Raw genomic sequence first — 57,671 nt, 5'->3', positions numbered from 1 at the left:
CATCAATGCCATTTCGCCAGCCCAGTCCGCTTTCGTAAGCCAGTCGACCAGAAGCGGTGTGCCGACATTGTAAGGCAAATTTGCAATGATCATAACTGGCGGCTTGAGATCGTGACGCTCGATCAGTGCATTCCAGTCCATCTTCGTAGCGTCACCGCGCTCAACAGCGAACCTTCCGGTTTGTGTCTCCGGCCATTGCTCCAAGGCATCCGCAAAGCGGTCATCCATTTCGACAGAGACCAGTTTCGTAACACCTTCACGTAACAAGGCACGGGTTAGGCCTCCGGGGCCGGGCCCTACTTCTATCACGTGACGATCTTTTACCGGTCCGGCGGCAAGTGCTGTGCGTCGGAGGATATCTGGATCGAACAGGAAGTGCTGGCCAAGGCGCTTGTCAGCATCTGCGCGCAGGAGTTCCGGTTCCGATGGATTGGTCATATGTCAGGTCTGCTTTGATCTGTTCTGAGCCATGCTTTTGGCGAGTTTGATGGCAGAAATCAAACTTTCACAACGAACTTTTCCCTGAGCAGCAGCGTCATAGCCCGTGCCGTGATCAGGTGACGTTCGAACAAAAGGGAGGCCGAGGGTTACATTCACGCCGCCCCAGATGTCGAGTGTTTTTACCGGGATCAGCCCCTGATCGTGATACATGGCCACAACACCATCATATGCGCCGTTCAGTGATTCATGAAAAATCGTATCACCGGGGCGAGGTCCGACAACGGATAGGCCGCGCGCTTTAAACTGCTCGATAACCGGAACGATAACATCTTCATCTTCAGAGCCGATTGTGCCAGCTTCACCTGCATGCGGGTTTAGTCCGCATACGCCGAGCACGGGCGTTTCGACTCCAAAATCATGCTTCAGCGCATCAACCGTAATTTCGCAGACCTCATGAAGCAAATCTTGCGTCAAATGAGCAGCGACCGTCATGAGAGGGATATGAATTGTTGCAAGCGCGACCTTCAGCCCCCCACCGACCAGCATCATGATCGGGAGAGGTGCGGGCCCATTCGTAAGTTCTCCAGCAAGGTGTGCAAGAAATTCTGTGTGACCGGGGAATTTGAAGCCGGCGGCGTAGAGCAAATTTTTCGAAATGGGATTTGTAACCACAGCGCTCGCATGGCCATCCCAGACATCGCCCACGGCCTGTTTGATAGACGTGATAATTCCCGCGGCGGACCGCGGGTCTGCCTTTCCCGGTGTAATGTCGAGTGTCTCGCCGGATGGTATGATGGGAAGGCCATCTCGAAAGGCGACACATGCCTCATCAGGGTGTCCGATTTCGACGATCGGTGTTTTGCATGAAAAACGCCGAGCAGTGTCCTGGAAGACTTTGGTGTCTCCGCGTAAATACAAAGCCAGATGACGGCTTTCCCGGAGCACGGGCCAGGCGTTCAGAGTGGTCAAAATACCGACACCTGCCGGGTCGCCTTGTGTCAGGACAAGCGGCTTATCGCCGGATGATGGTCGCTTCACGCTTCAGGTCTCTCAGGTCACGCTGACTGAGCATTGAAATTTGCTGGTTGTACAGACGGTCCTCAATCTGGCTGCGCGATGGAAGTTGCAGGCCAGCAGCCTGACGGTCGCAAACAAACAGAACAGCCTCACCATTTGGCGTATTCAGAACGCTGCTGGCACGGCCAACGGGAACGCCGTCGATTGCGGCACGTACTTCAGCCGTCAGGGCATTCTCTGGAACGACACCCAGATCTGCATATACAAGGCCGTCATCGGCGTTAGCAATGGATTCGAGCTGATCACAACCCGGTTGTTCTAGGGCCAGAGCATTCAGCGCAGCGCCGCTACCCGTGCTCAGAATCTGCCGGAGGGAAACCTCAAACGCTTCATCGGCGCCATCCTGCTTGCCGCGTACGGCGTAGATATAGACGCCATCCTCGACCAGGATTGGCGGCGTGAGCGCAGGTGGTGTGGTGTTCTCAATGACTTCTCGTGCTTCTGGCTCAAGTTCCGCAGGGGAAACCCAACCGAGGTCGCCGCCAACGGCTGCCGATGGCGCGTTTGAGTACTGCTGGGCGGCCAGTTGAAAGCGGGCACCTTGGCCAAGTTGCTCGATGATAACGCCAGCGCCCTCGAGGATCTGTTGTTTGTCAGCTTCTGTCGGTGCGTAGAGGAAGATTTCCGCCAGCTGATAGCGTTCCTCTGTCGCGCTCTGGCTCAACCGATTGAGCATATTGTCGATCTGACCGCGGGAGATACGAATGCGCTGGCCATAAAGGCCGCCCATGATCCGTTGCCACGCAATCTCTGCACGCATCTGATCCTGAAGCGTGGTCGGGTTCACACCTGACTGGCGCAGCGTGTCATACAGCTGTTGAACCGTCGACTGGTTCGAAGAGGCAATATCAGCAACGGCAGACTCAATAGCTTCATCACTGATTTCGAGTTCGTATTCGGCGGCCTTCTGCAATTGCAGCCGCTCTTCAATCAGCTCCTCCAGTGCGCGTGGAAGAGCTTGCTGCAAATTTTCCTGGTTGGCTGGGACGCCAAGCGTGATGAGCAACAGTCGCGCCCGTTGCGCGACATCCGAGATCGAAATCACTTCGTCATTTACGACAGCCGCCACACCGCCGAGAAGACGGGCTTGAGGGTCTTCAGCAACTGCAGCTTCTGCCTGTGGTCCAAGGGCAAGGTCCTGCGCGATCGCGCTACCAGAACACGTCGCAGCTGCGATTGCGATGAGGGATGCCCGAATACCAATCATAAAATACTCACTCCAGATCTGCCGACTGACAGTTTGCGCCACCATAGGGCAGTTATCACGGGGATCAATAAGATGTCACATGAACTTGCAGAAGGGTTGCGTCAATCAAACTGGTCGCCAGCGAGATTGCCGAGTGTTCGAAGCCCGAACGCAATCTTAAGAGCCCCGGAGTCGCCAACGCCCCGATCGCTGATATCGGACTCGCTCCAAGTTAGCCGTATGAAGCCGCAATCGTCGTAGAATTCGACGCCAATAGCTTCACGCCGGCGTTCTTGCGTTTCGATATTGCGAATCTGCGAATACATGAGCTTGATGTTTTTGGTTACATCGAAAGCGCCCTGGATCTGAATGCCTTCACTACCGATGTTTCTGATCTGGCTATCAGAGAGATCGTCAGACAACTCGAAATAAGTGACCCCGGCCTGTAGACGCCAGTATTCCAAGCTGCTGCGCAGCTCCGTTCTCTGCAGCGTGAAGTCTTCGTCCAACCGGAAATTTGATTCGATCGAGAACACATTCCCAAAGCTGAGACCGCTTCCGACGAGGTAGTCGGACTCAGTCTGAGATAGATTGCTGGCACGTGAGAAGCTATCGTCATCCTCAGATTTCCAGCGCCTCGCGACCACACCGTTCAGGCTTAGATTATTGTTGAAGTCAGCACGAGAGCGCACTCCGGCTGCGAGCCTTGTGCCGGTCTCAATCAGGTCGCTGGTCGCAAATGGGTCGGGCTCGAAGGCCATATCGAGCGTGTATTCGTAGAAGGTCGAGTCTTCGTTCGGGAGTGTGCCGTTCTCGATGCTTGATTCGCTATACGCAACCATGGCGATCGGCTCGACATAGATGTTTGCGAATGACGTCCGGTTGATCAGCGGCCAGCGCGCAGTTGCGGCCACCATCCCGACATTGCGGGTTGTACGGTCTTCGACGGTGTCCGTCGTCCCGGTTCCTTCCAGGTAGTAGTCGTAATAGTCAGTCCGCAATTTTGCTTGCGGTTCAAATATCAAGCCAGCCGGGGCGACGTAACTGTTTTCCCATTGAGCACTTGCAGTGACGCGGCGTGTGTCATCGCCTTCCGCGCGATTCAGAATAGAAGTCAGCCCCTGAAATGTAACGAGACCATACTTTCCGAAATCGAGATTCTGTTCAGCAAACGCGAGCGGGGTGACGACGCCAAACTCATCGTCATCATCTCCCGGACGGAGTCCCTGTACGGAGAACGTCGCGACGTCGAAATATGAGGATTTCGTCTGACGGACGGCATAGATCTGGCTGAGCAGGCGTTTTTGTTCTGTGTCGTAAAGGCCGCGTTTTTCATTTTCGCCGGAGATGTCGTATCGGCGTAGATAGAGGTCGTCAGTCACGCGCTCGGCAGAAAAGCCCCAGCGCCAGTCTTCGTTGATGATGAAGCCACCTTCCGCGAAAATATGGCTTCGAAGAGATTCCTCACTTGGAATCAGAGGTCCCGTGAAATTCTCAGGTTCTTCGATGACATTATAATTTTGATCATACTGTATACGATCACCATTGCTATCGAACTCATAGTCATAGGCGAGAGACAGGTCGGCTGTCAGAGAGCCTGACCAGAACCGCTTACGGTATTCGAGTCCCAGTGTCGGATTCACCTTGGTGTGAATGCGCGGCTCAACGATGACATCCTGATAAGGTGAGATTGCCCAGTAGTAAGGTTGCTCGTAAACGAAGCCAAGCTTGGATGAAGAGCCTGGTTTCGGAAATAGAAAACCGGATTTGCGTTCAAGCGTTGGGTCCGGGTGAGCAAAGTAGGGCATATAGAAAATCGGGACGCCTTTGAGTTCAAAGACCGTGTCCTGATAGGAGATCATGCCTGTTTCGGCGTTTTGTACAGCCTTGCGAGCCCGGAGCGACCAAGTGGGTGTATAGTCGTTTTCTTCGCACACATCGCAGGCAGTATAGATCGCGCGTTCAAGCATGTTTGAGCCGTTTTCGGTACGGGTCGCCGTGCGAGCCGCGACGAGCGCATTATCCGGCAATTGTGCAGAGAATTCAGCCGCAACGCCCGAACCAAGTGTGTCGTCCACCTCGATTTCATCGGAAAAGCGAACAGTGCCATCCGGATCCTGAATACGGACATTGCCAATGGCACGGACTTTCTTGGTATCGAGTGAATATATGACGCGATCGGCGCTGAGCTGACGATCCCCATAGCGGGCGACGACATTGCCTTCTGCGATCATTTCCTGATTTTGCTGATTGTCGATCAGGACGTCAGCCTCAAGATACACCTTATCTGCTTCGGCTTGTTGCGCTGCGACCACGGGGGCAACAGACAGGGCCAGTGCCGAAACAGCTAACATGTGAAATTTGGGCACGAGCGTCGCCTCCATACTCTCTTACACGTGGTTATACATATCGTTCGCGGGAAAAAAGGCTTAGTCGTGAGTTAGAGCACAAAATTTGGCGGAATGTTGATGGTAAACCACGGTATTTCTGGATTTTAATTAAACTGCTCTCTGAACGAGTCCGCCGGGCAGAGAAATCGCATGTCCAGCAAGTTCTAGCTCAACAAGGTGGATTGCGCAGATCCGGACCGGGAGCTGACTGGCGACGGCGAGATCGGAAAGACTGGTTGGGGTTGGTGAAAGCAGTTCCAATAGTCGTTGCTGATCCTCCACGTGGACTGGCGCATCCTCAGCGTCATCTGTCTCCAGAGAGGCTTCGGCAAACAAATCACTCTGACGCGGCAGAATCATTGGGGCTATCGCTTCAATGACATGTTCGGCATTTTCGACGAGCGTTGCGCCGGATCTGATGAGGCCATTCGAGCCCTGTGTGCGGGGGTCAAGCGGTGAGCCGGGAATCGCCATCACTTCACGGCCTTGTTCCAGCGCGGTCCTAGCGGAAATCAGAGAACCGGACCGTTTGGCAGCTTCAACGACCACGACGCCGTGAGAAAGTCCTGTTATCAGCCGGTTGCGCCTCGGAAAATCACGGGCCTTTGGTTCAAGTCCAAATGGTGCTTCGCTTATTATGAGACCGTCTCGCGCTACAGCTTCATAGAGTGATTTGTTCTCAGCCGGGTACACATTATCAATTCCACCGGCGATGACAGCAATCGTTCCGGTTGCCAGAGAACCTTTGTGGCAGGCCGTATCAACGCCCCGGGCGAGGCCTGACACAACGGTCCATCCAGACTGGCCTAAATCCCGCGCCAGATCATGTGCTTGTCGGATTGCTGCGGCAGAGGCGTTTCGCGAACCAACCATGGCGACACATTCCGACGCCAAAAGATCAATCCGTCCGAAACATGTGATCACGGGCGGTGGGTGAGATAGCGCGCGAAACAGTGCCGGGTATGCTTCATCTGTTTCGAAAAGGATGGTCGCACCATAGCGTTCTGTTCGATCGATTTCCTGTTCGATCTTGCGATCTGGGGCGAGCAAATGGCCGGATTGGCCAGCGCGCTTCACACGCTCTGGGTATCGCGTCACAGCTTCCGTTGCGCTGCCGTATTGTGAAATCAATTGTCTAAAGGTCAGCGGGCCAATGCCGTTTGTTCTTGCCAGTCTCAGACGGGCAAATCGATCCGCATCCCAGGCTGTCATTTGGCTTCTGATTTCTTTCCGCCAATTTTGGGTTCCGTGCCATCAAGCAGGCGTTTGATGTTCTCTTTGTGGCGCCAGAAAACAACAAGCGTCAAAATCAGGAGAATGCAGATTTCGGTGCCTGTATACCCGAGTGCCCAGCCAACAATCGGGACCAATACGGCAGTTGCAAGCGCCGCCAGAGAGGAACGCCGAAACAGAAATGCAATGCTGAGCCATGAAATCGCGGCGAAAATCCCTAGCGGCCATGCCCCGGCAAACAGAAGTCCGGCGTAGGTCGCGACGCCTTTACCACCTTTGAACCCTAGCCAGATCGGAAAGCAGTGGCCGATCAGGGCCGACGCACCAGCCAGCAGCGCAATTGGCGGATTGAGCGATGAGACGGCGAACATGAAGATCAGGGCAGCCAGGCCCGCTTTACCGGAATCCAGTAAGAAAGTCGCGGCAGCAAGGTCCTTACGTCCTGTGCGCAGCACGTTTGTCGCGCCGATATTGCCGGAACCAATGGTCCGGATGTCTCCGAGACCAGCCATGCGAATAATGACAAGGCCAAACGGGATGGACCCTAACAGGTAGCCGACTATTACAGCGCTGAGGTACAGCAGTGATGAAGTAGATCCATCCATGATTTACGCCTTCAATCGGTCAAAGACACACTGACCTGATACAAATGTCTGCTGGACTTGCCCTGTCATCAGGCGTCCGTCAAATGGAGAATTTCGGGATCGCGACCTTAAGTGGTCTCGCGTGCATTTCCACGGCGTATCCGGATTAAATCGCACAATATCGGCTGGACGACCGGTTTCCAGGCGTCCTTGTGGCAGGCCAAGCAGCTCCGCCGGGGCGATAGTTACTGTTCTTAGCGCATCCATCAGGGACAATTCATATTCAGGTTCAGCCACGACCGATGTCAGCGCCGAAAGGAGTGTTTCTAGGCCGGCAGCTCCAAAGCTCGCTTCCTCGAACGGCAAGCGTTTTTCTTCTGGCGGCTGCGGATCGTGAGCTGATGTCACGCAGTCAATCTGACCGGATCTGATGCCTTCAATCATTGCCAGGCGGTCGTCTTCGGCCCGGAATGGTGGATTAACCTTACAATAGGTCAGATAGGCCTTTCGTGGATCCTGGCTGCCATCACCAATATCGAGCTCATTGAAAATCAGGTGGTGCGCAGCGACGCTAACGGCGCAATTCACGCGCCGCTTTCGCGCATTCTCGATGATTTGAAGGCTGCGCGCTGTGGAGATCTGGTCGACGATGACATTTGCGCCCGTCATCTCGGCGAGGATGAGATCGCGTTGCAGCCCCATCCATTCGGCGTGCGGTGCCATACCGCTGAGGCCCAGGCGTGAAGCAAATGCACCGGCATTCATGACTCCGGATGCCAGGCTTGGTTCATCCGGACGTAACATCAGAACGACGCCCATGCCCTTTGCATACTGCATGACCTTACGAAGCATGCCGGTCGATGGGAGCGGTTGATCGACGTTCGAAAAGAGAATCGCACCAGCTTTTTTCATGAGCCCAATTTCGCTCATGCTTTCGCCTTTCAGTCCGACGCTGATGGCTCCGGCTGGGTATATGTGGTTCAGGATCTCCGACGACTGGCCTGCGCGCCGCAGATAGTCCACGAGTGCTGGAGTATCGATTACAGGATCCGTCTCCGGCATAACCACCATGGAGGTGATGCCCCCTGCGACAGCGGACTGACTGGCCGACTGCAGTGTCTCGCGATGTTCGCTTCCTGGTTCGCCTGTTTTGACGCGTAAATCGATCAGCCCCGGAGCGACCACATGACCGTTGCAGTCGATATCGCTGGACATTGCGCCCGGGAGGGTTGCCAGATGCGGTCCCACGTCCTGAATGATGTCGTCTTCGACAGTGATGCCGCCGAGAATGTCCGTTTCGCTGGCCGGATCGATGAGGCGTGCATTGTAGAGCGTGAACTTCATGACTTCACTCCGGAACGCTGACGCTCAATGACGTTTGAGAGCGTTTCCAGCACCGCCATTCGAACAAAAACCCCCATGGAAACCTGTTCCGTAATCACGCTATTGGTGCTTTCTGTGAGGGCGCTGTCTATCTCGACCCCCCGGTTCATCGGTCCCGGATGCATGATGAGGGCATCGGGTGCTGCATGGGCGAGCTTTCTTTCATCCAGACCATAGAGTTGGAAGAACTCACGTTTGCTTGGAAGATAGGTGCCGTGCATGCGTTCAAGCTGCAGTCGAAGCATCATAACCACGTCGCAGCCGGAAATGCCTTCAATCATGTCCGTATGTGTCGAATGTGCGCCCCAGGTGTCACATCCCGAAGGCATGAGCGTTGGGGGAGCAACGAGACGCACCTCGGCGCCCATGAGATGCAGAAGCATAGCATTTGATCGAGCCACGCGGGAATGCAGAATATCTCCGCAGATGGCGATCTTAAGTCCTTCGAGCCTTCCTTTGTGACGACGTATGGTCAGCGCATCGAGCAATGCCTGCGTCGGGTGTTCATGCGTGCCATCGCCTGCGTTCACGACGCCGCAGTCGACCTTTCGTGACAAGAGGCGGACGGCACCGGAGGACCCGTGGCGAATAACCAGCAAGTCCGGATACATGGCGTTCAGCGTCATGGCTGTGTCGACCAGTGTTTCGCCCTTTTTGATGGATGACGATTGGACTGACATGTTCACGACATGCGCTCCTAGGCGTTTGGCCGAAATTTCGAAAGATGCCTGCGTACGTGTCGAATTCTCAAAGAAGAGATTGATCAGAGTTTTGCCAGCGAGGCTCTGCTCAAGGTCCTTCGTGGTCGTCAGGGCCTGGGCGCGATCCAGAAGACATTCGATATCAAGTCGATTCAGGCCTTCAATTCCTAGAAGATGTCGATGAGGGAACTCATAGCTGAAAGACATCGTGTTCGACTCGTTCGTTCTGGGTTGTTTTGCTCAACTAGTCCTGCGGCGTGCGTCACGTCAACTGAAGTCACTTCAGGATGGCAGCAAACCGAAAACGAACAAAATGGCTGGCATGGTGAATATGGCCAGTACCGTTTCGAGCGCGATCAGGTTAGCCATCAGATGATAGTCTCCGCCGAGCTGTCTGGCCAGAATATATCCATTTGTCGCGGTTGGTGTGGCCGCGGCGATTGCAACGACGACGAGCGGTACACCAGTGAGGTCAAAGCCATAATGCGCAATCAGAACAGCCACGACCGGCATCCCGAGCAATCGGACGAGCGACCACACAACGGTCAGAATGCCAGCGCGTTTCAGAGCATCGAGATTTAGTCCTGCCCCAGCAGCCAGAAGCCCCAGTGTGATGGCTGGCTGCGAGAGCAATTCCAGCGTTGTTTCGATCAGCCCTGTCGGCGGGAGGTGCAACGCATTCAACGTTCCGCCAATGATGCAGGCAATCACTAAGGGGTTCCTGAGCAGCTCCAGGACTGGGTTTCTTTTCTGGTGCGGTTCACTGTCTGCAAAATGCGTGAGCGCGGTGACGGACAGAATGTTCGCCATCGGAATCATGACCGCTGCCGCAAGTGACGTGAGCGCGATGCCTTCTTCCTGAAACAGGACACCTGTCAGTGAGAGCGCGACGAAAGTATTCCAGCGCGAATTTGATTGAATGATGCTGCCGACGGCGGGGCGGGAGATGCCCGGCCATAGTAGTGCAAGCAGGCCGGTGCTCGCCAGGATGACCTGGGCTGCCATCAGCGGAACCGCAATTTTCCAGGGTGCCTGCTCAAAGGGGGCGCGTGACAGCACGAGAATGATCATGGCCGGAAAGAGGACCGTGAAACAGAGCCGCTCCATCGCGCGCCAGCCATCGGGCCCCGGTAAGCCGCGCCGAGCAAGCAAATGGCCCAGGCCGACCAGAAAGACCACCGGCAGCAGGGCACTCAAAAATGTCATGATGCGTTTGCGATTGTATCGAGTGCCGTTTGGAGAATAATGGAAGCCGCCGCCTTATCGATATGGTCAGCGCGCTTGGCGCGGGACAGATCAGCTTCCAGCATTGCGCGTTCGGCACTCATGCTCGACATGCGCTCATCCTGAAATGCGAGGGGTACGTCCCGAATTGCGAGAATATGACGAGCAAGTGCGCGGGCGGACTGAACGCGCGGTCCGGAACTGCCATCCATATTGAGTGGGAGGCCCATCACAAAACCGACTGCGTTCCGGTCGTCAAAAATCCTGAATAGCGCGTCCAGTGTTGGCGCGAGCTTCTTTCCGCGATGGAGTGTTTCTATCGGCAGGGCGGTGTATTGAAGTGCATCACTTGCGGCAACGCCAATCGTCTTGGTGCCTGGATCAAGACCGACAAGCACGCCTTTGTTCGGAAGTTGCAAAAGTTCAATAATCGCCATGTTTGTCTGCTATACCTGTCCGCATACCGGGTCCAGAAAATTTGCGACGAAATGGCGGGCTTTAAGACTGTCATTAAGTTGTCACGATACTTGATTGAATGAGCGGAACTGCCTAAACCGCTATCAAACTGGAGATTTCAGAATGAGCGTCACGAAAGACGATGTAAGAAAAGTTGCCAATCTGTCCCGGATTGCGCTGCCAGAAGAGAAAGTTGCGCCGATGACCAACGAACTCAATGGCATTCTGCATTGGATTGAACAGCTCAATGAAGTCGATGTCGAAGGCGTTGAGCCTATGACCTCCGTTGTTGAAGCATCGCTTCCCATGCGTGAGGACGTCATCACGGATGGGAACATTCAGGACAAGGTGCTGGCAAATGCGCCAAAGTCTGAAGACGGTTTCTTCGTGGTTCCGAAAGTTGTAGAATAACACGAACAGTTCTGCGGGATGATTGAACCTTTTGTGGTTTCGTCGATTTAACCCAGAGCGGGAGAAACAGAATGCATCGAGATAAAGCTATACCAATGGTGTACGGCGCTCTCGTCTTCCTATTGTCAGCATGTGCAACCGCTGCAAACGGCGCGTCGAGCGATGAGCCGCGCGGCATCGAGCGCTATGCCGGGGACCCTCGCCTGGGCGAGGAAGTTTCCAACATGTGCTTTGCTTCGTCAGTAGACAGCTTCAGTGAAAACACCGACGACACGGTCGTGCTGGCGATCAGCCCGAAAAAATCCTATCTCGTTGAAGTGGATCGCGGTTGCTATAATCTCGACACAGCACAGTCGATCGGTCTCGCCGCATCTATGTCCTGCGCCTCAAAGGGCGACAAACTGATTGTGTCTGACAGCGCTTTTGGTCTCGGTCAGTCCAGCGGCATTGGTCCTTCGTCTTGCCTGATCAAGGGCATTTACGAGTGGGACAAAGACGCTCTGAAAATGGATGAAGCGCAATAGTCGATTGCTGATCAGCAGCCTTCTTTTGTGTGATCCATCAGCGAAATTGAAAATTGATCCGCCGGATCGATTTGCACCACTTGAAATTCTGCAGCAGAAACGCTTACCAAGCGGCTGGTTTATTTGAACTGGCTGAGTCACATCTGGTGTGACGCAAACGTGCTCGATGTAAGAAAGAGACAAAATGACTGATCTCACTGCGCTGACCTTGTCTGAGGCCCTGGATGGTCTCGACGCGAAGGAGTTTTCTTCTGAGGAAATCACCAGCGCGTTCGTTCAAGCGATTGAGGCAGCAAACCCTTCTCTGAATGCATATGTCACTGAGCTCCCTGAGAAAGCCATCGCAATGGCGCGCCAATCGGATGAGCGCCGTGCAAAAGGCGAGGGTGGTGTTCTCGAAGGCGCTCCGCTTGGGATCAAGGATCTTTTCTGTACAGAAGGTGTTCGCACGACCGCGTGTTCAAGCATTCTGGGCGAGTTCACGCCGCCTTACGAGAGCACAGTTACATCGAACCTCTGGCGCGAAGGCGCCGTCATGTTGGGTAAACTCAATATGGACGAGTTCGCGATGGGGTCGTCGAATGAAACCTCCCGCTTTGGTGACGTGACAAACCCATGGCGCAGAAACGACGGAAACAACGCCAAGCTGACACCAGGTGGGTCTTCGGGCGGTTCTGCTGCGGCGGTTGCGGCTGACCTATGCCTGGCTGCAACGGCCTCTGATACGGGCGGTTCGATCCGTCAACCTGCAAGTCTGACTGGTACCGTTGGCATCAAGCCGACTTATGGACGAGCAAGCCGGTATGGCATGGTTGCGTTTGCTTCATCTCTTGATCAGGCCGGGCCCATTGCAAAGTCTGTGAAGGATGCGGCTTTGATGCTCAACGTCATGTGTAGCCATGATGACAAGGATTCGACTTCCCTCAAAGTTGCACAACCAGACTGGACGAAGGCGGTTGGCGCTCCTGTGAAAGGCATGAAGATTGGTGTGCCGAAAGAGTACCGTGTTGAAGGCATGCCGGAAGAGCTCGAGAAGCTCTGGCAGCAAGGCATTGACTGGCTGAAAGACGCTGGTTGCGAGATCGTCGATGTCAGCCTTCCGCACACCAAGTACGCGCTTCCTGCATATTACATCGTTGCACCTGCAGAGGCGTCGTCAAACCTCGCGCGCTATGACGGTATGCGTTACGGTGTCCGCAAGGAAGGCGAGGGGCTCTCAGCGATCTATTCCAATACGCGAGCTGAAGGCTTTGGTGCTGAAGTGCAGCGACGTCTGATGATCGGGACATATGTTCTGTCTGCAGGTTATTATGATGCGTATTATCTGCGTGCGCAGAAGGTTCGAACAAAAATTCTGCAAGACTTCCAGAATGTCTTCCAGGAAGTTGATGCGCTTCTGACGCCCACCAGCCCATCGACAGCCTTCGCGCTGGGAGAGCTGTCTGACGATCCGCTGACCATGTATCTGAATGACGTCTTCACGGTGACGGCTAACCTTGCCGGATTGCCTGGCATTTCTGTGCCGGTTGCGACAGATCATCTGGGCTTGCCTATGGGGCTGCAGGTGATCGGCAAGGCGCTCGATGAGGAAGCCTGCTTCAAGGTGGCAGCGCAGCTCGAAGAAGCAGCAAACTTCAAGAAAAAAGCGGATCGCTGGTGGCTGTAAGAGCCTGAGCGCGCAAATAGAGATAGACGAACAGTCCTCCGACGAGATCGGGCCAAGTGAAAGACGAATTCAATGAGCGAACGCAAGCCATATATCATTGAAGGTGAAACCGGCGACTGGGAAGTTGTCATGGGTATGGAAGTCCATGCTCAGGTCGCAAGCAATGCAAAGCTGTTCTCTGGCGCCCCAACGGCTTTCGGCGCAGATCCGAACTGCAATGTCAGTCTGGTCGATGCGGCGATGCCAGGTATGTTGCCTGTGATCAATAAGGGCTGCGTGGAACAGGCTGTCCGCACGGGTCTGGGCCTCAATGCGAAGATCAATCTGTGGTCTCGATTTGACCGGAAGAACTATTTCTATCCGGACCTTCCGCAAGGCTACCAAATTTCCCAGTATCAGTTCCCGATCGTCGGTGAGGGCGAAATTGAAGTCGAACTCGATGACGAGACAAATTTCGTTGTCGGTATTGAGCGCCTGCACCTGGAGCAGGATGCTGGTAAGTCGATCCACGATCTCGATCCGAACGCGACATATGTTGATCTGAACCGTTCCGGCGTCGCGCTGATGGAAATCGTTTCCATGCCGCACCTGCGCTCGCCGCAGGAAGCTGCTGCCTATCTGCGCAAACTCCGTGCGATTGTTGTCGCTCTGGGCACCAGCGATGGTGACATGGAGAAAGGCAATCTCAGGGCGGATGTGAACGTCTCGGTTTGCCCAGTCGGCAATTATGACAAATTCATCGAGACGGGCGATTTCAGCTATCTCGGCACACGTCGCGAAATCAAGAACATGAACTCATTCCGCTTCATCATGCAGGCGATTGAGTATGAGGCGAATAATCAGGTTGAGCGTCTCGAGCGTGGCGAGAAGATCGATCAGGAAACTATCCTGTTTGACACGACAACGGGTGAGACGCGTTCCATGCGTTCGAAAGAAGACGCGCATGATTATCGTTACTTCCCGGACCCGGATCTGCTTCCGCTGGAAATCGAACAGGCCTGGGTGGATGAAATCAAAGCCACGCTTCCCGAGTTGCCGGACGAAAAGAAAGCCCGCTTCATGTCTGAGTATGGTCTGACACCATACGATGCATCTGTTCTGGCGTCAGACTATGAAAAGGCGGACTATTTCGAAGCCGTCGCAAAAGGCCGTGACGGCAAGATGGCGGTGAATTGGGTTGCCAACGAACTGTTTGGTCGACTCAATAAGGAAGACCTCACCATCGGTGAAAGCCCTGTTAGTGCGGCTCACCTCGGTGAGTTACTGGACCTGATCAAATCGGGCGAAATTTCCGGTAAGATCGCGAAGACCGTTTTTGACAAGGTGTGGGCAGGCGAGGGCTCGCCGGCAGAAATCGTCGATAAGGAAGGCCTGAAACAGGTCTCTGATACCGGTGCAATCGAAAAGATTGTCGATGATATCATTGCAGCCAACCCGAAGCAGGTGGAGCAAGTCCAGGCTCAGAAGGCCGAAGGGCATGCCAAACCGAAAGCGCTTGGCTGGTTCGTTGGTCAGGTCATGAAAGCAAGCCAGGGCAAAGCCAACCCGCAAGCTGTGAATGAAATTCTGAAAAACAAGCTTGAGCTTTAGTTTCTCTCAAGCTGAAGCTGCCTAATCCAGCAGCGGGGTGAGTTGCAGCTTCTGCTTCAATTGTTGTGAGAGGTCGTTGTAAAAGGCGGCCTCTTTTTCACGTTTTTCCATATGAATCTGGCGGTCGGTCTGGCCGTGAATCCATTCATCATTCGCCGGCTGGGCGAAGGATTTCTCGTTCAAAGAGACGGAAAAGAATTGGAACCGCATTTACAAAACCCAATGGATTGCGAAGTGAGGTTCACCAAATAACAAGCTCGGGATAACGCCTTCTTCAGACATATTATCAAGCTTGAAAGAGCTGTTAAGGAAATTGTTATCCTTACCGCAGCGTTTACCAAAACCTTTCGAGCTTCTTCTCAGGGAATAGAAAAACTAATTGATCGGTTTGGTTTGCAGTCGTTCAATTTATTGTTCGCATGGGCATATTAGGCAGACTGGCGCACGGCCCCCATTTAAGCTGTGCGACGTCATTTTATTTGAGAAGGTGCGTTATGAGCGCGTTGGCAGAGGCTAAAACAGATATTCAGGAAAGCGAACGCGACACCGTTGGTGAAGTCGCTCGCCTGAACGCAAGATGGCGGACAATTCAGGCCGAGCGTGTGCTGAAGCTTGCCCTGTTGGAAGAGTTTCCTGGTCATATCGCTGTCAGTTCTTCCTTTGGTACGGAAGCAGCCGTGTTGCTTCACCTCGTGTCACGCGTGTATCGGGCGACACCGATCTTTTTCCTCGACACGGAAAAGCATTTTCCGGAGACACTGGAATATCGTGACCAGTTGATTGAGTTTCTGGGACTGCGGGATGTTCGGATTCTGAAGCCGGTTGAATCTGAAGTTGCCGCTGAGGATCCGCGCGGTGATCTGTTTGGACTTGATTATGATGCGTGTTGTGCGCTGCGAAAAACCCGGCCGCTGGAATACGCGCTTGAAGGCTTTGACGCTTGGATCACCGGGCGTAAGCGCTATCAGAATGACGACCGCGAAGATCTGCCGATCTTTGAGGCTGACACAAACGGCAAGGTGAAGGTCAATCCGCTTGCGAACTGGTCGCCGACCGATATCCAGACGTATTTCAATGAGCATGGCCTTCCGCGCCATCCTCTGGAAGCGCAAGGATATAAGTCGATCGGTTGTGCAACATGCACGACACCGGTCGCCGAAGGTGAAGATCCGCGAGCCGGACGCTGGCGCGATAGTGAGAAGACTGAATGCGGCATCCACGTCACGGAAGACGGTAAGGTCATCCGCACGCGTCTCATCGATAACCGCTAATCGGTTTCTGCTGGCGCTGTGATGATTGCTTTCACGGTGCTGGCAAAATGCTTCAGCGTTTCTTCGGCTTGCCAGGTTGGGTGCGGTCTCGACTGGTCTGCGAGCAATGATTCACGAGCTGACAGCACCGCGCCAAGATAGGCGCCGATGAACAGCAGTCGTTGCGTGACCATGGCTTCCGAAAGGTGCGTCATGAAGCGTCGCAAATGGTCAAGGCAGCGCTGATAGCCTGAATTGTATTCGCCGCCCAGAACGTCCATGAAGAAGTCGCGGTGCGACATGCCCAATAGAACAACAAAGCGATTATAGCATTCTTCGTCCTGATCCTGACGGACGGACACCCCTGGATAGATCAGTAAATCGACGATTTCCTGAAGAGTTGCCGGGCTGTCGCGTGCCTCTATCGCGTTCAAGGCTTTCCAGCGCCGATCATTTATAACCCTTGCGCCCTCAATGATGAGCTCTCGAATGAGTGCTTCCTTGGAGCCAAAATAGTAACTGACGGCGGCGTGATTCTTCTGGCCAGACGCGGCCGCTATTTCTCGAACAGTTACGCCATCGACGCCGCGTTCTGCGAACAGTTTCAGCGCAGCTGCTTTCAGCTTTTCTGCACCTTCTGATACTGGTTTCGGGTTCAGTCTGACCACGTGCAATCCATCTATTGCTTTTTCCTCGAAGGCCTATTTATTATCCAAAAGGATAAAACAAAAGGATAACGTAGGGGAAGCGCTTGATTGATGGCGTCAACAAGGCGGTGCTCTGTGACTGGATGACAGAGCAGGGATTGCTTGCGTCCGGGGGGCATGTGGACCTGACGCAATTGACTGGCGGCACCCAGAATATTCTCGTGAGGATCGATACACCGGACGATTCTTTTGTTCTAAGGCGTCCGCCGCTGAGCCTGCGGAAGAACTCTAACGAGACGATGCGACGGGAAGCACGCATGCTGTCAGCCTTGAGCCGGAGCAGCGTTCCGCATCCCGCTTTTCGAGCCGTGTGTGAGGATGTGTCCGTGCTTGGAAGCGCCTTTTATATCATGAACGCCGTCGACGGTTTCAATCCCGTCGAAGGATTGCCCGAGCTCCATGCTCACAGTCGTGAAATGCGCCACGAGATGGGGCTGTCTTTGGTTCGGGCACTGTCCCAATTGGGCGCGTTGGATCCGCAATCGCTTGGCGTTTTTGATCTTGGAAAGCCGGATAACTATCTGCAGCGCCAGGTTTCGCGCTGGAAGGCTCAATTATTGTCATATGATGATGTGGAACAATGGGACGGCCGATCAGAATTGCCGGGTATAGACCGGATCGGAAAATGGCTTGATGAGCATCGGCCCGCGCAAACGATTCCGGGTATCCTGCACGGTGATGCGCATCTTGGGAACACGCTCTATAGCTTCGATGGATCGAAACTGGCAGCTCTGATTGACTGGGAGCTGACCACCATCGGAGATCCACTCGTCGATTTAGGCTGGCTTCTCGCGACCTGGCCAGAGAATGCAGAGGATTTTGGTACTGGCGCGGTTGGCGTAACGCCTTGGGACGGTTTCCCATCGCCGCAGGAGCTGGTGTCGGCATATGGCGAACTGTCGCCGCGCGATGTGCGGGCTGCGGAATGGTATGGTGTGCTTGGTTGCTACAAGCTCGGTATCATTCAGGAAGGCACATATGCTCGCGCCTGCGCCGGACAGGTTCCGCGCGACATTGGTGAAAATCTGCACGAAAGAACGATCTGGCTGCTGGAGCGCGCGCTTCAGTGGATCAGCTAGAAAATAATACACTAGGGAGGAAATAATGGACTTTGAACACAGTACAAAAGTGAAGGATATGATTGCCCGGCTTGAGGCTTTCATGGAGAAGCATGTCTATCCGACAGAGCTCGAGCATCACGACTGGAATGCCAATCCGGATAACCTCTGGAAACGCTGGCCTGGCATCGACAAGCTGAAAGACATCGCGCGCGGTGAAGGGCTCTGGAATCTGTTTCTGCCTGAAGAATATGGTGAATACAGCCCAGGCCTGACGAATCTTGAATATGCGCCACTGGCTGAAATCATGGGACGTGTGCCAGCCTCATCCGAGTATTTCAATTGCTCAGCGCCGGATACGGGCAACATGGAAGTCCTGGCGAAGTTCGGCAGCCCTGAACAGAAGGAGCGCTGGCTGAAGCCATTGCTCAATGGCGATATTCGATCAGCCTATGTGATGACAGAGCCGCAGGTTGCGTCATCTGATGCGACGAACCTTGAACTGACCATAATGCCGGATGGGGATCACTATGTCCTGAATGGTCGTAAGTGGTGGATCTCCGGCGCGAAAAACCCGAATTGTAAGCTGTTTATCGTGATGGGTAAGACGCTGCTCGACAATCCGCGTCACCAGCAACATTCGCAAATCCTTGTCGAGCCAGATACGCCTGGTCTGACAATTGTGCGTCAGCAAACTGTTTTTGGATCGCATAACTCGCCAGGCGGGGAGTCGGAGCTGCGATTCGAGAATGTCCGCGTGCCTAAGGAGAATCTCATCCTGGGTGAAGGACGTGGATTTGAGATCGCTCAGGGTCGCCTCGGACCCGGCCGTATTCATCACTGCATGCGCTCTATCGGGCAGGCCCAGCGTGCGCTGGAAATCATGTCGCATCGCGTCGAGAACAGGGTGGCATTTGGCAAGAAGCTATCTGATCAAAGTTCGATCCGTCAGGATGTCGCCAAATCCTTCTGCGAGATTGAGATGGCCCGGCTTCTGACGCTGAAAGCTGCGGATGCCATGGACAAGTATGGCAATAAGGTCGCGAAAGACCTGATCGCAGCCATCAAGGTAGTGGCGCCGCAAATGGCTCAGACGGTCACAGACCGCGCGATCCAGGCACATGGCGGCATGGGTGTATCCGACGATACGCCGATTGCGGGCTTCTTCACCCTGAACCGTTTTGTGCGGATCGCTGATGGTCCCGATGAAGTTCACATGTCTCAACTCGGCAAAATGAAGATCAAGGAATATGCCGGGCAGAAACAGTACTGGACGGAGCGTGGATAATGAAAGCGCTGACGTATCACGGAGCGAAGGACATCCGCTATGAAAGCATGGATGATCCGAAAATTCATGATGATGGCGATGTCATTGTCAAAGTCGATAAGTGCGCGATTTGTGGCAGTGACCTGCACATCTATCACGGGGAGTCGTTCTCTGAAGACGTTGGCTATTGCATAGGCCATGAGGCGGTCGGAGAGGTCGTTGAGGCCGGTCGCGGCGTTCGCCAGATGAAGGTTGGTGACAAGGTGATGATCTCTGCAGCGGTGGGGTGCGGTCAGTGCCGCTCCTGCCTCGCAGGGAATGTCGTCAATTGTCAGAATAATGCGAGTGGTTGTTACGGGCTGTCCGCCGCACTACAGGGCTGTCAGGCTGAAGCGGTTCGTGTTCCGATGGCTGACAGCAATGCAAGCCGCATCCCGGAAGGGGTGAGCCTGGACCAGGCCCTGATGATGACCGACTCGCTCGCAACTGCCTGGTTTGGCGCACGTAATGCGGACATTCAGAACGGCGCGACGGTCGCCGTTGTGGGATTGGGACCGATTGGTCTCATGGCGGTTCAGAGTGCGTTTGCGATGGGTGCCGCGCGCGTTTTCGGCATTGATCCAGTGGCACATCGTCGTGAAACCGGACGCGCACTCGGGGCTGAGGTGATGGGGCCGGAAGAAGCGGTCGAGCTCATTCGTGAGCAGACACGAGGTGTGAAATGCGACAGCGTCATTGAGGCGGTTGGTCATGCAGGAACCATCCAGATGGCGCTTCGTCTCGTCAAACGCCGAGGCGCCGTCTCTGTGATTGGTGTCAATCAGGACAGGCGTATGGATTTTCCAATGGCTAAGGCCTTTGCTGATGGCCTGACCTTCCGCATCGGAACCTGCTCTGTGACTGAGGAATGGCCTGCGCTTGTTCCTTTGATCCAGAATGGGAGACTCAATCCGGAGCAATTTATTACGCATCGGTATGAGCTCGGACAGGGCGCAGAAGCATATGAGCTGTTCGATCAACGTCGCGATGGTGCCATGAAGGTCATTTTCGAAATGTAGGGAAACGCTCCGGCATGCCGGGGCGTAATGATATGCCAAAAAGTGTTTCTCTTACCAGTTGAGAGAAATTCTCAAGTACTTCGGGGTTGCTGGTGCGTTTGCGACCACGTATCCGCATCCCCATGAAGTATTGCGTACCTTTCGCGCTGTTGGGCGCCCCGCTCGTGTTTCAATCCTTCGGCGCGCACGCGCAGACCGCTGAAAAGCGTATGGAGACGATTTCCGTTTCGGCGACATTCCGCAAAGCCGATATTGAGGACATTCCGGCAAGCGTCGATGTTCTGAGCGCCGACGATATCGACACGGCCAATGGACTGAACTCAGCAGAAGACATCACTCGATTACTCACGGGCGTTCAGGCAGCCGTAGCGAACGGAAGCCAGATTGCATTTCAGATCCGTGGCATCGGTGCGGTCGACCACCAGGCGCTCACGCCCGGTGCCGCCGCGATTTATCAGGATGGCGTTTTTCTCGCGACCAATGTTCAGACTGGGACCATGCTATACGATCTGGAGCGGATCGAAGTCCTGAAAGGACCTCAGGGCACGCTTTATGGGCGGAATGCATCCAGCGGCGCGATCAACTTCCTGACACGCAACGCATCATCCGAACAACTAAATTATCTGGAAGCATCTGCCGGCCGTTTCGAGCGTTTCGACACTGCCTTCGGTTATGGTGACGCACTGGCGGAAAATATTTCGTACCGCGTTGCAGGAAGGTATCTGACCCAAGGGCCGACGCTGGACAATGTTCAGACTGATCCGAACGTTCCGAAAGGTCCGGACGCCGCAGGTGGCGAGCGTGATGAGTTTGGTCTGCGTGGAAGCCTTTTCTGGAAAACATCCGAGCTAACGGATGTATTGCTACGTGCGCACTATGAGCGTGACCGCGGAATTAATGTGACGCCTCGCAATGACTCGCTGGATGTCGATGACTTCGAAATTTCGAGTGAAGGGCTCGGTCTGAAAGACACTGAGAACGACTTCTACGGAATGTCGCTCCGAGCCCGTACCGTCTGGAACGGATGGGATGTCATGTCGCTGTCTGCCTATGAAGGGTATAAGCAGGATTATGGTTTCGACTTTGATGGTTCTCCCGCGCCTTATGGCAGTACCGATTTTAATGCTAACCTGTCATATGATCGCTCCTATGATCAGTGGAGCCAGGAACTTCACTTTCAGAAGAGCTTTGGCTGGGGGCGAACCCTGTTCGGCGGAATGCTATCTGCAGAGTCGTTCGAGCAGCGCTACGTAATCTGGTGCGGTGAGCTTGATCCTGACACATACGTCGGAACATGCGGATATGTCGGTGCGCCTGGGCGCGTCGGCCCGAACCCGGCCTCAGACGGCGATGCGGTGACACTGATCACAGATATTTCGCAGGATCGAACAAGTGCGGCGCTGTTTAACTACACGGATTTTGAAATAGGTCCTCAGACGACACTCACAGTTGGCGCGCGCTATACCTATGAGGACATAGAAGGCAGTGGACAGGGCGTTCACGTGTTTGATGATGGTACGCAGGCCTTCAACAATCGTGATGGTCTCGGGGCTGCAGTCGGCAGCAATGAGATCGAAGAAGGACGATTCACCGGTAACCTGGCGCTACGTTATAAGATCCCTGACTTTGGCGCCGCATATGCTTCCGTGGCGTCTGGGTATAAAAGCGGCGGCTTTAATGGCGAAGTCCAGAACAATGGGACGCATTTCGCCGATGAAGGCTTGTTTGACGCCGAAACGGTTGTCGCTTATGAGATCGGATTCAAGAGCAGTCCAACCGATACGCTGAGCTGGAATATCGCTGCATTCTATCAGGATTATGATGCGCCGCAGGCCCGTATCTTCGTCGCATTCGATTTGCCGGATGGTGGCTCGATTACCAGCAATTCCCTGTCGAACCTCGATGCGGCAATCGCATACGGTATAGAAGCGAGCGCGAGCTGGCGTCCCCTGGAAGGCCTGACGCTCGACGCCGGAGTCAATCTGCTTGAAACAGAGATTGAGCAAGAGAATGATCTGGGTGGGAACGCTGCAACATTCGATGGCAATCCATTGCCTTTCGCGTCTGAAACAACGCTTCGCTTTTCGGCGCGTTACGAGCGTGAACTCGCTGCAAATCGCCTCGGTTTTGTGAGCCTGAATGCTAAATACAACAGCGATTACTATCTGGATGCGGAAGGATTGGATTCGCGCATGCAGGACGGATTTGTACTCCTTGATGGTGCGTTGGGAATGCGCTTTACCGACAGCGATATTCTGCTCGAACTTTGGGGTCGCAATTTGCTCAATGAAGATTATGCCGTGTCAGGCTACGGCTTCCTTGGATACAATACATTTCGCTCAGAACCAGCAAGCTACGGCCTGCGCCTTCGCTGGGACATGAACTCGTAGCAGGATGAACGCCGCTCAGTTTTCCTGAGCGGCTTTATCGCTCGACTCGGTTGTGGCGGCATCCTTTTCAGCCACATTGGCTGTAGATGTCTCTCCGAATTGCTTCTGAATGCGTGAGGATACTCTCGGCGAGTTCATCACAGCCATCAGCTCATTGCGAGATAAGGCGCTGGTGAAGGTGTCCACATCACCGGCGCGCTGAAGACGAGCTTCAGCGGTGGCAAGCGGAATGTGAACTTCCAATCCTTCGAGTGGCCAGACATCATCAATGTAAGCGAGCCGCTTGGTTTGCAGGGCTTTCGAAAGCAGAACGTCTTTCGCATTGGAAACTGGTATGTTGGCATAATGCGCTCTACGCCCTAGTGCCGAAAGATAGATCTCGAAATCGGATTCGATGACGTCTTTGCGGATGGATTTTCCTAGGTAGTAGGACAGGGGAATGGAGAACACCATGCCCAGGGTTGCGGGTGCGAGCCAAGCCGCAAAGATCGGCGAAATCGCAAGCGCGGCCAAAGACAGCACGATCCCCAGAATGGTGGTGCTCATATGCTGACGGGCGACGTCCTTGATCGCATATCCTTCATCTCCGCGCTGCTGCGGCGACCAGCCTGTATCGCGACCGGAAATGATTGCCGACACGGCTGACGTCTGCGACCACATGAGGATTGGGGCAACCAGTGCTGAAATCAGAACCTCACCCAGGCTTTGGCCGATCAGGGATATACCTTTTTTGGGCTCAGCCCAGTCGATCTTGGTCAAGGCTGACAACAGACCGTAGAGCTTTGGCAGCAAAAGGATTGAGATTGTCAGTCCAAAAACGGTCAAGGCCAGTGCGGGGTCGATTACGGGCCAGTGCGGCACAAGCGAGGGTGTGTTGCCGTCGAAGTATTCGGGCCGCAAGAACCGGTTCTGCAGAGAGAGCGCCATACCGACCAGGATAAGAAGCAGCCAGAGCGGTGAGGCGAGATACGACATAATGCCGATGGTCAGGTGCAGTCGACTGGTTGGAGCCAGTCCGCTGGTTCCAAAGAGTACGGGTATATGCTGCAGATTTCCCTGACACCAACGTCGGTCCCGAATGGTCAGATCGATAATGGTCTGGGGGCCTTCTTCGTAAGACCCATGCAGATCTGCCGCAATAATCACTTTCCAGCCTGCACGGCGAAGCAGGGCTGCTTCCACAAAGTCATGCGACAGGATATGGCCGCCGAAGGGGGGCGCGCCTTTCAGTTTTGGCAGGCCGGCTGCTGATGCAAATGCCGAGAGACGAATGATGGCGTTGTGACCCCAGTAATTGCCCTCACATTGCGACCACCACGAAATTCCTGTTCCCAGAACCGGGCCGTAAATCTCAGATGCAAATTGCTGAGCTCGGGCAAAGAGAGTTTTGCCGCCGATAAGCTTTGGCACGGTTTGTATCAAGCCCGACTCGGGGTCGCCTTCCATGCGTGTGACGAGAGTGATCAGCGTTTCAGGCGACATGTAGCTATCAGCGTCATATACGATCATGTGATCATATCGGCCGCCCCAGCGGGTGACGAAATCCTCAACATTGCCTGACTTGCGGGCGACGTTGATGGTTCTGCGACGGTAAAACACTTCGCAGTTTTTGCTTGTGCGCTGACGTAAAATCTCGAAACCCGCTTCCTCCTCAAGCGCGACGGCAGGGTTTGTCGTGTCACTTAGGACAAAGCATTCAAACTTACCTGGCGCTGCTTTGGCGAGTGCTTTCGATGTAGCTTCAATGGTCGCAAAAACGTGTTCTACCGATTCATTATAGACCGGAAATAGGATGACCGTTTTTGTTGTCAGGGCAGTGCCATCCAGCGGTTCAGACTTCTGAAAGTTTCGACGAAGGGATACCAGAAAGCCAATTGTCGCGCTGACAAAGGCAAAGGAAATCCAGAAAATATTGGCAACGAACAGAACCAGCAAAAGCCACTCGAGAGAGGTCATCCCGGTGACTTTCAACACATTGTACATAAGGTGCGTGAGCCAGCCAGCGAGCAAAAGCGTACAGATTGCGACGAAGGTTTTTCGCCACAATCTGGAGGGTGTTTTTGGGGTGCCCGGCTTCTTTGGTTCCTTCAGGCTCTGGGGCCTCATGTCGAGCGGAGCTTCGCGAGGCCTCATCGTTTGAGTCATCAGCCCGCCGTCCAGCGATATAACCAGGTCTCTGAGACCGGATCAGAAATTCGCGTGAGTTGTGCACGAAGTTCAGCCGTCTGGGTGCTTTCTGGCTCAAGCTCAAAGCTGAGACGTGCGCGGTTGTTTTTCAGGTCCGGTGTCAGCGTAACATTGTAGATCCGTCCGCTGGAAGCTGAAACCACGGGCTCCACGTCATCAAGACCAGCTGGATGATTGACGGCGAAGTCAATTACGAACAGGCGCCGCCCGGTAGACTCTGAAAGGCCTGAGCGCGTCGAAATAACAGGCGCCATTGGAGAATTGAATGGAGGGTTCTGGCTCCAGTTCAGACGGTAGGAAAATCTGTAAGAATCGCCAGGCTGCAGCGCATCTTCCAATTGCCATAGCGCAATGATGTTATCGTGATACTCGTTCGGTGTCGGAATTTCAATAAGCATGAGGTCGCCATTGTCCCAACCTTCACCAGGTGTGACCCAGACACTCGGACGGTCTTCATAACGCGCTTCAATATCCTGAAATTCTTCAAAATTGCGGTTACGCTGCATCAGGCCAAAGCCTTGAGGGGCTCGTGAGGCGAAGCTGGAAACCTGCAGCTTGCGCGGGTTGCTCAGCGGACGCCAAACCCATTCGCCATTTGCGAGGCGCGCAGAAAGACCTTCGGAGTCGTGTACACGTGTCCGGAAGTCATCTGCATCAGAGTCGCGATCGTGCGGCGCAAACTGGAACATTGAGGTGACGGGCGAAATGCCGATACGGTTCACTGTTGAACGTGCGAAGATTTCCGCTTCAACATCAATAATGGTGTTGGTGCCTGGCGTGACCCGAAATTGATACGCGCCTGTCAGGCTCGGACTATCCAGAAGGGCATGAAAGACAAAGCTGCCATCAAAAACCTTCGGTTCCTGAATCCAGAATTCACGAAAGGCCGGAAATTCTTCACCTTCAGGTGCTGCTGTGCGAATAGACAGGCCCCGTGCGGATACGCCATAGCGATTGCCAGCGCCGAGCGCGCGGAAGAAGCTCGCGCCTTTGACACTCAGCACCTCGTCAAACTTACCTGCCTGATTGAGAGGAGAAAGCAGACGAAAGCCTGCAAGACCCAGCTGGGCTTTCTGGTCGTCGGTCAGGTCGGACGTGCCAAAACGGAATTCATCTGGATTGAACTCGACCCGGTCTACATTTGTCTCATCGACGACATTAACCGTGATGGGCTGATTGAAAAGATAGCCTCGGGAATCCAATCCGACACGGAATGGAAGCGCGTTGTTCGCGAACAATGCATATTCATCGCGCTGCATGATCTGACGGTACTCGTCATAATCAATGTCTTTGAGGAATTGGGGGCCGTCTTTGGGCGGCTCGTAAGCGCGCTCGGAGCGAGACTTCGCGAGGCTCTTCACCAGATCAAACACTGCTACAGGTTCGGTATTTCGGAACTTTGTTTCCCGTGTTTCGTAAGATGCCGGTGTGGGTCTGGTTGCAGGGCTCAACTGGAAGCGCTGATTATTCGCACTTTCGTCAGAGTCGCTTTGAGACGCAAACTCTTGCGGCTCCAGCATAGTGGCTGGGTCGGCTGATCTTAGTGAGGTGTTTGGAGTTGCTGTTTCCTGACCAGAGCACGCGGCAAGCGCTCCTGCAGCAGCGAGTGCAACAATACTCGTTCGACCAAAGCGAAACATCGCCAAAAAGCGATTTTCGGACTTCAAATCCATTTTAGATTGTCCTTTTGCCCCGAAAATGAAACAGCAGTCTGAGCTTCCTAACGCTCATATAAGCATGCGGTTTCACAGCGTCTGCATTTTATCCAAAATTGTGTCTTGAATGTGTGCAAACTTCTCGAAGTGCGAAGAGAAAGACCATTCTAACCGCGATATTGCGACTGCAGGCAAAATTATTGTGCAATTCGCTGCTGTGCGTATCGATACAAGAAGAACCTGAAACTGCGAATCTCCTGCCGCTGGGAGAACTTGAAAAGTCGCGCGGCTTCCTCTTACTGAACACAAACACTGCACAGCAGGCATGAGGGAGGAACATGATGACTAAGAACAGAAGCTGGATTTTAAGATCACGCCCAATCGGAGATGTGAAAGAGAGCGATCTTGAATTGGTCGAAAGCGAAATGCCGGATCTGGCAGATGGTCAGGTTCGTGTTCGTACCATTTATCTGTCTCTCGATCCGACAAACCGCATCTGGATGAGCGATATGGATTCCTATCTTCCGCCTGTGGGAATTGGTGATCCGATGCGCGGCGGTGGCCTCGGTGTTGTAACGGAAAGTAAAAACGACAAGGTCGAGGTTGGAAGCAAAGTGCTTACCGGACTGTCGACATGGTCCGACTATAACGATGTCGATGGCAACGCTGTGACAGTCTTGCCGGAGCTGCCTGGTGTGCCGCTCACGGCCTGGATGGGGCCGATCGGCGCAACTGGCATGACGGCTTATTTCGGCCTAATGGATATTGGCCAGCCAAAGGCCGGTGAAACCGTGGTTGTTTCCGCCGCTGCAGGTGCTGTCGGATCCATGGTTGGGCAGATCGCTAAAATCCAGGGATGCCGGGTTGTTGGTATTGCCGGGTCTGACGACAAATGCGCATGGCTGCGTGAAAAAGCCGGCTTTGATGCCACCATCAACTATAAGCGTGAGGATGTCGGCGCAGCGCTCGATAAGCATTGCCCGGACGGCATTGATATCAACTTTGAAAATGTTGGTGGTGATATCATGGACCAGGTCATCGGCCGTCTAAACGACTTTTCCCGTATGCCCCTATGCGGACTGATCTCGAGCTATAACGCGACAGAGCCGGTTCCGGGGCCATATAACTTCGCCAACCTTCTGATGCGCCGGACGCTCGTCAAAGGTTTCATCGTGATCGACTATTATTCGCGCTTCGCCGAAGGCATTGAGGCCATGTCGAAATGGCTCATGGAAGGGAAAATTGTGTTCGAAACGGATGTGGTTCAAGGGCTGGAAAATGCGCCAGCGTCCCTGGAACGTCTGTTCTCTGGAAAGAATCTGGGCAAGCTGGTTGTTCAGGCCTCTGACGAGAGCTGAGCGCTGTCCGAAATATTTTTGCAACTAAGCATGCCTGGGGAGGAATGCGATGGACCTGAAACTTGAAGGAAAGGTGGTCTTTGTTGCGGGCGCAAGCCGCGGCATTGGCCTTGGTATCGTTGAAACGTTGCTGGAAGAAGGTGCAAGAGTTGCGATTGCGGCGCGAGGTGAGGCAGCGCTGCAGGAGCAGCATGAGCGTCTTGCCGGGAAATATGGCGCTGATCGGCTATGGTCGAAGTCAGGTGATTTACGTCAGTCAGAGACCATCAATGCGATGGTCGATGACATTGAGCGCGATTTCGGCCCACTTTGGGGCGCCGTCGCGAATGTTGGGCTGCATCCGTGCCCTCCGGGCTCGGATGTGGACGATGAGACTTGGAGTGCAGGTCTGCAGCAAAACCTCGATAGCGGCTACCGGCTTGCGCGCGCTTGCCTGAAATACATGGAACCTCGTGGAGAAGGGGCGATCCTGTTTATCAGTTCGATTGCAGGGCTCGCTGCTTTGGGGACGCCGCTGACATACGGCACCTCCAAGGCTGCGATGAACCATCTTTCCAAGGAACTCGCTCACATTGTCGGGCCGACCGGTGTTCGCATCAATACGATTGCGCCAGGGAACATCATTTTTCCGGGTGGAGACTGGGAGAAACGTTCCACAGGGGAGCGTGCAGATGCCTGGCTCCGCTGGATTAAACGTGAGGTTCCAATGCGGCGTTTCGGCAAGCCTGAGGAGATTGGCTCGGCTGCTGCCTATCTGCTAAGCCCGCGTGCGAGTTTTGTCACCGGCACTGTGCTGCCGGTTGATGGCGGACAGACGAAGTAGGCTAACCATTGGCATCCCTTCAGGCGATAACGGATATTGGCACGGCAAGAGCGCCTGCGGAGACAGCAGGCTGTGTGCCAGTCCGCAGGCCGAATTCTGTGCGTCGCACATCTTCGATTGAAACGCTGTTTCCCGAAGGGCAGGACCGCATCCAGCATATGCGAGGGCGTGCGCGCGACTTGTGGACGGGGGACGCCCTTAGTGACTCGCGCGTCCTGTCTGAGGATGAAGTTCGCATACAGTCATCAGATGACCGCATCATTATGGCCGCAGAGATTGACGGCCTGGACGCTGAAACTACAAGCAGGCTCGTCGGACTACGTGCTGGTGGGCAGCTGCGTGGTGCAAATGCGGACCTCAATCCCGGCATGAAGGAGGGCGGTACACCGCTTCATCTCTTGCTCGACGACATGGCGGTCGCAACGCTTGTTGCTGGCTGGGTCTGGTCTCAATGGTGGGATCCTGCGAATGGAGAGATGGAATCACGCCACAAAATGGAGGGCGTGTGTATTGGCTTTCATCCCGGCTCCGATGCGCTGACAGATGATGGCCGTCCGCGCGTCGCCATTCAAAACTATGGTGATGTGCCGCCTATGGGAAATCCGGACGATCCGATTGGCTGGCACGCGGAAATCCCCGATCCGAGTATCGTGAGTTCCATGCGTTCGCGCTTTCTGGATGTCTGGAAAACGCAGAATGGACTGCATGTTGAAGCTGGCTTTCAGGATAGCGGGACGGTTCCCGGAGGCGGGCGCCGCGCCGTGCACGAATATCGTGTCCATCTCACAGCAGATCCTGAGACACTGGAGATCACGTCTCTGACTGCAGATCCGCGCATCCTGCCATACAAGGAATGTCCGGCAGCCGTTCACAATGTCCAGAAGCTGGTCGGAACACGCTTGCCGGAGCTTCGGAGCAATGTCGTTCAACACCTGAAAGGCACGCTTGGCTGCACCCATCTGAATGATGTTTTGCGTGGACTTGCCGATGCGAATTATCTTCTGAAGGCCCTTTAGGGCCGCGCTTACCGGAAGGTTTCGGCTCTGGTTTTGACCAGGCTCACCAGATACTCTGTCATCAATCGGATGCGCGCAAAGTCCTTCACGTCTTCATGCGTGGCAAGCCAGAAGGTCCGTTCTACCGCAACGTCATCGCTCAGCACTTTCACGAGCTCATCATGGCGTCGGGCAAGAAAGTTTGGCAGTATACATAGCCCGAGCCCGGACCGTGTCATTTCCAGCTGACCTAGAATGCTTGGGCTGCAGATATGAGGGCTGAGCCCGGGAAGCGTATCTCCGAAATAACGAAGTTGCGGTGCGTAGATGAGATCATCGACATATCCAATCAATCTATGAGCAGCGAGGTCAGCGATCGACTGGATCGTCTGCGCGCGCTCGAGATATTGACGACTGGCGTAAAGCTGTAGGCGATAGTCGGTCAGCTTTCGCACCCGCACCCGTCCGGTTTGCGGACGTGCGAGCAGAATCGACATATCAGCCTCACGTTTTGAGACACTCACAAAACCCGATAATGTGATCAGATCGAGCTCAACAGACGGCCATTGATCACAGAAGTCCCGGATGGAAGGTGCGATCACGCCGGTGCCGAACCCTTCTGTGACGCCAAGACGAATTTTGCCGGTGATGGCCTGGTCCTTTTCACCGGCACGCAGGAGTGCAAGGCTGGCGCTTTCCATCGCTTCGGCATGTTCCACCAGGTCTTCACCTTGTGCGGTCAGGATGTGGCCGCGGCGCGTACGCTCAAACAGCGTCTGGCCAAGTGAGATCTCCAGACGGCGCAAATGCCGGCTGAGCGTCGTTGGATCAATTTTCAGGTTCGCGGCAGCCTGTTCAAGACGAGGCTGACGACTGACCGCAAGGAAGAGTTTCAGATCGTCCCAGTTCATTTTGTCCGCATTTCTGCAGCCAATGGCTGCAATCTTTGATCTGTACCAGAGAAATTGCGGGTTATACGTTGATCGTCAAGAAATAAGGGAGAACGTCCATGCGAGAATTGCATCATTTCATTGATGGAAAGACGGTCACCGGTACCTCCGGTCGCTTCTCTGACATCTATAATCCGAATACAGGCGAAGTGCAGGGCAAGGTCGTCCTGGCGACAGATGCTGAAGTCGATACGGCTGTACAATCAGCGTTGAAAGCACAGCCTGAGTGGGCGGCAATGAATCCGCAGCGCCGCGCGCGCGTTATGTTCAAGTTCAAGACACTGCTCGAAGAGAACATGCAGGAACTGGCGGAACTTTTGTCGTCTGAGCATGGCAAGGTGGTTGCTGACTCGGTTGGCGATGTGCAGCGCGGGCTGGAAGTCATCGAGTTTGCGTGCGGTATTCCGCACCTCCTGAAAGGTGAATACACCGAAGGTGCAGGGCCAGGCATTGATGTCTATTCCATGCGTCAGCCGCTCGGCGTGTGTGCTGGCATTACGCCGTTCAACTTTCCGGCCATGATCCCGATGTGGATGTTTGGTGTATCCATCGCCTGCGGAAATACCTTCATCCTGAAGCCTTCTGAGAAAGATCCATCTGTGCCGCTTCGCCTTGCGGAACTCTTCATGGAAGCAGGAGCACCGGAAGGCGTTCTGAATGTCGTTCAGGGCGATAAATCTTCTGTCGATGCGATCCTCACGCACAAGGATATCAAAGCGGTCAGTTTTGTCGGCTCGTCCGATATAGCGCATTATGTCTATTCTACCGGAACGGCGCATGGAAAGCGTGTTCAGGCCATGGGCGGCGCGAAGAACCACGGCATCATCATGCCGGACGCTGATATGGATCAGGTCGTGAAAGACATTGTCGGCGCAGCCTTTGGTTCAGCAGGGGAGCGCTGCATGGCTCTGCCTGTGGCGGTCCCGGTTGGCAAGAAGACCGCTGATGAGTTTGTTGAGCGTATGCTGGCAGAAGCCCAGTCTCTGAAAGTTGGCGTTTCAACAGACAAAGAGGCGCATTACGGGCCGGTTGTTTCCGCGGCGCACCGGGCCAAGGTGGAAGACTATATTCAGATGGGCGTCGATGAGGGCGCAGACCTCCTTCTCGATGGACGCGGGCACTCGCTCCAGGGGCATGAAAACGGCTTTTTCATTGGCCCGTCACTGTTCGACAATGTGAAGCCGGAAATGAAGGCCTATCAGGAAGAGATTTTTGGTCCTGTCCTGCAGGTAGTTCGCGCAGAGAGCCTCGAAGAGGCAGCTGCGCTTCCAAGTCAGCACCAGTATGGCAATGGCGTTGCTCTGTTTACGCGTAATGGTCTTGCCGCACGCGAATTCGCTTCGAAAGTAAATGTTGGCATGGTCGGCATCAACGTGCCAATCCCGGTGCCGGTGAGCTATCACAGCTTTTCTGGCTGGAAGCGCTCCGCCTTTGGCGACCATAATCAGTACGGCATGGATGGCGTGCGCTTCTACACCAAGGTGAAGACAGTGACGCAGCGCTGGCCAGACGGTGACATCGCCGACCAGTCCTTCATTATTCCAACCATGCAATAGGTGCGAAATGAGCGACTATAAGACGATTACATTTGAACAGAAGGGCCGCGTGGCGGTCGTTACGCTGAACCGCCCTGACAGCCTGAACGCGCTAAATGCCGAAGTCATGGCTGATGTTGCCGAATGCTTCGCCGCGATTGATCGCAACAAGGATATCGCGGTTTCGGTAATTACCGGGGCAGGCCGGGCCTTTGCCGCCGGGGCTGACATCAAGGAGATGCAGCCGCAAAGCTTCTCCGACATGTATGTTGAGGACTATTTTGCAGGCTGGGACCGGTTTGCGGTGTGTCGCAAGCCCGTCATCGCGGCGGTGAATGGTTTCGCGCTGGGCGGCGGCTGTGAACTCGCCATGATGTGCGATCTCATCATTGCATCAGACAAGGCGAAATTCGGTCAGCCGGAGATCAAGCTGGGCGTTACGCCGGGCATGGGCGGCTCCATCCGTCTCACCAAGGCGATTGGCAAGGCCAAAGCCATGGATCTCGTTTTGACCGGCCGCATGATTGACGGTGAGGAGGCGGACCGGATCGGTCTGGTGTCTCGCGTCGTGCCGCATGATGAGCTGATGGATATCGCTCTGAAGGCTGCTGATGAGGTCGCGGGCTTTTCCATTCCGTCCATTATGGCGGCAAAGGAAATGGTCTCGCGCGCGCTCGAATTACCGACGACAGAAGGTGTGAAGTTCGAACGTCGTCTCTTTCAGGGATTGTTCGGAACAGAAGATCAGAAAGAAGGCATGGCGGCATTTTCTGAAAAACGCGCTGCCAATTTCCAGGACAAGTAATTCAGGCTCGGCAGAAGCCATAGGGAGAACAACATGTCCAAAATCGGATTTATCGGTCTCGGCAATATGGGCGGTGGCATGTGTGCCAATCTCGTCAAAGCCGGTCATGATGTGAAGGCTTTTGACCTGAACGAAGCCGCAGTTGCAAAGGTTGTTGAGGCTGGCGCTGATGCCGCGTCAAGCATTGCAGAAGCTGTAAGCGATGTAGACGCTGTGATCACCATGCTGCCTGCAGGCAAGCACGTGCACAGTGTTTATTTCGGTGAAGATGGCGTGACAGCACATGCGCCGCAAATGGCCGTTCTGGTAGATTGCTCGACCATTTCTGTCGAGGAAGCACGTGCAGCCCATGAAAAGTCAGAGGCAGCAGGCTATCAGATGGTTGATGCGCCGGTTTCGGGGGGTGTTGCTGCGGCCGAGGCCGGCACACTGACCTTCATGGTGGGCGGTGCAGAGGATGCGTTCGACAAAGCGCATCCTTTTCTCGACATTATGGGGAAGAATGTTTTTCACGCAGGTGATAGCGGGAATGGTCAGGTCGCCAAGATCGCTAACAATATGCTGCTCGGAATTTCGATGATTGGCACCTGCGAAGCATTCAATCTGGCAGAAAAGCTTGGACTGGATACGCAGACCTTTTTTGATATTTCATCGACGGCCTCCGGTCAGTGCTGGTCCATGACAAGCTATTGTCCTGCACCGGGGCCCGTGCCGGCCGCACCCTCGAACCGCGACTATCAACCAGGCTTTGCCGTGGCGATGATGTTGAAAGATCTGAAGCTTGCTGCAGGTGCTGCAGAAGGTGCTGGCGCGAACATCGCCTTCGGTAAACTGGCAGAACAGATCTATGAGGATCTTGCGGGCGCCGGTTTTGATGGTCTCGATTTTTCTGGCGTCATGCGTCGCGTGAAGGGTGAAATATAAACGCCTGAAAAACAAATGAAAAACATTCAAAAGGCTGATGCGTTTGCATCAGCCTTTTTTCTTGCCCTGATTCGTTGCTCTTGACTCTACATAAGAAGAACAAAATAAGAACATATGGGTAAGATGGATCAGATACATCCGGCAGTTTTCCGCTTTGGTGATGCATCAGAAGCGGCAGGGTCGCAGGCTGGGCATAGCTTTCCTTTTGGCTTGGGAGAGAGTGGCCTGCATGAAGTTTGTGAAAGTCGGTTTGGTGATCTGGCTGCTTTAAGCGGGTTTGTTTTGGCGACGGCGCAACTGCGCTCAGGCGCAATTGCCTGGATTGGACAGCGTGTCCTTTCCAGTGAACATGGGACATTGATGATGGCGGGTCAGGCCTCGCTTCGACGCGACTGTCGTCACATTCTTTCCATTCGGACGCAGACCTTATCGCATTCATTATGGGCGTTGGAGGAGGTCATCTGTTCTGCAGCTGTCGGTGCGGTGATCGCAGAGCTTGAGCAGCCGGACTTCACAGCATCGCGCAGATTGTTGCTTGCGTCAGAGCGATATGGCGTTCCGGTGATCCTGTTGCTTCCGTTTCGTGCGGAGGGGGCAACAGCGGCAACGGCACGCTGGCGCGTTCAACCTGAACCTTCTTCCTTCAACCGTTTTGACCCGCATGCGCCTGGTAATGCGCGTTGGTGTGCGCAACTCGAACGATCGCGCATGGCACCCGATCAGGTTGGACGTAGGTTTTATGTGGAGCTGGATCATGAAACGCTTTCTCTCCGTATGGTTTCCGGAATGGCCACTCACGCGCCTGCGTCGCGCCCGAAGAGGAAGGACAAGGGGAACAGCGAGACAATCCGCGCAACTGGCTGAAGAGCGGCGCGCGCCCTTCGTTCTGGTGGAAAGTGGGGCTCATGGTTTGCGAGTGGTGGCTGCGAATGAAAGCGCGCGTTCGGCCGGAGTTAGCGAGGGCCTGCGTTTTACAGATGCGCGCGCTCGACTTCCTTCGATCGATAGCGAGGAGATCGACCGCGCCGGAGATGCAAGGGCCCTCCATCATCTCGGAGACTGGATGATCCGAATTGCGCCACTTGTCGCGTTGGATGGTGATGATGGGCTGATGATTGAAACAACAGGTTGCGCGCATCTCTATGGCGGTGAAGCGGCCATGGTTCAGAGTATCTCTCAGCTTTTATACCGAGAAGGAATTGAGCACCGGCTTGGGCTCGCAAGCACGCCGGGAGCTGCCGGAGCAATCGCCCGTGCCCGATCAGGCGTTATTCTGCCAGATGGAGATGAAGCGGACGGTTTGGCGGATTTGCCGGTGGCTGTGCTGCGTGTGTCCGAAAAGGCCGAAACCCTTCTACGCCGCTTTGGCCTGACGCGTATTGGTCAACTCTATGGTCTGGATCGCAAATCACTGGCGCGGAGGTTCCACTCTCGAGAGGCTGCGGATGCTGTGGTGTTGCGTCTGGATCAGGCACTCGGCTTACGCCGAGAGCCCCTGAAGCCTTTACGTCCTCCACCGGATTATGCGGCGCGGCTTCCCTGTCCTGAACCGCTCTTATCAACAGAAGGGTTGGTCGCGGGACTGGAGAAATTGGCAAGTCAGCTCTGTGAAGACTTGAAAACCCTAGGGCAGGGCGCGCGTGAGTTCACCCTCTTTGCCTATCGCTGCGACGGTGACGTGAAGCAGGCATCTATCCGACTGGCGCGTCCGTCTTCTGACCCGATCCATCTTCAAAAGTTGTTTGCAAACCATATGGAACGGATCGATCCGGGTTTTGGAATCGACTTTCTGACCCTGGAAGCGCGTCATGTCGGTAGGCTCAACCTGTCCGTTCGGGCTCTGTCTGGTGCGCTGGCGGGCAGCGATGTGGATGAGGTCAGCCTGGCTGCGCTGTCTGACCGCATTTCAGCGAAGCTTGGTGTAGAGAGTGTGCGGATATCGCAGCCGCATGAAAGCTATTTTCCGGAACGCTCTGAGCACTGGAAAAGCTTTGAGGGGGAGTTACCGGAAACCGCGATTACGGCACAGATAGACAGGCTCAGGCCGATCCGGCTGTTTGATCATCCAGAACCTCTGGAGGTGCTGGCGCAGGTACCTGATGGCGCGCCGCAGCGCTTTTACTGGCGCAGGATTTTGCGTGTAATTGCCTGGGTTGAAGGACCAGAGCGGATGGCACCGGAGTGGTGGCGTTATACCGCTCCGCCTGCTGCTGCGCCGAGCCCTGAGGGGAGCGACCGTAAATGGCTTACCCCGCGCGCAGATCCGCGAGCGGATGCGCAAATTATCGCTCGAGCCCGCAAGGAAGCCGAGGCCGCAATTGATGAAAGTGAGCATGTCATTCGTCTTCGGCCCTCTGCTTTCTCCGCAGGCCTGACGCATGAGCCGCAGAGTAAGCTCTTACAGTCTGTCATCAAAGCCTGCGATGAGGTCAAGGAAAGCGAACAGATCGAGCAGGTCTGGCTGCGTCAGGCTGAGATGGAAGATGCAAGGCGCGCTGAAATGCGCCGTCATATGCCGCGGGCACGCGACTATTACCGCGTCGAGGATGAGCGCGGCGGTCGCTACTGGATTTTTCGTGAAGGGCTTTACGGTGATGGACGCGGCGGGCTCCCACAATGGTTCATCCATGGCGTGTTTGCATGACCGGATATGCAGAGCTCGCCATCACAACAAATTTCTCCTTCCTGCATGGTGGTTCGCATGCTGAGGAACTGGTGCGTCAGGCTAAGGCGCTGGGCCTGTCTGCCATCGGTGTGGCCGATCGAAATACGCTGGCGGGCGTTGTGCGAGCCCATATCGCCGCCAAAGAAGTAGGCCTCAGACTGCTGGTCGGTGCAAGATTGATCCCGCAGGATGGGCCCGAGATGCTATGCTACCCGAAAGATCGTGCCGCCTATGGTCGACTTTCTCGCTTGATTTCTGAAGGCAAGCTCAATGCAGATAAGGGCGATTGCCGGATCAAGCTCAGCGATATTATGCAGCATGAAGAAGGACAGGTCATTATCATCATGCCGCCGGACAGGCCGGATGAACACTTCTGTGAAACACTGCTGTTTCTTGGCAGACGTTGGTCCGGACGTGTTTATCTGGCTGCCCGCTATACCTATCAGGGACGCAATCGCGAACGCCTTGCGCGCTTGTCAAAGATGAGTTCGCAGGCTGGTGTTCCACTCATCGCGGTCAATGATGTCCTGTATCACACGCCAGAACGACGTCCCTTACAGGATGTGCTCACCTGCATACGCACGCATTGCACTATTGAAACAGCCGGTTTTCGTCTTGAAGGACATGCCGAACGCCATCTCAAATCACCTGAGGAAATGCTGCGGCTTTTTACAGGTTTTGAAACGGCTCTGCATCGAACGGAAGAGGTTGTTCAGGCATGCTCTTTCTCGCTTGATGAGCTTGCATATGTTTATCCTGATGAGCCGGTCCCGCCGGGTATCACACCGCAGCGACATCTCGAAAACCTGGTACGCCAGGGTAGCGAGTGGCGATACCCAGATGGTGTGCCGGAGAAGGTACAGGCCGCACTTCGCAAAGAGCTGACCTTGATTTCAGAACTTAATTACGCACCGTATTTCCTGACTGTGCATGACATTGTGAAATGGGCGCGCGATGAGAATATCCTGTGCCAGGGCAGGGGGTCTGCTGCAAACTCGGCGGTCTGTTTCTGCCTTGGTATCACCAGCGTGGACCCGGATCAGAGCAGTCTTTTGTTCGAGCGATTTCTGTCAAAGGAACGCAAGGAGCCGCCGGATATCGATGTAGATTTTGAACATGAGCGTCGTGAGGAGGTCATTCAGTATGTCTATCGTCGCTATGGTCGCCATCGCGCGGCACTCACGGCTACGGTCATTTCCTATCGGCCCCGCTCAGCCGTCCGTGAAGTCTGCAAGGCATTGGGCCTTTCAGAGGATGTCTCATCTGCCTTGTCTGGTACCGTCTGGGGTAGCTTTGCCGGTACGTTGAAAGCACATCACATTGCCCAGGTCGGTCTGGACCCGAACAATCCGATGATCCGACGCGCCATTCAGATCACACGGCAACTGATTGGGTTTCCAAGGCATTTGTCTCAGCATGTCGGTGGTTTTGTCCTGACCCAGACGCCATTAGTCGAAACAGTTCCGATCGGTAACGCCGCCATGGTGGACCGGACCTTTATTGAATGGGACAAGGACGACATTGAAGCCCTGGGAATTATGAAGGTCGATGTGTTGGCCTTGGGCATGCTCACATGTATTCGAAAAGCCTTTGACATGCTGGACCGGCACAAAGGCATATCGCACACACTTGCCAGCATTCCGGCAGAAGATAGCGCTACATATGACATGCTTTGTGAGGGCGACAGCCTAGGTGTGTTTCAGGTCGAGAGTCGGGCTCAGATGAACATGCTGCCGCGCCTGAGACCACGCACATTTTATGATCTGGTGATTGAGGTAGCGATTGTCCGACCAGGCCCCATTCAGGGAGATATGGTGCATCCTTATCTGCGCCGACGCAAAGGACTGGAAACCATTACCTACCCAAGTCCGTCACCTGAACATGGCCCGCCTGATGAACTGGAGCGTATCCTGAGCCGGACCATGGGCGTGCCTTTGTTTCAGGAACAGGCGATGCAGATCTCAATTGATGCAGCGAAGTTTACAGCAGAAGAGGCCAATGGGTTGCGTCGCGCTATGGCGACATTTCGCAAAGTCGGCACGATCCAGAATTACGAGAATATGATGGTTGGTCGCATGGTGGAGCGCGGATATGATGAAGCGTTTGCGCAGCGATGTTTCGATCAGGTCAAAGGCTTTGGCGATTATGGCTTTCCAGAAAGCCATGCGGCGAGTTTCGGTTTGCTTGTCTACGTCTCGTCCTGGCTGAAATGCCATCATCCGGATGTTTTCTGTGCAGCGCTTCTGAACAGTCAGCCCATGGGGTTTTATGCTCCGGCACAGATTGTGCGCGATGCGCGTGAGCATCAGGTCGACGTGCGTGAAGTGGATGTGAACTTTTCAGACTGGGATAATCGGTTGGAAGATCGCGTACCTGGAGATCGGTACTGTCCAGTGCGTCTCGGCTTCAGACAGATTGATGGGCTGCGAGAAGACGAAATCAGCAAGCTTATTCAGGCGCGTGGGACGGGCTATCTAAGTCTGGATGCAATTCGCCGTCGGTCCGGCGTGACAAGAGCAACTCTGGAAACACTGGCAGCGGCAGATGCCTTCCGCTCCATGGGCATGGATCGCCGCGCTGCGCTCTGGGCTGTGCGCGGGGAGGCAAACGGAGAAAGTCTTCCGCTTTTTGCATCGACCGATGCTGCGGAACAAGCCGAGGAGGTTCAGGCTGAACTACCGCTTATGCCGGCCTCAGAACATGTTATTCAGGATTACCAGACGACACGTCTTTCGCTAAAAGATCATCCCATGCGCTTTTTAAGGGCGCAGTATAGTTCACAGAAAATTCTGACCACGCAGGAGGCTTGTGCGCTCCGGAATGGTGGACGTGTGCAGACGGCAGGTGTTGTGCTTGTGCGCCAGCGCCCTGGGTCTGCCAGTGGCGTTTGCTTTATCACGCTGGAAGATGAAACTGGTATTGCCAATCTCGTGATCTGGCCAAAGGTTTTTGAGCGTTATCGGGCCATTGTCATGGGCGCGCGCATTCTTGCAGTGAAAGGGGTGATCCAGAAGGCTGACAATGTGACTCACCTGGTCGCTCACACGCTAGAGGACCGAACGCCGGATCTGCGTCTTTTGAGCGAGGATGTACAGAATGATCCGCTCAAACATGCCTTAGACCGTGCCGATGAAGTGACGCGTCCGGTTCCGGAGGGACGCAGCATGGCATCCCGAACTTCAGGACGCCATCCACGAAATGTCCGTGTCATTCCGTCTAGTCGAGATTTTCACTAATGGAGGCCAAGGGCGATGTGCTCTCCTGCCATCCGCCGCCGAGCGCGACATACAAATTGACGGCCGCGATGAGACGTTCGCGGTAATTGTCGACCACATCTGCAGACGCTGAATCATAGCTTTGTTGCGCATTCAGTAGACTTGTCAGATCATCGGCGCCAGCGCGGTAGCGGATCTCTGCAATTTCCAGAGCGCGTGCGGCTGACGCTTCTGCCGTCACAAGATGAGGCGCGCGTTCCTCATTGGCTTTTAATGCGCTTAGACCCGTGTCGACTTCCTGAAGGGCAGACAGGATGGATTGTCGGTAGGACGCCATAGCGGAATCAGCCCGGGCTCGGGCACCTTCCAGCTGGCTTTGCAATTGTCCGCCCGTGAAGATCGGGAGAGTTACGGATGATGACAGAGAACCAATCGGATCAAACCCGTCCAGCAGGACACTGCTGATACCTGCGCCAAGATCAAATGAAGGCAGGAATGATTTGCGCGCAATCTCCACATCCAGCTGAGCTGATCGCAGACCCGCCTCTGAACTCAGAAGGTCGGGTCTTTGCGTCAGCAGGGAGGAGGGAAGCCCAGCCTCAATACCAGGCGCCGCGACGCTCATCAGGTTTGTGTCTGCAACGGAAAATCCTTGGGGGGCAACGCCAGTCAACGTCGCCAGTGCGGCTTCAAACCCGGAAATCTGGTTCTCGAGTTGCGGGATGCGTGCACGAGTTGTTGCAAGGCTTGTCTGCTGGCTCGCCATGTCAAAGCCGGAGACATCACCGGCCTGATAGCGCGCCTCCACGATCCCATAGATACGCTCGGATATCTCGAGAGAACGCTTGGCGACATCCAGCTGATATCGCGCCGCGAGCAGATTGAAATAGTTCGCCGCAACATCTGATTTGATCGCTAACTCGACAGCGCGTTGATCATACTCTGCCGACTGCAGCGATAGTTCTGAAGCTTCGATGTTCAGGCGGTTTGTTCCAAAGACGTCCAGCTCATAAGACGCGGAAAGACGGCCTGATGCAGAGATGTCATCAAGCCCATTCTCCGTATCGCTGCTGGCAGAAGCGCTTCCGGAAACCTGAGGAAAGAGGCTTGCGCGTGATGACGCCAGGTTAGCGCGTGCAGCCCGAAGATTTGCCAGTCCAATCTCAATGCTCGGATTCGCTGCCAGAGCTTGTTCCTGCAGCTCGTTCAGCGTTTGGTCGTTGAAAAGCGACCACCAGTCAGCATCTTGTGTTTCGATGGAGGCCAGATCTTCGGCGTAGTCGTATGTATCCGGCAGATCCATGATCAGTGTAGCGCGCTCTTCCGGTTCCGGAACCACGGCGCAACCCGCCAGAGCCGCGAAAAGAGAAAGGGTAACGAACAGTTTCGTCTTCATGAGTTTACTCCGAAGCCAGGGCCGCAACCGGATCGAGCCGGGAGGCCTTTCGTGCGGGCAGGTATCCAAAGATCAGACCTGTCGCGAGTGCGGAAGAGAATGCGAGTATGGCGGGCAGTGCCGATATGAAGATCGACATGCCGACTTCTGCCAGTATGAGACAGACACCGAGCCCGATGCTGACCCCGACAATGCCGCCAAGACCGCCAACGACAAGAGCTTCTACAACGAATTGGATCATGATGTCGGACCGTCGGGCACCTGTTGCCATGCGCACACCGATCTCACGCGTGCGCTCTGAAACGCTCACCAGCATAATGTTCATAACACCGATGCCGCCGACAAGAAGTGAAATAGAAGCAACAGAACCGAGAAGCAAAGAAAAGGCGTTCTGAGACTCCTCTATGGAATCCAGAATGGACGCGGTATTTCGAAGCTGAAAGTCCTCAGTGCCGTGTCGTGCCAGGAGAAGCGATTTTGCACTTTCTTCTGTCTGCGCGATGATGTCGGTATCGTCGACAGCGATGGAAACGGATGAAAGATAGGTCGAACCGAAAACGCGCATCATGCCTGTCGTAATGGGAATGAGGGCCACATCATCCTGATCCTGGCCCCAACTGGTCGCGCCTTTCTCCTCCAGAATGCCCGCAACTTCGAACGGGGCGCCGCCAAGAAAGACATACTCGCCAACAGAAGCAGCAACATCGTCGAACAGATTGCCTGCGACCGTGGTGCCAAGCACGACGACGCCAACCCTGTCCTGAACATCCTTTTCCGTGAAAAAGGAGCCGTATTTTAGCCCGCGTGTTTGCGCTTGCGGCCAGAGTTCGGAGACGCCTTCAATAGAGGTCTGATAATCATTATTGCCAACGCGTAGTGTGGCGCTGCTGCTGCTGCGCGAGGGAACGGCTGCAATCACATTGTCGAGTTCATTCAGGGCCGCGACATCTTCCAGTGTCAGCGTAGCAATGGCATCCCCCCTCATTCTCGTGCCGGGAGCACCTGGACGGACAAACAGCAGGTTTGCTCCCATGGACTCAAAGCGCGCCATGACCTGTCGCTGGCTGCCTTCACCGATGGCGAGCATAGCAACAACCGCCGCGACGCCGATGACGACTCCAAGCAGGGTAAGGGCGGTACGAAACAGATTGGCTCGCAGAGACCGGAATGCCATTTTGACGGATTCCGATATCTGGGTGAAAAGCGATGGTGATCTGCGAGACATAAGTCCCGACTGGTGCGCTTCTTCCGGGATTTTTGCGCCGTCATCGTGAATGATTTTGCCGTCCGAGATTTCAATGACACGGTCGGCACGGTCCGCCACTTTTGGATCGTGTGTGATCAGAACAATGGTACGACCGGAATTGTGCAACTCCTCCAGAAGCGTCAATAGTTCAGCCGACGATCCGGAATCGAGAGCGCCCGTTGGTTCGTCCGCCAGAATGATGTCGCCGTCATTGATGAGAGCGCGGGCGACGGCGACGCGTTGTTGCTGACCACCAGACAGCTGGCCCGGTTTGTGTCGTCCGCGGCCTTCCAGTCCAAGCTTATCGAGCAGCTCGATCGCGCGGTCATGGCGGTCATCTGCAGACATGCCGGCATAAATGGCAGGCAATTCAACATTTTCGGCCGCCGAGATGTTCGTCAGCAGATTATAGCGCTGGAAGATGAATCCAAATGTGGTTCGGCGAAGTGTCGCCAGCTCATCTGAGTCCAGCTCAGAGACGTTCGATCCGTTGACGAGATATTTTCCCGATGTCGGCTGATCGAGACAGCCAAGAATATTCATAAGGGTCGACTTACCGGAGCCAGATTGGCCGATAATGGCGACGAACTCGCCCTGATATACATCCAGGTCCACGCCGTCGAGCGCGCGCACTTCCGCTTCGCCCTTGCCATAAACTCGCTGGATATCGCGCAGGCTGAGAATAGGGTTTGTCATCCTCGTCTCCTATCCGCGAAAGCCGCGAGGTGGAGGGCCGGGCGGGCGACCAGAGGCTATCGCGGCCGATGCTACCTGATTGGTCACGATCTGCTCGCCCTCGCGCAATCCATAGAGGATTTCGGCGTCATTGCGCGTCTTCAACCCGACCAGTACGGGTCTCGGCTGAGGTGTGCCGTCTGCGCCCATGATCAGCACGGTATCCGTGGTAGCTTTCGGGTTTTCCTCACGTAGCCGTGCCATGTCACCTGAAGGCTCGCTACGCGGCGCTGGGGCGTCACCCGAAGGCGCTCTTCGAGGTCTAGCCCCCTGCAGCGCCGTAGCAGGAATAATGATGGCATTCTCGGTCTTGCCGGTGATGAAGAAGACCTGCGTCGTCATCTCAGTGCGTAGTCGGCCGTCTGGATTGGCAATGTCGAGCAGAGCTTTGTAAAGCACGACATCGTTTACGACCTCCGGCTCTGGTAAAATCTGACGCACTTGGGTTGTCCAGGTCTCATCAGAATTGCCCAGTGTTGTGAAATAGGCTGGCTGGCCCTGATAGACATTCAACACGTCAGCCTCAGAGACGTCTGTCTCGACCGTCATTTCCGTGAGATCGGCAATCGTAAGAATGGTAGGGGCTGTCTGATTTGCATTCAGTGTTTGTCCCTCAATCGCTTCGAGTGTCGTCACAGTCCCTTTGACGGGAGCATAGATTTTTGTGAACTCAAGCTCAGTCATGTCTGCTTTCAGAGACGATGTCTGACGTTCAATTTGAGCATCGATCGAGATCAATTGCGCTTCAGCGACGGCGAGAGCTGCTTCAGCCGTCTCAAGCTCAGCCTGTGCAATTGCATCGGCCGCATAGAGCTTTTCGGCGCGAAGTGCCTGCGATTTCGCGAGTTGCAGGTTCGCGACATGTTGTTGTCTCGATGCGCGCAGTTCTTTGAGTTGCGCTTGTTGCGCTTCTACGCTCGTTGTTGCGATGGATGCGTCAATCTGAGCGAGCAGTTGCCCCTCCTCAACAATGTCACCGACTTCTACGAATAATTCTTCGAGTTGTCCGGAAACCTGAGCACCCACGGTAAGGGTTTCTTTTGGGCGAATTTTCCCGGCAGCAGAGATGGTCGTCTGCAGGTCCGATCGTGAAACGGCCGCAGTCTGATACTGGGTTTCAACGTTCTGACTGCCTCGGCCGAATACATACCAGGTGCCTCCGGCGGCGATCGCAAGAACAACAATGCTCGCTACCAAAGGGAATTTTTTCCGCCGTTTGGCCATCTTCTATCCTCTGCCTAAAATGCGTGTTCAGTCTTAGAACGAACGTTCAGTCAAATTCCGTCGCAAAAAATCTGTCTAGCAAATACCAACATCCGAACGATGAATGCAGAATGAAGGTGTTGAAAAGGTGACGAATGATCGCTGGACGAATGAAGCCGATTTCAACGCCGGTAAACAAATTCAATCCCATTAGCGTGCTGCGGTCTTTTCATAAGGGTAGCGTATCTTGAAATCGAAATTGATGCTTTGTGCCGGAGCTATGGCGCTCGTTTTGTCTGTGCAGTCACATGCTCAAATCACGGCAACTGAACGCGCCGAGAGCACTGTGGCTCAGATGACGAACGCGGAAAAAATACAGTTGGTGCTTGGGCATCTGACGTCTCCAATGGGGGAGTATGAGCCGCCGTCAGAAGCTATCGTCGGAGCCGGTTTTGTTCCTGGTGTTTCACGGCTTGGCGTTCCTCCGCTTTGGGAAACGGATGCTAGTTTGGGTATAACCTGGGTTGGAGGAAATCGCGGGACGGGTGGAACCGCCTTGCCGTCCGGAACGGCACAAGGTTCGACATGGAATCCGGATCTAATGGAACAGGGTGGGCGAATGCTTGGCACAGAGGCAAGCGCCAAAGGGTTCAATGTGCTGCTCGCCGGCGGAATGAACTTGATGCGTGATCCGCGCAATGGTCGAACTTTTGAATATCTTGGCGAAGATCCATGGCATGCAGCGCTGATTGCATCCGCTGCTGTACGCGGCATCCAGTCCAGGAATGTGATTTCGACACTCAAACATTTCGCGATCAATCCGCAGGAGACTGGTCGACACTTCATGAATGTCGAGATTGATGAAGCGGCGCTGCGCGAAAGTGATCTTCTGGCTTTTGAGCTCGCAATTGAGCAGAGCGGTCCCGGTGCTCTCATGTGTGCGTACAACGCGCTGAATGGGCCGCTTAGTTGCGGAAACCCATTTTTGCTAACCGACGTTTTACGTGATGATTGGGGTTATCAGGGCTTCGTCATGTCAGATTGGGGAGCGGTTGAGGCAACGGATTTTGCGATGGCCGGACTCGATCAGCAGTCTGGCGCTCAAATTGATGAAGATTTGTTCTTCGGAGATGCGCTCCTGGAGCTTGCGCAAACCGATTCTGATTATGAGGCGCGTCTGACTCAGATGGCGCAAAATGTGTTGTACGCGATCTATTATGTTGGGCTTGATACGAATCTTCCAACTCGCGAGGATTTCGACAAGGCGGCGCATGCTGAATTATCCAAGCAGATCGCGGAAGAAGGCATTGTGCTTCTCAAAAACGAAGGCGATGTTCTTCCAATCTTTGGTGCTCCTCGACAGATCCTCGTTATAGGTGGCAATGCTGACGCCGGAACCCCGTCGGGTGGTGGATCGAGCCGCGTAGCAGCAGATGAAGGGCCTGCCATTACGGTGCCTTTCATTCGGGGGAGTGACGCCCCCTTCGCATCAATGCTGGATCAGATGTATCACAACTCTGCACCGGTTGATGCGCTGCGTGAGGCGTTACCAGGCACTGAGATCATCTATCGCGATGGGCGCTATTCATCCGAGGCAGCGATGCTGGCCGAAGATGCAGACCTCGTCATCGTCTTCGCGACGCAATACCAGACCGAAGGTTATGACGTTGCGGATTTGTCACTGCCGAATGGTCAGGATGTACTGATTGCCGCCGTCGCTGAAGCCAATGAAAACACGATCATTGTACTTGAGACCGGCGGCCCGGTCGCTATGCCGTGGCTGAACGATGTGAGCGCGGTTCTGGAGGCATGGTATCCGGGTGCGAAAGGTGGGGAAGCGATCGCCAAGGTGCTGACAGGCAAGGTTAATCCATCAGGCCATTTGCCAATTTCGTTCCCGAAGTCGCTGGATGATCTACCGCGTTCCGATTTGGCCGGCCTGAAAGAGGTTGCACCAAGCTTCATCGGAAAAGGCGCGCCTGGGCAAACGCTGACCGAGAACTATGATATCGAAGGTTCTGACATCGGTTATCGCTGGTATGCGCGCGAAGGAATAAAGACGCTTTTCCCTTTCGGAGCTGGCCTCAGCTACACGGAGTTCAACTTCGGCGGTCTTTCGATGACGGGACCAACTGCAGAGCTCAAGGCGCGCTTTGAAGTCGAAAATACCGGAGATGCAGACGGCGCAGATGTTGCGCAGCTTTATCTGACGTCCATCAATGACAAACCCGTCCAGAGGCTTGTCGGCTTTCAGAAGGTACGTCTTGCACCGGGTGAAGTAACAGATGTTTCGCTGACCATCGAGCCGCGTCTTCTCGCAAACTGGACTGATGACCATTGGGTGATCGACGAAGGTACGTATACCTTTGCACTCGGATATGATGCAGAGACCCTGCTCGAACCAGATTACGTAACGCTGGAGCGTCTCGAGATTGCGTCTGATGGGGCAACCATCATCACTTCGGAGAATCAGGAATGAGTGACGCAGAGCGCGCACCTTCGAAACAGCAGCCGTCTCTCGCGGCTGCATTCGCGAGCGTCACGACGCTGTTCTTTGCATGGGGGCTGATTACGTCTCTCGTTGATCCGCTGGTTGCCGCCGTGAAGAGCATTTTCACGCTCTCGAATCTCGAGGCACAGCTTTCGGCTTTTGCTTTTTTCATCGCTTATGGTGTGTTCTCGATCCCGGCGGCCATGCTGGTTGCACGCCTGAAATCGGTCTGGTCTGTCGTGTTGGCAATCTGTCTCATGATTGTTGCCTGTCTCATCATCATGGGAGCAGCCGACATTGATACTTATGAGGGGGTGTTGTGTGGTCTTTTTGTTATGGCGAGCGGCATCACTATCTTGCAGGTCGCAGCAAATCCGCTTGCGGCTGCACTTGGGCCACCTGAGAAAAGCCATTTCCGACTGACGTTCAGTCAGGCATTTAATGCGCTCGGAACCGTGGTTGGTCCACTCGTTGGCGCACATTTGCTGCTGGATGGTATCGAGGTGCCGGAAGGAGAGGTGCTCACAGAAACAGTCCGAGCAGGTGCGCTTGGCTCAATCGATTTTGCCTTTCTGATCATCTCCTTTCTGCTTGCGGCACTGGCGATCTTCATCTGGTCTTCCCGGAAGAAAATCAAAGCTGGGGATGTCAGTGAAACAGGCGCCATGGGGTTTGCGCAAACGCTCAAGGAAGTCCGTTCTTCAAAATGGGCCTTGCTTGGTGGCGCTGCGATCTTTCTGTATGTCGGCTCAGAAGTCGCGATCGGTACTCAGATGGCGTTGTTCTTAAATGATGATGCCATTTGGAGCATGTCGCTTCAACAGGCTGGATATTATGTCAGCTTTTATTGGTTTGGTGCCATGGTTGGACGCTTTCTGGGCTCAGCCTTGCTGCTGAGAATCCGCGCGCCGGTTTTGATGGCTGCTGCCACAGCTTGTGCGGCACTGTTGTGCTTGTTCGTTCTGGTCGTTGGCGGTGTTCCAGCGGGCTACGCAGCTTTGGCGATTGGATTGTTCAATTCGATCATGTTCCCGGTGATCTTTTCGATTACGCTGGAGCGGTCCAGTGCGGCACAGGAAGCCACGTCGGGCTTCCTGTGTATGTCCATTATCGGCGGGGCCTTTCTGCCGCTAATGGCAGGCTCCATTGCGGATGCGGCCGGATATGTCATGGCTTTTATCGTCCCGCTGGCAGGATATGTCCTGCTTCATGTCTTCGCGCAGATGGCGATGCGTTCAACGGTCGTTGCGGCTGATGATCATGACGTCTCGGCCATTCACTAGCTTCTATCGGCGAGTTCCAGAATGCGTCGTGCCTGCTTCAGGTGCGGCGCATCAATCATTTGCCCATCCAGTTGGAATGCGCCAATTTCAGCGTGTTGCTCAGCCGCTTTTAGAATGCGTTCAGCATGCTGAATTTCGTCTTCGGATGGCATGAACGCTTCATTGATGATCGCACATTGGTTTGGATGAATGGCCATCATGCCAGTAAAGCCATCTCTGCGTCCGCGTTTCGCATAAGCCGATAGCCCTGTGTCATCACGAAAGTTCGGATAAACTGTTTCAATAGCCGGCGTGTTCGCAGCGTGCGCTGCAAACAGTGTGAGGTCTCGCGCGAGCTGGTAAGGCGAGGTGTAACTGCCATCCGCGTTCCGCGCCGTACTGGCGCCGATTGCTGCGGGCAGATCTTCTGCCCCCCATGTCAGAGCCAGCAAATGGTGTGAGACTTCCCGGAAGCTGCCCAGCTCGAAAATCGCAGCAGGTGTTTCTGTGGCGACCGGCAGGACAGGTGGCATGCTGCCCGGATATAGTTCATCAAGACGTTTGACGTCGCGACTGCCTTCGGCTTTTGGCAGAACAACGCCATCCGGCGCGGTTCCTTCCAGAGCGTTCAAGTCATCTTCGATAAGCGAACTGTCGACAGAATTAACACGTACCGTCACGGGCTTTTCATGCGGCGTAGCCAGAAATTCCCGAACCGCAGAGCGGGCATAGGCTTTCTTTTCAGCGGACACACTGTCTTCAAGATCCAGAATGAGTGCATCGGCAGCACTGTTCATCGCTTTTTCAAACCGCTCAGGTCGATCAGCGGGCACGAAAAGAATAGAGCGAAACTTCATTGTCAGACAGGCTTTTTCTGCATCAGGGCGGACCGCAGGCAATGGCAAACAAGCTGATCGCGCTGATTGTACATTTCATGTTTGAACGTGACGATGCCAGCATTTGGGCGTGATTTGCTTTCGCGTTTTTCGACAATTTCGGTCGATGCCTGAAGCGTGTCCCCGATGAAGACAGGGCTCGGCATGTTCACCTTGTCGTAGCCGAGATTGGCGACCAGAGTTCCGAGCGTGGTTTCGCCCACGGATATGCCGACCATCAAAGAGAATGTGAAAAGACCATTCACGACAATCTGGCCGAACTCTGTGGCTTCGGCGTATTCTTTGTCCAGATGCAGCGGCTGGGGATTATGCGTCAGCGTCGTCATCATAAGATTGTCGGTTTCTGTGACGGTGCGGCGAAGATCGTGTTCAATGCGGTCGCCGACCTGCCATTCGTCAAAATATCGACCTGCCATGGTCAGTCTTCCTGTTCCTGTTGTGTGATGGTGAGGAGGATGGCTCCTTCTGCAACCTGTTCACCTTCTGCAGTGGCAATGGTTTCCACGATGCCGCCGAACGGTGCATCAAGACTATGTTCCATCTTCATGGCTTCAAGCGTGATGAGGCGTTGACCTGCGACGACTGTTTCACCCTCGGTGGTTTTGATGGAAATCACTTTTCCAGGCATTGGTGAAGTAATGTTCCCGTCGGCTGCGCCCGATGCAGTTCCTGCCTCATAAGAGGCTTGGGTAACGATATATGGCCAGCCATTCTCGATCATCAAAACGTCATTGCCGATATGCACCAGCGCGTCCGGTTCTCCGTCTTCCGCCGCGAGGTTGATCGTCTGAACCCGCCCATCCACAGCCATCCAGACTTCGAAATCCGGTTCCGCATTCAGACGAAATCCAGGCAATTCTGACCAGGGCGATCCATCGCGCGATCGCTCCGGTGTTGCGCTTGGATGAAGAGACGCGGCGACGCCCAACGCGCGTGGCGATGCCTCTGGCTTTTGCGTCAGATGATCGGCGTGAGTATCAATGAAGCCGGTGGTGACCTCTGCGTTGGCGAATGCGTCCGTCACCAGAAGACGGGTTAGGAATCCGGCATTGTTGTGGACCGGCCAGGTGGACACGCCAGCGCACGCCATGGCGAGTTCTTCACGTGCGTCATCTCTCGTTGCACCATGCGTAATTAGCTTGGCGATCATCGGATCATAAAATGGAGAGACCGATCCGCCATCTTCAATACCGCTATCGACCCGAATGTTGTCAGGGAGATTCAGGGCCTGGACCGTGCCTGTGGATGGCAGGAAACCTGTCTCGGGATTTTCCGCGTAAAGGCGAGCTTCCATTGCCCAGCCTTCCATTTCTATATCTTCCTGTTCGAGGGGTAGAGGTTCGCCTGAGGCGACCAGTAATTGCCACTCCACGAGGTCGACACCTGTGATCATTTCAGTGACCGGGTGCTCAACCTGAAGTCGGGTGTTCATCTCCATGAACCAGGTTCGCTCCGCTGAGAGCGCCCCGGACCCGTCAGCAATGAATTCCACTGTACCGGCCCCGATATAGCTTACAGCTTTTGCTGCGCGAACGGCAGCGGCACAGATGGCCTGGCGGGCTTCGTTGCTCATGCCGGGCGCAGGGGCTTCCTCGATCACTTTCTGGTGGCGACGTTGCAGTGTGCAGTCCCGTTCAAACAGATGAACGACATTGCCGTGCTGATCGCCGAAAACCTGCACCTCGATATGGCGTGGATTGGTGATGAATTTTTCCAGCAGAACGCGGTCGTCTCCGAAACTCGATTTTGCTTCGCGCTGGCACGAGGCGAGCGCATCAAGAAAATCTTCAGCGCGTTCGACCTTGCGCATACCTTTTCCGCCACCGCCTGCAATCGCCTTGATGAGGACCGGGTAGCCGATCTTGTCTGCTTCCATCTTCAGCGTGTCAGCAGACTGGTTGTCGCCGAGATAGCCGGGCGTTGTGGGGACGCCTGCATCCTGCATCAGTTTTTTCGCTGCGTCTTTCAAGCCCATTGCATTAATGCTGTCTGGATTGGGACCAATCCAGATGAGGCCTGCATCCATGACCGCCTGTGCAAAGGCGGCATTTTCGGACAGGAAACCATAGCCCGGATGGATGGCATCAGCGCCGGAGGCGCGTGCAGCGGCAATAATCTTTTCGCCGACCAGATAGCTTTCATTGGCCGGGGCAGGGCCGATACATATGGCGTCGTCCGCGAACTGAACATGCAGCGCTTCTGAGTCCGCATCAGAAAAGACAGCGATTGTGTGAATGCCGAGTTCACGAGCAGTTCGAATGATACGGCAGGCAATCTCGCCGCGATTTGCGATTAGGAGGGATTGGATCATCGCATCACATCCTGAAGATGCCAAACTGTGCGCGATCCGGGATCGGCGCATTCAGTGTTGCTGAAAATGCGAGGCCGAGCACATCGCGCGTTTGGGCCGGGTCGATGATGCCATCATCCCAGAGCCGGGCGGTTGCATACCAGGGGTTGCCCTCTGCTTCGTATTTCTCGCGGATCGGTTCCTTGAAGGCTTCGGTTTCCTCTGGCGTCCATTTGTCCGCATCTCGGTGTACGGTCGCGAGAACGCTCGCGGCCTGTTCGCCGCCCATGACGGAAATACGTGAGTTCGGCCAGCTGAATAGGAAGCGTGGCTCGTAGGCACGTCCTGCCATGCCGTAATTGCCTGCGCCGAAGCTGCCGCCAATCAGGACGGTGATTTTGGGAACTTGGGCCGTCGACACAGCTGTCACGAGTTTCGCGCCATGCTTGGCAATTCCCTCAGCTTCGTATTTCCCGCCAACCATGAAGCCGGAAATGTTCTGAAGGAACAGAAGCGGTATGCGTCGCTGGCATGCGAGCTCGATGAAGTGTGCGCCTTTCATTGCGCTCTCGGAGTAGAGCACACCGTTATTGGCCAGAATGGCAACCGGCATGCCCCAGATATGCGCGAAGCCGCACACAAGAGTCGTGCCATAGAGCGCCTTGAATTCATGAAACTCCGAGCCGTCCACCAAACGCGCGATAATTTCCTTCACATCGAAACTGGTTCGAAGATCCGACGGAATAAGGCTGTAAAGCTCGTCTGCGGGATAAAGCGGGTCTGCAGGGGTTTTGGTATTCAGGCCGCTCTCAGCAGTTGGCGGGAGCGTATCGACGATGGAACGTACGATGCAAAGTGCGTGCTCGTCATTCTCGGCGACGTGATCGACCACGCCGGACCTGCGACCGTGCAAATCGCCGCCGCCCAGGTCTTCGGCTGAGATAACTTCGCCTGTTGCCGCTTTCACGAGCGGTGGTCCAGCGAGGAAGATCGTCCCCTGATTGCGAACAATCACTGTCTCGTCTGACATGGCTGGGACGTATGCGCCGCCAGCCGTACAGCTGCCCATGACGCAGGCGATCTGTGGGATTCCACGTGCTGACATGTTGGCCTGATTGAAGAAGATTCGACCAAAGTGCTCTTTGTCCGGAAACACTTCATCCTGATGCGGCAGATTCGCGCCGCCTGAATCCACCAGATAGATACAAGGCAGATTATTCTGAGCTGCGATTTCTTGAGCGCGTAAGTGCTTCTTGACCGTCAGCGGGTAATAGGTCCCGCCTTTTACCGTCGCATCATTGGCGACGATCATAACCTGACGGCCGCAAACCTGTCCGATTCCCGTGATGATACCGGCGCCGGGAATGTCCTTTCCGTAGACGTCGTAAGCGGCGAGCTGAGAAAGCTCGAGGAATGGTGCGCCAGGGTCGAGGAGGTGGCGCACCCGGTCTCTCGGGAGCAGCTTACCTCTTGAGACATGGCGTTCGCGTGATTTCTCGGACCCGCCTCGCTCAGAGACGGTGACGTCGGACATCAGTTTGTCGCGAAGAGATAAGTTGTGATCAGCAAAGGCGCGTGCGCGGTCTTCGTTCAGATCGAGCGTTGTTTTCAGGATTGGTGCGCTCATCCCTTCATCAGCTCCCGGCCAATCAGAAAGCGGCGGATTTCGTTGGTTCCGGCACCGATATCATAGAGTTTTGCATCGCGTAGGAAGCGCTCAACAGGCCATTCTTTTGTGTAACCGGCGCCGCCAAGTGCCTGAATGGCTTCCAGTGAGGATTTTACAGCATTCTCCGACGCGAGCAGAATGGCTCCTGCTGCATCAAATCGTGTGGTGAGGCCTGCATCACAGGCTCTAGCGACGGCGTAGACATAAGCGCGGGCTGAATTCAGGGCGACATACATGTCGGCGACTTTCGCCTGCATCAGTTGGAAGTCTCCGAGTGGCTTGCCGAACTGTTTGCGTTCCTTGATATAGGGGAGGACGACGTCCAGACAGGCTTGCATGATGCCGAGTGGGCCGCCTGCCAGAACGGCGCGTTCGTAGTCGAGGCCGGACATGAGTATAGCCGCGCCCTGGCCAATTTCGCCCATAACGTTCTCATTCGGTACGAAGCAGTTCTGAAAGACGAGCTCACCTGTGTCAGAGCCGCGCATTCCCATCTTATCGAGTTTGCGAGCGACTGAAAAACCATCGAAGTTCTTTTCAACGAGGAAGGCAGTTACGCCTTTGGTTCCGGCCGATGGATCTGTTTTGGCATATATCACAAGTGTATCGGCATGCGGTCCGTTAGTGATCCAGAACTTTGTGCCGTTCAGAACGTATCCACCGTTCGTTTTTTCAGCTTTCAGAGACATGCTCATAACATCTGATCCGGCGCTGACTTCTGACATGGCGAGGGCGCCAATGTGTTCGCCGGAGATCAGTTTGGGAAGGTGTTTCTGCTTTTGTGCTTCTGAGCCCCAGCGGCGGATCTGATTGACACAGAGATTGGAGTGGGCGCCATAAGAGAGGCCTATAGACGCAGACGCGCGTGAGATTTCTTCCATCGCGACGACATGTTCGAGATAGCCAAGACCCAGTCCGCCATAGTCTTCTTCAACCGTGATGCCATGCATGCCGAGTGCACCCATCTCTGGCCAGAGTTCGACCGGGAAAGCATTGCTCTCGTCAATGTCTGCCGCCATCGGTTGGATGCGGTCGCGGGCAAATCGCTCGCACGTGTCACGGATCATGTCCGCTGTTTCGCCTAAAGCAAAATCCAGATTTGGCATCGTATTCCCTATGCGCGGCCAATCGCAACCTTGTGAAAGCAGGGCGTGCGAAAGCGTCTAATTGTATTTTGAATATATCGATATCAGGTAGCGGCGAATGGAATCAAGTGTCAAAAAATGCGATCAGATTGGCGAAAAATGCCGTGAAATAAATAATATCTGAAAGGATATGGCGATCATTCGTCGCATATTCGCCAGAATATGCTTTAAACCGCCCGGGAGGGGCGGTTTAACGTTGCTACAGCAATCTGAAGAGCATGTTCTGTGCGTGCCGGACCGTGCTGTCCGGGTCTCGCATGCCAACGTAGCCCGCTGCCAGAGCCAGCCCGATCGTTGCAATTGGCCGTTTTCGAATGATCGCCTCAATCGTGTCGAACGGTAAGTCTGCCAGAGCATCAGCCGTCACCGACTCAATGGAGTCGACCTCCTCCTCTGTCGTTTTTGATGGGCGGAGGAATACATAGGCACAAACGAAAGAGAGAAGCGTGTAAGCGCTGCCTACGATCAGTGTGGCATAGACCATGCCAACCCATTGGGCGAGTGCCAGGGTGGCGGCAATGCTGAGCGCTAAAGCGCCTGCGAAGCCGAACAACGCTCCGCAGACACCTAACGCAATTCGGCGCTTAGTCCGGTCCATGATTTAGCGTTTCGCAAGCAAAGCGATTACCGCGCCAACCCCCAGGGCCACGCCTACTGACGCTAGCGGTTTCTCGCGGATGATACCTTCGAGTTCGGATTTTTTTTCGGTGAACTGCTCTTTTGCGGAGTCGGCCGCATCCTTACCTTTAGAAATGGATTCATCCTTTTTGGCTTTTGCTACGTCTGAGACGTCGGAGAACAGCTTTTTGAAATCCTTCTGAAGCGTAGAGATATCTTTCTTCAGTGCAGAAAAGTCGTCTTCAGTGACGAAATCAGACACGGAATCATTTTTTGCTGTTGGGGTTTCGAGGATCGATTGTCTGGCCATGATTGTCTCCTTCGGTCTGTTCCAAAACCAACGAACTATAGGCTGACGAGTTCCACAGAATATTGGAAAAATTCGAAACAAAAAAGCGCCGAAGAATGCTTCGGCGCTTCGTGTGATTGATTCTATATTTATATTTACTGGTGAAAGAACAGAGCCTGTCCAATCGCAGCTTTAACTGTGTTTTCCTGGAATGGTTTGGAAATCAGGAATGTTGGCTCTGGTCGCTCGCCTGTTAGCAGTCGCTCCGGAAATGCCGTGATGAAGATGATTGGAACATTGAACATTTTTAGGATGTCGTTCGCAGCATCGATGCCGGACGAGTTGTCGGCAAGCTGGATGTCACACAGTACCAGGCCAGGAGGGTCCTGTTCGGCCATTGCAACGGCTTCTTTGTGTGTGACGGCCTGACCGGAAACTTCGTGACCGAGGCTCTCGACCAAGCTGGCAAGGTCGGCAGAGATGATTGGTTCATCTTCAATGATGAGCACCTTGGTGCGAAGCGAGTTTTCGATGTCGGACAGAGCCTGACTGACAAGTGACGAGACTTCCTCATTTGTCACGCCGAGAATGGTCGCGGCTTCACCGCGTGTGAACCCCTCAAGGGCAGTCAGCAGGAAGGCCTGACGCTCGATCGGCGCGAGCTCAAGCAGTCGCTCGCTTGCTGTGTCACGTGTTTCGCCGTCGCCGCCAACCGTTTCAAGCTGGGCACCAGTGGATGTCCAGATAACGTGGAAGAAGCGATAGAGCGCCACACGTGGTGGCAATGACTGGTCTACGTGTGAAGCTTGTGTGGAAAGAGCTGATAGTGACGCGCGGATGTAGGCGTCTCCGCTTTCCTGACTTCCTGTCAGGGCGCGCGCATAGCGACGCAGATAGGGGAGGTGAGGGCCAAACTGGCTTACAAAACTCATGAAGATCTTCCCAGAATACTTATTTGTGTAAGTGCTAACGTAGCATTTTTATATTGGTTGCAAAAAAAATGAAAAAAGATCCATTTTGATGGAACCATCATTCCCCCCGGGGGTTTTGAACTCTGACCGGTCACAGAAAATATGGATGCAGTATAGGTAATGACGCGTACATTTCATAATACCAACGATGATATGACTTCGCGGCGTTCCCGGCAGAAACGTCTGGGCGATCAGCTGAAGCGTATGTACGACGATGTCGTACAGGAGGCGGTCCCGGATGATTTCATGAAGTTGCTGGAGGATGCTGACAAAGCAGGCGGGGGAGCGGATTCTGACAAATCTGCTTCGGGTGACAATTAGATGCAAGCCGAAGTCACTCCATTAGATGACGCGTCTTTCAAGAGACAAATCACCGATCTGGTACCTCACTTAAGGGCATTTGCGCGAAGTCTATGTGGCAACGCCTCGCAAGCCGATGATATTGCTCAGGAGGCGATGTTGAAGGCGTGGCGTGCACGCGCATCATTTGAGCCAGGTACCAATATGAAGGCTTGGTGTTTTACCATCCTTCGCAATGTTTTCTATTCGGAGAAGCGGAAATCATGGCGCCAGCAGCCACTCGATCCTGAGGTTGCTGAGGCAACGTTGGTGTCAGGTGATGATAGCGGCGCCTCTCTGGAACTGCTTGCGCTGCGAAATGCACTGAATCAGCTTCCGGAAGATCAGCGCGAATGCCTTATCATGGTTGGTGCGGGCGGTCTCTCTTACGAAGACGTCGCGGTGATCTGTGACTGTGCCGTCGGTACGATCAAGAGCCGTGTAAGCCGCGCACGAAAAGCACTCGCGGAAATCCTCGAGTCCAATATGGCAAGCTTCAACACAGATGGCGGAATCAAAGCGGCAGATGCTTTTGACGACATCATGAAACAGGCTGACCTTCTGGCAGCCGGTCCGAATGGAGCAAAAGCCTAGTGCCAAAAAGGCTGATTGCACAAAGATCGCTGAGATTCCGTCTTATGGTAATCTTGGCGATCGCGCTGACCCCTATTTTGTTCGTCGCGGCCATTCAGGCCTATGTTGACGGCAAGCAGTCTCTCGAAATTCGACGAAGCGATCTTCTAGGTATTGCCGACAGGGCGATCGATGAGGTGGAGCAGGAGCTCATCACTTCGGAATCGATGCTAAAGATTTTTTCCGAGCAGATCGCCGCGGGGCGGTGCAGCGATGTTCAATCCTGGCTTACACCGGAAATGCCATCGCTGATCAACGTGGCCTTCTTTGATGAAAACGGGGTCTCGCAGTGTACAGCATCGGGCGAGACCGGATTTACAATTTATGATCAGGCCTGGAATGAGGCCCTGAAAAACGGCCAGGTGTTTCTGCGCACCGACTCCTTCATGGGTAAGGGTGCGAAGGAATCTATGTTCGCGATTTTCTATCGCATGGAATACCGCGGGGAATATGTCGGTGCTGCTGGTTTTGGCATGGCGGCAGAAGACCTCGCTGATATGCTTTCTGGTGTGGAAAAGTCGGCGCAAAATCAGGTTGATCTCGCGTTGGCCGATGACAATCTTGCAGTCTTCGGTGATGAACTTCCGGTGGCGCTCCAGAAAGAATGGGTTGAAACTGCACACGCAGAAGACGGGGGGCACCTCTTCATCGTTTCCGATGAGGTCGGTAAATCCTGGGATGTCGTCTTGAATCGGGTTGGTCCTGGAGATCTTTACGCTGTCGCCGTGCGACAGTCGCCCGGACTTTTTGATGAAGTTACACTTCGTCCGGCCGTCATGA

Annotated in this window: 49 protein-coding genes (2 of these 49 cut by a window edge); 23 read left to right on the top strand and 26 right to left on the bottom strand. The window is 54.5% G+C overall.

The genetic code is table 11. The features are described 5' to 3' along the window. The 10 genes from rsmA to ruvX form a co-directional block, all read right to left on the bottom strand. Positions 1-438 carry the 5' portion of a 16S rRNA (adenine(1518)-N(6)/adenine(1519)-N(6))-dimethyltransferase RsmA gene (gene rsmA / locus ACFQDM_RS18630; RefSeq protein ID WP_377382018.1) on the bottom strand. It extends 420 nt beyond the left edge of the window, so only the first 438 of its 858 coding nucleotides appear in the window; its start codon is at positions 436-438; the stop codon falls past the left edge of the window. 3 nt (positions 439-441) lie between these two features. Then, complete coding sequence (gene pdxA, locus ACFQDM_RS18625; RefSeq protein ID WP_377382016.1) at positions 442-1,479, bottom strand: 4-hydroxythreonine-4-phosphate dehydrogenase PdxA; 1,038 nt, start codon at positions 1,477-1,479, stop codon at positions 442-444. After that, on the bottom strand, positions 1,454-2,725 hold the full coding sequence (locus tag ACFQDM_RS18620) for a peptidylprolyl isomerase (protein WP_377382013.1): 1,272 nt from the start codon (positions 2,723-2,725) through the stop codon (positions 1,454-1,456). Before ACFQDM_RS18620 ends, pdxA begins: the two co-directional genes overlap by 26 nt. 101 nt (positions 2,726-2,826) lie before the next feature. After that, positions 2,827-5,058 carry an LPS-assembly protein LptD gene (locus ACFQDM_RS18615; RefSeq protein ID WP_377382011.1) on the bottom strand — a complete coding sequence of 744 codons (2,232 nt, stop codon included), beginning with the start codon at positions 5,056-5,058 and terminating at the stop codon, positions 2,827-2,829. Positions 5,059-5,202: 144 nt separating this feature from the next. Beyond that, positions 5,203-6,306, bottom strand: a complete 1,104-nt coding sequence (dprA, locus tag ACFQDM_RS18610; protein ID WP_377382008.1) for a DNA-processing protein DprA — start codon at positions 6,304-6,306, stop codon at positions 5,203-5,205. Next, positions 6,303-6,932 (bottom strand): glycerol-3-phosphate 1-O-acyltransferase PlsY, encoded by a 630-nt coding sequence (gene plsY / locus ACFQDM_RS18605; protein WP_377382006.1) that lies wholly within the window; start codon positions 6,930-6,932, stop codon positions 6,303-6,305. Before plsY ends, dprA begins: the two co-directional genes overlap by 4 nt. A 3-nt stretch (positions 6,933-6,935) precedes the next feature. After that, the gene (gene pyrC, locus ACFQDM_RS18600; protein WP_377382004.1) at positions 6,936-8,255 is read right to left on the bottom strand and encodes a dihydroorotase; all 1,320 of its coding nucleotides are present in this window, start codon (positions 8,253-8,255) and stop codon (positions 6,936-6,938) included. Beyond that, positions 8,252-9,202 (bottom strand): aspartate carbamoyltransferase catalytic subunit, encoded by a 951-nt coding sequence (locus tag ACFQDM_RS18595; RefSeq protein WP_377382001.1) that lies wholly within the window; start codon positions 9,200-9,202, stop codon positions 8,252-8,254. Before ACFQDM_RS18595 ends, pyrC begins: the two co-directional genes overlap by 4 nt. A 75-nt stretch (positions 9,203-9,277) precedes the next feature. After that, a complete protein-coding gene (locus ACFQDM_RS18590) occupies positions 9,278-10,201 on the bottom strand; it encodes an AEC family transporter (RefSeq protein WP_377381998.1) in 924 nt (307 codons plus the stop codon). Then, a complete protein-coding gene (gene ruvX / locus ACFQDM_RS18585; RefSeq protein ID WP_377381995.1) occupies positions 10,198-10,656 on the bottom strand; it encodes a Holliday junction resolvase RuvX in 459 nt (152 codons plus the stop codon). The genes ACFQDM_RS18590 and ruvX overlap by 4 nt, the downstream gene beginning before the upstream one ends. Before the next feature lie 142 nt (positions 10,657-10,798). Between ruvX and gatC the strand changes: the two genes are divergently transcribed. The 4 genes from gatC to gatB all read left to right on the top strand — a co-directional run bounded on the left by gatC (position 10,799) and on the right by gatB (position 14,866). Then, on the top strand, positions 10,799-11,086 hold the full coding sequence (gene gatC, locus ACFQDM_RS18580; RefSeq protein WP_377381993.1) for an Asp-tRNA(Asn)/Glu-tRNA(Gln) amidotransferase subunit GatC: 288 nt from the start codon (positions 10,799-10,801) through the stop codon (positions 11,084-11,086). A gap of 71 nt (positions 11,087-11,157) precedes the next feature. Next, a complete protein-coding gene (locus tag ACFQDM_RS18575; RefSeq protein WP_377381990.1) occupies positions 11,158-11,610 on the top strand; it encodes a DUF6491 family protein in 453 nt (150 codons plus the stop codon). Between the two features lie 184 nt (positions 11,611-11,794). Continuing rightward, on the top strand, positions 11,795-13,276 hold the full coding sequence (gene gatA, locus ACFQDM_RS18570; RefSeq protein WP_377381987.1) for an Asp-tRNA(Asn)/Glu-tRNA(Gln) amidotransferase subunit GatA: 1,482 nt from the start codon (positions 11,795-11,797) through the stop codon (positions 13,274-13,276). A 72-nt stretch (positions 13,277-13,348) separates the two neighbouring features. Beyond that, positions 13,349-14,866 carry an Asp-tRNA(Asn)/Glu-tRNA(Gln) amidotransferase subunit GatB gene (gene gatB / locus ACFQDM_RS18565; RefSeq protein WP_377381985.1) on the top strand — a complete coding sequence of 506 codons (1,518 nt, stop codon included), beginning with the start codon at positions 13,349-13,351 and terminating at the stop codon, positions 14,864-14,866. Between the two features lie 21 nt (positions 14,867-14,887). Here gatB and ACFQDM_RS18560 read toward each other — a convergent pair whose 3' ends face one another. After that, positions 14,888-15,076, bottom strand: a complete 189-nt coding sequence (locus ACFQDM_RS18560; protein WP_377381982.1) for a hypothetical protein — start codon at positions 15,074-15,076, stop codon at positions 14,888-14,890. 284 nt (positions 15,077-15,360) lie between these two features. Between ACFQDM_RS18560 and ACFQDM_RS18555 the strand changes: the two genes are divergently transcribed. Then, positions 15,361-16,137 (top strand): phosphoadenylyl-sulfate reductase, encoded by a 777-nt coding sequence (locus ACFQDM_RS18555; RefSeq protein ID WP_377381980.1) that lies wholly within the window; start codon positions 15,361-15,363, stop codon positions 16,135-16,137. On the opposite strand, the gene ACFQDM_RS18550 is transcribed toward ACFQDM_RS18555, so the two are convergent. Further along, positions 16,134-16,784 (bottom strand): TetR/AcrR family transcriptional regulator, encoded by a 651-nt coding sequence (locus ACFQDM_RS18550; protein WP_377381978.1) that lies wholly within the window; start codon positions 16,782-16,784, stop codon positions 16,134-16,136. The two genes, ACFQDM_RS18555 and ACFQDM_RS18550, sit on opposite strands and share 4 nt — an antisense overlap. A gap of 122 nt (positions 16,785-16,906) precedes the next feature. Between ACFQDM_RS18550 and ACFQDM_RS18545 the strand changes: the two genes are divergently transcribed. The 4 genes from ACFQDM_RS18545 to ACFQDM_RS18530 all read left to right on the top strand — a co-directional run bounded on the left by ACFQDM_RS18545 (position 16,907) and on the right by ACFQDM_RS18530 (position 22,596). Further along, on the top strand, positions 16,907-17,902 hold the full coding sequence (locus ACFQDM_RS18545; RefSeq protein ID WP_377382506.1) for a phosphotransferase family protein: 996 nt from the start codon (positions 16,907-16,909) through the stop codon (positions 17,900-17,902). Positions 17,903-17,927: 25 nt separating this feature from the next. Further along, positions 17,928-19,169, top strand: coding sequence for an acyl-CoA dehydrogenase family protein (locus ACFQDM_RS18540; RefSeq protein ID WP_377381975.1), 1,242 nt, complete (start codon positions 17,928-17,930; stop codon positions 19,167-19,169). Next, positions 19,169-20,206 (top strand): alcohol dehydrogenase family protein, encoded by a 1,038-nt coding sequence (locus ACFQDM_RS18535; RefSeq protein ID WP_377381973.1) that lies wholly within the window; start codon positions 19,169-19,171, stop codon positions 20,204-20,206. The genes ACFQDM_RS18540 and ACFQDM_RS18535 overlap by 1 nt, the downstream gene beginning before the upstream one ends. A 92-nt stretch (positions 20,207-20,298) precedes the next feature. Continuing rightward, positions 20,299-22,596, top strand: a complete 2,298-nt coding sequence (locus ACFQDM_RS18530; protein ID WP_377381971.1) for a TonB-dependent receptor — start codon at positions 20,299-20,301, stop codon at positions 22,594-22,596. Positions 22,597-22,611: 15 nt separating this feature from the next. Here the strand turns inward: ACFQDM_RS18530 and mdoH are convergent, their stop codons facing one another. Both mdoH and ACFQDM_RS18520 read right to left on the bottom strand, forming a co-directional pair. Then, complete coding sequence (mdoH, locus tag ACFQDM_RS18525; protein WP_377381968.1) at positions 22,612-24,741, bottom strand: glucans biosynthesis glucosyltransferase MdoH; 2,130 nt, start codon at positions 24,739-24,741, stop codon at positions 22,612-22,614. Next, positions 24,741-26,456, bottom strand: coding sequence for a glucan biosynthesis protein (locus tag ACFQDM_RS18520; protein ID WP_377381965.1), 1,716 nt, complete (start codon positions 26,454-26,456; stop codon positions 24,741-24,743). The genes mdoH and ACFQDM_RS18520 overlap by 1 nt, the downstream gene beginning before the upstream one ends. 323 nt (positions 26,457-26,779) lie before the next feature. On the opposite strand from ACFQDM_RS18520, the gene ACFQDM_RS18515 reads away from it, so the two are divergent. The 3 genes from ACFQDM_RS18515 (at position 26,780) to ACFQDM_RS18505 (ending at position 29,635) form a co-directional block, all read left to right on the top strand. After that, positions 26,780-27,796, top strand: a complete 1,017-nt coding sequence (locus ACFQDM_RS18515; protein WP_377381964.1) for an NADP-dependent oxidoreductase — start codon at positions 26,780-26,782, stop codon at positions 27,794-27,796. A gap of 49 nt (positions 27,797-27,845) precedes the next feature. Further along, positions 27,846-28,619 (top strand): SDR family NAD(P)-dependent oxidoreductase, encoded by a 774-nt coding sequence (locus tag ACFQDM_RS18510; protein WP_377381962.1) that lies wholly within the window; start codon positions 27,846-27,848, stop codon positions 28,617-28,619. A gap of 98 nt (positions 28,620-28,717) precedes the next feature. Next, on the top strand, positions 28,718-29,635 hold the full coding sequence (locus ACFQDM_RS18505) for a DUF2889 domain-containing protein (protein WP_377381959.1): 918 nt from the start codon (positions 28,718-28,720) through the stop codon (positions 29,633-29,635). A gap of 8 nt (positions 29,636-29,643) precedes the next feature. Here ACFQDM_RS18505 and ACFQDM_RS18500 read toward each other — a convergent pair whose 3' ends face one another. Then, complete coding sequence (locus ACFQDM_RS18500; RefSeq protein ID WP_377381957.1) at positions 29,644-30,525, bottom strand: LysR family transcriptional regulator; 882 nt, start codon at positions 30,523-30,525, stop codon at positions 29,644-29,646. A 98-nt stretch (positions 30,526-30,623) separates the two neighbouring features. Here ACFQDM_RS18500 and ACFQDM_RS18495 point away from each other — a divergent pair, with 98 nt between their 5' ends. The 6 genes from ACFQDM_RS18495 to ACFQDM_RS18470 all read left to right on the top strand — a co-directional run bounded on the left by ACFQDM_RS18495 (position 30,624) and on the right by ACFQDM_RS18470 (position 39,729). After that, on the top strand, positions 30,624-32,120 hold the full coding sequence (locus tag ACFQDM_RS18495) for a CoA-acylating methylmalonate-semialdehyde dehydrogenase (protein ID WP_377381955.1): 1,497 nt from the start codon (positions 30,624-30,626) through the stop codon (positions 32,118-32,120). 7 nt (positions 32,121-32,127) lie between these two features. Further along, positions 32,128-32,904 (top strand): enoyl-CoA hydratase-related protein, encoded by a 777-nt coding sequence (locus ACFQDM_RS18490; protein ID WP_377381952.1) that lies wholly within the window; start codon positions 32,128-32,130, stop codon positions 32,902-32,904. Positions 32,905-32,937: 33 nt separating this feature from the next. Next, on the top strand, positions 32,938-33,828 hold the full coding sequence (gene mmsB / locus ACFQDM_RS18485) for a 3-hydroxyisobutyrate dehydrogenase (protein ID WP_377381950.1): 891 nt from the start codon (positions 32,938-32,940) through the stop codon (positions 33,826-33,828). 114 nt (positions 33,829-33,942) lie between these two features. Further along, a complete protein-coding gene (locus tag ACFQDM_RS18480; protein ID WP_377381947.1) occupies positions 33,943-34,692 on the top strand; it encodes an ImuA family protein in 750 nt (249 codons plus the stop codon). After that, positions 34,583-36,472 (top strand): Y-family DNA polymerase, encoded by a 1,890-nt coding sequence (locus tag ACFQDM_RS18475; protein WP_377381945.1) that lies wholly within the window; start codon positions 34,583-34,585, stop codon positions 36,470-36,472. The genes ACFQDM_RS18480 and ACFQDM_RS18475 overlap by 110 nt, the downstream gene beginning before the upstream one ends. Beyond that, on the top strand, positions 36,469-39,729 hold the full coding sequence (locus tag ACFQDM_RS18470; protein WP_377381942.1) for an error-prone DNA polymerase: 3,261 nt from the start codon (positions 36,469-36,471) through the stop codon (positions 39,727-39,729). Before ACFQDM_RS18475 ends, ACFQDM_RS18470 begins: the two co-directional genes overlap by 4 nt. On the opposite strand, the gene ACFQDM_RS18465 is transcribed toward ACFQDM_RS18470, so the two are convergent. Genes ACFQDM_RS18465 through ACFQDM_RS18455 form a run of 3 tightly spaced genes read right to left on the bottom strand, consistent with a single transcriptional unit; the run spans position 39,710 to position 44,309 of the window. Beyond that, entirely contained in the window at positions 39,710-41,104 is a 1,395-nt protein-coding gene (locus ACFQDM_RS18465; RefSeq protein WP_377381940.1) for an efflux transporter outer membrane subunit, read from the bottom strand. The genes ACFQDM_RS18470 and ACFQDM_RS18465 overlap by 20 nt on opposite strands. 4 nt (positions 41,105-41,108) lie before the next feature. Next, a complete protein-coding gene (locus ACFQDM_RS18460) occupies positions 41,109-43,046 on the bottom strand; it encodes a MacB family efflux pump subunit (protein WP_377381937.1) in 1,938 nt (645 codons plus the stop codon). A 9-nt stretch (positions 43,047-43,055) separates the two neighbouring features. Then, positions 43,056-44,309, bottom strand: coding sequence for an efflux RND transporter periplasmic adaptor subunit (locus ACFQDM_RS18455; RefSeq protein WP_377381934.1), 1,254 nt, complete (start codon positions 44,307-44,309; stop codon positions 43,056-43,058). 226 nt (positions 44,310-44,535) lie between these two features. Between ACFQDM_RS18455 and ACFQDM_RS18450 the strand changes: the two genes are divergently transcribed. Beyond that, positions 44,536-46,767 carry a beta-glucosidase family protein gene (locus tag ACFQDM_RS18450; RefSeq protein WP_377381931.1) on the top strand — a complete coding sequence of 744 codons (2,232 nt, stop codon included), beginning with the start codon at positions 44,536-44,538 and terminating at the stop codon, positions 46,765-46,767. Then, complete coding sequence (gluP, locus tag ACFQDM_RS18445) at positions 46,764-48,062, top strand: glucose/galactose MFS transporter (RefSeq protein WP_377381928.1); 1,299 nt, start codon at positions 46,764-46,766, stop codon at positions 48,060-48,062. The genes ACFQDM_RS18450 and gluP overlap by 4 nt, the downstream gene beginning before the upstream one ends. On the opposite strand, the gene ACFQDM_RS18440 is transcribed toward gluP, so the two are convergent. The 8 genes from ACFQDM_RS18440 to ACFQDM_RS18405 all read right to left on the bottom strand — a co-directional run bounded on the left by ACFQDM_RS18440 (position 48,059) and on the right by ACFQDM_RS18405 (position 55,880). Beyond that, a complete protein-coding gene (locus tag ACFQDM_RS18440) occupies positions 48,059-48,898 on the bottom strand; it encodes an HpcH/HpaI aldolase/citrate lyase family protein (RefSeq protein WP_377381925.1) in 840 nt (279 codons plus the stop codon). The genes gluP and ACFQDM_RS18440 overlap by 4 nt on opposite strands. Positions 48,899-48,900: 2 nt before the next feature. Beyond that, positions 48,901-49,353, bottom strand: coding sequence for a MaoC family dehydratase (locus ACFQDM_RS18435; RefSeq protein ID WP_377381923.1), 453 nt, complete (start codon positions 49,351-49,353; stop codon positions 48,901-48,903). A 2-nt stretch (positions 49,354-49,355) separates the two neighbouring features. Beyond that, complete coding sequence (locus ACFQDM_RS18430) at positions 49,356-51,248, bottom strand: acetyl/propionyl/methylcrotonyl-CoA carboxylase subunit alpha (protein WP_377381920.1); 1,893 nt, start codon at positions 51,246-51,248, stop codon at positions 49,356-49,358. 4 nt (positions 51,249-51,252) lie between these two features. Continuing rightward, positions 51,253-52,854: a carboxyl transferase domain-containing protein gene (locus ACFQDM_RS18425; RefSeq protein ID WP_377381918.1), complete on the bottom strand. Its 1,602-nt coding sequence runs from the start codon at positions 52,852-52,854 to the stop codon at positions 51,253-51,255. Next, complete coding sequence (locus ACFQDM_RS18420) at positions 52,851-54,002, bottom strand: isovaleryl-CoA dehydrogenase (RefSeq protein WP_377381915.1); 1,152 nt, start codon at positions 54,000-54,002, stop codon at positions 52,851-52,853. Before ACFQDM_RS18420 ends, ACFQDM_RS18425 begins: the two co-directional genes overlap by 4 nt. Positions 54,003-54,240: 238 nt before the next feature. Then, positions 54,241-54,639, bottom strand: a complete 399-nt coding sequence (locus tag ACFQDM_RS18415; protein ID WP_377381912.1) for a hypothetical protein — start codon at positions 54,637-54,639, stop codon at positions 54,241-54,243. Positions 54,640-54,642: 3 nt separating this feature from the next. Then, positions 54,643-54,969, bottom strand: a complete 327-nt coding sequence (locus ACFQDM_RS18410) for a DUF883 family protein (protein ID WP_377381909.1) — start codon at positions 54,967-54,969, stop codon at positions 54,643-54,645. A 134-nt stretch (positions 54,970-55,103) separates the two neighbouring features. Next, entirely contained in the window at positions 55,104-55,880 is a 777-nt protein-coding gene (locus ACFQDM_RS18405) for a response regulator (RefSeq protein WP_377381906.1), read from the bottom strand. Between the two features lie 159 nt (positions 55,881-56,039). Between ACFQDM_RS18405 and ACFQDM_RS18400 the strand changes: the two genes are divergently transcribed. The 3 genes in view from ACFQDM_RS18400 to ACFQDM_RS18390 are tightly spaced (at most 44 nt apart) and all read left to right on the top strand, a layout consistent with a single transcriptional unit that may run on beyond the window. Then, complete coding sequence (locus ACFQDM_RS18400; RefSeq protein ID WP_377381904.1) at positions 56,040-56,240, top strand: NepR family anti-sigma factor; 201 nt, start codon at positions 56,040-56,042, stop codon at positions 56,238-56,240. Continuing rightward, positions 56,241-56,852 (top strand): sigma-70 family RNA polymerase sigma factor, encoded by a 612-nt coding sequence (locus ACFQDM_RS18395; protein ID WP_377381901.1) that lies wholly within the window; start codon positions 56,241-56,243, stop codon positions 56,850-56,852. It abuts the gene before it with no gap. A gap of 44 nt (positions 56,853-56,896) precedes the next feature. Continuing rightward, positions 56,897-57,671, top strand: the 5' end (the start) of a protein-coding gene (locus ACFQDM_RS18390; RefSeq protein WP_377381899.1) for a sensor histidine kinase. 860 nt of this gene lie beyond the right edge of the window; the window shows 775 of its 1,635 coding nt (coding positions 1-775); its start codon is at positions 56,897-56,899; its stop codon lies off the right edge, out of view.

Origin of the sequence: Ponticaulis profundi, from assembly GCF_042659465.1 — a bacterium.
In the GTDB taxonomy this organism is placed as follows: domain Bacteria; phylum Pseudomonadota; class Alphaproteobacteria; order Caulobacterales; family Hyphomonadaceae; genus Ponticaulis; species Ponticaulis profundi.
This window is presented reverse-complemented; position numbering and strand designations above follow the sequence as displayed.

Bases quoted from the DNA above. Each gene is read 5' to 3' on its own strand.
- ACFQDM_RS18425 (WP_377381918.1), bottom strand. From the start codon at position 52,854: ATGAGCGCACCAATCCTGAAAACAACGCTCGATCTGAACGAAGACCGC.
- ACFQDM_RS18460 (WP_377381937.1), bottom strand. From the start codon at position 43,046: ATGACAAACCCTATTCTCAGCCTGCGCGATATCCAGCGAGTTTATGGC.
- ACFQDM_RS18395 (WP_377381901.1), top strand. From the start codon at position 56,241: ATGCAAGCCGAAGTCACTCCATTAGATGACGCGTCTTTCAAGAGACAA.
- ACFQDM_RS18590 (WP_377381998.1), bottom strand. From the start codon at position 10,201: ATGACATTTTTGAGTGCCCTGCTGCCGGTGGTCTTTCTGGTCGGCCTG.
- pyrC (WP_377382004.1), bottom strand. From the start codon at position 8,255: ATGAAGTTCACGCTCTACAATGCACGCCTCATCGATCCGGCCAGCGAA.
- ACFQDM_RS18560 (WP_377381982.1), bottom strand. From the start codon at position 15,076: ATGCGGTTCCAATTCTTTTCCGTCTCTTTGAACGAGAAATCCTTCGCC.
- ACFQDM_RS18540 (WP_377381975.1), top strand. From the start codon at position 17,928: ATGGACTTTGAACACAGTACAAAAGTGAAGGATATGATTGCCCGGCTT.
- mmsB (WP_377381950.1), top strand. From the start codon at position 32,938: ATGTCCAAAATCGGATTTATCGGTCTCGGCAATATGGGCGGTGGCATG.
- ACFQDM_RS18420 (WP_377381915.1), bottom strand. From the start codon at position 54,002: ATGCCAAATCTGGATTTTGCTTTAGGCGAAACAGCGGACATGATCCGT.
- ACFQDM_RS18490 (WP_377381952.1), top strand. From the start codon at position 32,128: ATGAGCGACTATAAGACGATTACATTTGAACAGAAGGGCCGCGTGGCG.
- ACFQDM_RS18465 (WP_377381940.1), bottom strand. From the start codon at position 41,104: ATGAAGACGAAACTGTTCGTTACCCTTTCTCTTTTCGCGGCTCTGGCG.
- ACFQDM_RS18405 (WP_377381906.1), bottom strand. From the start codon at position 55,880: ATGAGTTTTGTAAGCCAGTTTGGCCCTCACCTCCCCTATCTGCGTCGC.
- ruvX (WP_377381995.1), bottom strand. From the start codon at position 10,656: ATGGCGATTATTGAACTTTTGCAACTTCCGAACAAAGGCGTGCTTGTC.
- ACFQDM_RS18555 (WP_377381980.1), top strand. From the start codon at position 15,361: ATGAGCGCGTTGGCAGAGGCTAAAACAGATATTCAGGAAAGCGAACGC.
- ACFQDM_RS18515 (WP_377381964.1), top strand. From the start codon at position 26,780: ATGACTAAGAACAGAAGCTGGATTTTAAGATCACGCCCAATCGGAGAT.
- dprA (WP_377382008.1), bottom strand. From the start codon at position 6,306: ATGACAGCCTGGGATGCGGATCGATTTGCCCGTCTGAGACTGGCAAGA.
- ACFQDM_RS18410 (WP_377381909.1), bottom strand. From the start codon at position 54,969: ATGGCCAGACAATCGATCCTCGAAACCCCAACAGCAAAAAATGATTCC.
- ACFQDM_RS18480 (WP_377381947.1), top strand. From the start codon at position 33,943: ATGGGTAAGATGGATCAGATACATCCGGCAGTTTTCCGCTTTGGTGAT.
- ACFQDM_RS18510 (WP_377381962.1), top strand. From the start codon at position 27,846: ATGGACCTGAAACTTGAAGGAAAGGTGGTCTTTGTTGCGGGCGCAAGC.
- ACFQDM_RS18595 (WP_377382001.1), bottom strand. From the start codon at position 9,202: ATGTCTTTCAGCTATGAGTTCCCTCATCGACATCTTCTAGGAATTGAA.
- ACFQDM_RS18455 (WP_377381934.1), bottom strand. From the start codon at position 44,309: ATGGCCAAACGGCGGAAAAAATTCCCTTTGGTAGCGAGCATTGTTGTT.
- mdoH (WP_377381968.1), bottom strand. From the start codon at position 24,741: ATGACTCAAACGATGAGGCCTCGCGAAGCTCCGCTCGACATGAGGCCC.
- ACFQDM_RS18535 (WP_377381973.1), top strand. From the start codon at position 19,169: ATGAAAGCGCTGACGTATCACGGAGCGAAGGACATCCGCTATGAAAGC.
- ACFQDM_RS18430 (WP_377381920.1), bottom strand. From the start codon at position 51,248: ATGATCCAATCCCTCCTAATCGCAAATCGCGGCGAGATTGCCTGCCGT.
- ACFQDM_RS18575 (WP_377381990.1), top strand. From the start codon at position 11,158: ATGCATCGAGATAAAGCTATACCAATGGTGTACGGCGCTCTCGTCTTC.
- gatC (WP_377381993.1), top strand. From the start codon at position 10,799: ATGAGCGTCACGAAAGACGATGTAAGAAAAGTTGCCAATCTGTCCCGG.
- ACFQDM_RS18440 (WP_377381925.1), bottom strand. From the start codon at position 48,898: ATGAAGTTTCGCTCTATTCTTTTCGTGCCCGCTGATCGACCTGAGCGG.
- ACFQDM_RS18620 (WP_377382013.1), bottom strand. From the start codon at position 2,725: ATGATTGGTATTCGGGCATCCCTCATCGCAATCGCAGCTGCGACGTGT.
- ACFQDM_RS18500 (WP_377381957.1), bottom strand. From the start codon at position 30,525: ATGAACTGGGACGATCTGAAACTCTTCCTTGCGGTCAGTCGTCAGCCT.
- ACFQDM_RS18400 (WP_377381904.1), top strand. From the start codon at position 56,040: ATGACGCGTACATTTCATAATACCAACGATGATATGACTTCGCGGCGT.
- ACFQDM_RS18470 (WP_377381942.1), top strand. From the start codon at position 36,469: ATGACCGGATATGCAGAGCTCGCCATCACAACAAATTTCTCCTTCCTG.
- ACFQDM_RS18415 (WP_377381912.1), bottom strand. From the start codon at position 54,639: ATGGACCGGACTAAGCGCCGAATTGCGTTAGGTGTCTGCGGAGCGTTG.
- ACFQDM_RS18545 (WP_377382506.1), top strand. From the start codon at position 16,907: ATGACAGAGCAGGGATTGCTTGCGTCCGGGGGGCATGTGGACCTGACG.
- ACFQDM_RS18495 (WP_377381955.1), top strand. From the start codon at position 30,624: ATGCGAGAATTGCATCATTTCATTGATGGAAAGACGGTCACCGGTACC.
- ACFQDM_RS18520 (WP_377381965.1), bottom strand. From the start codon at position 26,456: ATGGATTTGAAGTCCGAAAATCGCTTTTTGGCGATGTTTCGCTTTGGT.
- plsY (WP_377382006.1), bottom strand. From the start codon at position 6,932: ATGGATGGATCTACTTCATCACTGCTGTACCTCAGCGCTGTAATAGTC.
- gatA (WP_377381987.1), top strand. From the start codon at position 11,795: ATGACTGATCTCACTGCGCTGACCTTGTCTGAGGCCCTGGATGGTCTC.
- gatB (WP_377381985.1), top strand. From the start codon at position 13,349: ATGAGCGAACGCAAGCCATATATCATTGAAGGTGAAACCGGCGACTGG.
- ACFQDM_RS18435 (WP_377381923.1), bottom strand. From the start codon at position 49,353: ATGGCAGGTCGATATTTTGACGAATGGCAGGTCGGCGACCGCATTGAA.
- gluP (WP_377381928.1), top strand. From the start codon at position 46,764: ATGAGTGACGCAGAGCGCGCACCTTCGAAACAGCAGCCGTCTCTCGCG.
- ACFQDM_RS18475 (WP_377381945.1), top strand. From the start codon at position 34,583: ATGAAACGCTTTCTCTCCGTATGGTTTCCGGAATGGCCACTCACGCGC.
- ACFQDM_RS18615 (WP_377382011.1), bottom strand. From the start codon at position 5,058: ATGTTAGCTGTTTCGGCACTGGCCCTGTCTGTTGCCCCCGTGGTCGCA.